The organism is Bacteroides sp. AM16-13 (genome assembly GCF_003602705.1).
GTDB lineage: Bacteria > Bacteroidota > Bacteroidia > Bacteroidales > Bacteroidaceae > Bacteroides > Bacteroides xylanisolvens.
In genome coordinates this window covers 1-57671 of the sequence record NZ_QTLK01000033.1, presented here as the reverse complement: position 1 = coordinate 57671, position 57671 = coordinate 1, and the positions used below count along the sequence as shown (strand labels likewise).

Annotated in this window: 50 protein-coding genes and 1 tRNA gene (1 of these 51 running past the window's edge); 32 read left to right on the top strand and 19 right to left on the bottom strand. The window is 43.9% G+C overall.

The window, feature by feature from the left end; all coding sequences use genetic code 11:
• The 4 genes from DW173_RS21140 to DW173_RS21125 form a co-directional block, all read left to right on the top strand.
• A protein-coding gene (locus DW173_RS21140; protein WP_087318301.1) for a transglutaminase domain-containing protein crosses the window boundary here: on the top strand, positions 1 to 2280 show its 3' portion. Its footprint begins 447 nt before the window's first position; the window shows 2280 of its 2727 coding nt (coding positions 448-2727); its start codon lies off the left edge, out of view; its stop codon occupies positions 2278 to 2280.
• Between the two features lie 82 nt (positions 2281 to 2362).
• Positions 2363 to 2800 carry a hypothetical protein gene (locus DW173_RS21135; RefSeq protein WP_008775548.1) on the top strand — a complete coding sequence of 146 codons (438 nt, stop codon included), beginning with the start codon at positions 2363 to 2365 and terminating at the stop codon, positions 2798 to 2800.
• A 395-nt stretch (positions 2801 to 3195) separates the two neighbouring features.
• A complete protein-coding gene (locus DW173_RS21130) occupies positions 3196 to 3627 on the top strand; it encodes a hypothetical protein (RefSeq protein ID WP_008021027.1) in 432 nt (143 codons plus the stop codon).
• 14 nt (positions 3628 to 3641) lie between these two features.
• Positions 3642 to 4856, top strand: a complete 1215-nt coding sequence (locus tag DW173_RS21125) for a sodium ion-translocating decarboxylase subunit beta (protein ID WP_118194612.1) — start codon at positions 3642 to 3644, stop codon at positions 4854 to 4856.
• A 145-nt stretch (positions 4857 to 5001) separates the two neighbouring features.
• On the opposite strand, the gene DW173_RS21120 is transcribed toward DW173_RS21125, so the two are convergent.
• From DW173_RS21120 to DW173_RS21105, 4 genes are all read right to left on the bottom strand, one after another.
• On the bottom strand, positions 5002 to 5754 hold the full coding sequence (locus DW173_RS21120; protein WP_120145164.1) for a copper homeostasis protein CutC: 753 nt from the start codon (positions 5752 to 5754) through the stop codon (positions 5002 to 5004).
• A 64-nt stretch (positions 5755 to 5818) separates the two neighbouring features.
• Positions 5819 to 7354, bottom strand: a complete 1536-nt coding sequence (gene rny / locus DW173_RS21115) for a ribonuclease Y (RefSeq protein ID WP_004313412.1) — start codon at positions 7352 to 7354, stop codon at positions 5819 to 5821.
• A 124-nt stretch (positions 7355 to 7478) separates the two neighbouring features.
• Positions 7479 to 7769, bottom strand: coding sequence for a cell division protein ZapA (locus DW173_RS21110; protein ID WP_004304741.1), 291 nt, complete (start codon positions 7767 to 7769; stop codon positions 7479 to 7481).
• A gap of 11 nt (positions 7770 to 7780) precedes the next feature.
• Entirely contained in the window at positions 7781 to 8095 is a 315-nt protein-coding gene (locus tag DW173_RS21105; RefSeq protein ID WP_004304743.1) for a hypothetical protein, read from the bottom strand.
• A gap of 436 nt (positions 8096 to 8531) precedes the next feature.
• On the opposite strand from DW173_RS21105, the gene DW173_RS21100 reads away from it, so the two are divergent.
• Positions 8532 to 8735: a hypothetical protein gene (locus DW173_RS21100; protein WP_032811806.1), complete on the top strand. Its 204-nt coding sequence runs from the start codon at positions 8532 to 8534 to the stop codon at positions 8733 to 8735.
• 146 nt (positions 8736 to 8881) lie between these two features.
• Here the strand turns inward: DW173_RS21100 and DW173_RS21095 are convergent, their stop codons facing one another.
• Positions 8882 to 9904 (bottom strand): LacI family DNA-binding transcriptional regulator, encoded by a 1023-nt coding sequence (locus tag DW173_RS21095; protein ID WP_004313409.1) that lies wholly within the window; start codon positions 9902 to 9904, stop codon positions 8882 to 8884.
• A gap of 330 nt (positions 9905 to 10234) precedes the next feature.
• Here DW173_RS21095 and DW173_RS21090 point away from each other — a divergent pair, with 330 nt between their 5' ends.
• The 15 genes from DW173_RS21090 to DW173_RS21020 all read left to right on the top strand — a co-directional run bounded on the left by DW173_RS21090 (position 10235) and on the right by DW173_RS21020 (position 30813).
• Positions 10235 to 11554 carry an FAD-dependent oxidoreductase gene (locus DW173_RS21090; protein WP_055235859.1) on the top strand — a complete coding sequence of 440 codons (1320 nt, stop codon included), beginning with the start codon at positions 10235 to 10237 and terminating at the stop codon, positions 11552 to 11554.
• A gap of 14 nt (positions 11555 to 11568) precedes the next feature.
• Positions 11569 to 13359, top strand: a complete 1791-nt coding sequence (locus DW173_RS21085) for a sodium:solute symporter family protein (protein ID WP_061447726.1) — start codon at positions 11569 to 11571, stop codon at positions 13357 to 13359.
• Between the two features lie 31 nt (positions 13360 to 13390).
• On the top strand, positions 13391 to 14755 hold the full coding sequence (locus tag DW173_RS21080) for a BACON domain-containing protein (protein ID WP_120145163.1): 1365 nt from the start codon (positions 13391 to 13393) through the stop codon (positions 14753 to 14755).
• Positions 14756 to 14760: 5 nt separating this feature from the next.
• Positions 14761 to 17847, top strand: coding sequence for a SusC/RagA family TonB-linked outer membrane protein (locus tag DW173_RS21075; protein WP_004304773.1), 3087 nt, complete (start codon positions 14761 to 14763; stop codon positions 17845 to 17847).
• Positions 17848 to 17871: 24 nt separating this feature from the next.
• Positions 17872 to 19611, top strand: a complete 1740-nt coding sequence (locus tag DW173_RS21070; RefSeq protein WP_120145162.1) for a RagB/SusD family nutrient uptake outer membrane protein — start codon at positions 17872 to 17874, stop codon at positions 19609 to 19611.
• A 21-nt stretch (positions 19612 to 19632) separates the two neighbouring features.
• On the top strand, positions 19633 to 20586 hold the full coding sequence (locus DW173_RS21065; protein ID WP_004304775.1) for a DUF6772 family protein: 954 nt from the start codon (positions 19633 to 19635) through the stop codon (positions 20584 to 20586).
• A 17-nt stretch (positions 20587 to 20603) separates the two neighbouring features.
• Positions 20604 to 20933, top strand: a complete 330-nt coding sequence (locus tag DW173_RS21060) for a hypothetical protein (protein ID WP_004304776.1) — start codon at positions 20604 to 20606, stop codon at positions 20931 to 20933.
• Positions 20921 to 22297, top strand: coding sequence for a ComEC/Rec2 family competence protein (locus DW173_RS21055; protein ID WP_008021044.1), 1377 nt, complete (start codon positions 20921 to 20923; stop codon positions 22295 to 22297). Before DW173_RS21060 ends, DW173_RS21055 begins: the two co-directional genes overlap by 13 nt.
• Positions 22297 to 23571 (top strand): FAD-dependent oxidoreductase, encoded by a 1275-nt coding sequence (locus DW173_RS21050; protein WP_004308306.1) that lies wholly within the window; start codon positions 22297 to 22299, stop codon positions 23569 to 23571. The genes DW173_RS21055 and DW173_RS21050 overlap by 1 nt, the downstream gene beginning before the upstream one ends.
• 40 nt (positions 23572 to 23611) lie before the next feature.
• Positions 23612 to 25849, top strand: a complete 2238-nt coding sequence (locus DW173_RS21045; RefSeq protein WP_120145161.1) for a histidine phosphatase family protein — start codon at positions 23612 to 23614, stop codon at positions 25847 to 25849.
• The gene (locus DW173_RS21040) at positions 25836 to 27158 is read left to right on the top strand and encodes a mannitol dehydrogenase family protein (RefSeq protein WP_120145160.1); all 1323 of its coding nucleotides are present in this window, start codon (positions 25836 to 25838) and stop codon (positions 27156 to 27158) included. The genes DW173_RS21045 and DW173_RS21040 overlap by 14 nt, the downstream gene beginning before the upstream one ends.
• 21 nt (positions 27159 to 27179) lie before the next feature.
• Entirely contained in the window at positions 27180 to 28265 is a 1086-nt protein-coding gene (locus DW173_RS21035; protein WP_120145159.1) for an SGNH/GDSL hydrolase family protein, read from the top strand.
• Positions 28262 to 29290: a zinc-dependent alcohol dehydrogenase gene (locus DW173_RS21030; RefSeq protein WP_120145158.1), complete on the top strand. Its 1029-nt coding sequence runs from the start codon at positions 28262 to 28264 to the stop codon at positions 29288 to 29290. The genes DW173_RS21035 and DW173_RS21030 overlap by 4 nt, the downstream gene beginning before the upstream one ends.
• A gap of 4 nt (positions 29291 to 29294) precedes the next feature.
• Positions 29295 to 30161, top strand: coding sequence for a carbohydrate kinase family protein (locus DW173_RS21025; protein ID WP_120145157.1), 867 nt, complete (start codon positions 29295 to 29297; stop codon positions 30159 to 30161).
• 85 nt (positions 30162 to 30246) lie between these two features.
• On the top strand, positions 30247 to 30813 hold the full coding sequence (locus DW173_RS21020) for an MTA/SAH nucleosidase (RefSeq protein WP_004316179.1): 567 nt from the start codon (positions 30247 to 30249) through the stop codon (positions 30811 to 30813).
• Here DW173_RS21020 and DW173_RS21015 read toward each other — a convergent pair.
• Positions 30783 to 31142 (bottom strand): YbaN family protein, encoded by a 360-nt coding sequence (locus tag DW173_RS21015; protein ID WP_004304786.1) that lies wholly within the window; start codon positions 31140 to 31142, stop codon positions 30783 to 30785. The two genes, DW173_RS21020 and DW173_RS21015, sit on opposite strands and share 31 nt — an antisense overlap.
• Before the next feature lie 129 nt (positions 31143 to 31271).
• Between DW173_RS21015 and DW173_RS21010 the strand changes: the two genes are divergently transcribed.
• The 6 genes from DW173_RS21010 to DW173_RS20985 all read left to right on the top strand — a co-directional run bounded on the left by DW173_RS21010 (position 31272) and on the right by DW173_RS20985 (position 36155).
• Positions 31272 to 31628, top strand: coding sequence for a 6-pyruvoyl trahydropterin synthase family protein (locus tag DW173_RS21010; protein ID WP_004304787.1), 357 nt, complete (start codon positions 31272 to 31274; stop codon positions 31626 to 31628).
• 21 nt (positions 31629 to 31649) lie between these two features.
• Positions 31650 to 32195, top strand: a complete 546-nt coding sequence (locus DW173_RS21005; RefSeq protein ID WP_120145156.1) for a 7-carboxy-7-deazaguanine synthase QueE — start codon at positions 31650 to 31652, stop codon at positions 32193 to 32195.
• Between the two features lie 51 nt (positions 32196 to 32246).
• Positions 32247 to 32987, top strand: a complete 741-nt coding sequence (locus DW173_RS21000) for a (Fe-S)-binding protein (protein WP_004304789.1) — start codon at positions 32247 to 32249, stop codon at positions 32985 to 32987.
• Positions 32984 to 34369: a lactate utilization protein B gene (locus DW173_RS20995; protein ID WP_120145155.1), complete on the top strand. Its 1386-nt coding sequence runs from the start codon at positions 32984 to 32986 to the stop codon at positions 34367 to 34369. Before DW173_RS21000 ends, DW173_RS20995 begins: the two co-directional genes overlap by 4 nt.
• Positions 34366 to 34947 carry a lactate utilization protein C gene (locus DW173_RS20990; protein WP_004308294.1) on the top strand — a complete coding sequence of 194 codons (582 nt, stop codon included), beginning with the start codon at positions 34366 to 34368 and terminating at the stop codon, positions 34945 to 34947. The genes DW173_RS20995 and DW173_RS20990 overlap by 4 nt, the downstream gene beginning before the upstream one ends.
• A 335-nt stretch (positions 34948 to 35282) precedes the next feature.
• Positions 35283 to 36155 (top strand): pyridoxamine kinase, encoded by an 873-nt coding sequence (locus tag DW173_RS20985; protein ID WP_004308293.1) that lies wholly within the window; start codon positions 35283 to 35285, stop codon positions 36153 to 36155.
• A 117-nt stretch (positions 36156 to 36272) separates the two neighbouring features.
• On the opposite strand, the gene DW173_RS20980 is transcribed toward DW173_RS20985, so the two are convergent.
• From DW173_RS20980 to DW173_RS20960, 5 genes are read right to left on the bottom strand one after another with little or no spacing between them, the layout of a single operon-like run.
• Entirely contained in the window at positions 36273 to 37535 is a 1263-nt protein-coding gene (locus DW173_RS20980; RefSeq protein WP_120145154.1) for an energy transducer TonB, read from the bottom strand.
• Positions 37532 to 38104, bottom strand: coding sequence for an RNA polymerase sigma factor (locus tag DW173_RS20975; RefSeq protein ID WP_004325078.1), 573 nt, complete (start codon positions 38102 to 38104; stop codon positions 37532 to 37534). The genes DW173_RS20980 and DW173_RS20975 overlap by 4 nt, the downstream gene beginning before the upstream one ends.
• Positions 38105 to 38761: a lysophospholipid acyltransferase family protein gene (locus DW173_RS20970; RefSeq protein WP_182429335.1), complete on the bottom strand. Its 657-nt coding sequence runs from the start codon at positions 38759 to 38761 to the stop codon at positions 38105 to 38107. It lies immediately after the preceding gene.
• Positions 38762 to 38785: 24 nt separating this feature from the next.
• On the bottom strand, positions 38786 to 39742 hold the full coding sequence (locus DW173_RS20965) for a phosphatidate cytidylyltransferase (RefSeq protein WP_008021067.1): 957 nt from the start codon (positions 39740 to 39742) through the stop codon (positions 38786 to 38788).
• Positions 39739 to 40395 carry a CDP-alcohol phosphatidyltransferase family protein gene (locus DW173_RS20960; RefSeq protein WP_004325081.1) on the bottom strand — a complete coding sequence of 219 codons (657 nt, stop codon included), beginning with the start codon at positions 40393 to 40395 and terminating at the stop codon, positions 39739 to 39741. The genes DW173_RS20965 and DW173_RS20960 overlap by 4 nt, the downstream gene beginning before the upstream one ends.
• A 189-nt stretch (positions 40396 to 40584) precedes the next feature.
• Here DW173_RS20960 and DW173_RS20955 point away from each other — a divergent pair, with 189 nt between their 5' ends.
• On the top strand, positions 40585 to 42435 hold the full coding sequence (locus tag DW173_RS20955; RefSeq protein WP_120145153.1) for a vWA domain-containing protein: 1851 nt from the start codon (positions 40585 to 40587) through the stop codon (positions 42433 to 42435).
• 259 nt (positions 42436 to 42694) lie between these two features.
• Here DW173_RS20955 and DW173_RS20945 read toward each other — a convergent pair.
• From DW173_RS20945 to DW173_RS20935, 3 genes are all read right to left on the bottom strand, one after another.
• Positions 42695 to 42767, bottom strand: a tRNA-Trp gene (locus tag DW173_RS20945).
• Positions 42768 to 42832: 65 nt separating this feature from the next.
• On the bottom strand, positions 42833 to 43186 hold the full coding sequence (locus tag DW173_RS20940; protein ID WP_008021073.1) for an arsenate reductase family protein: 354 nt from the start codon (positions 43184 to 43186) through the stop codon (positions 42833 to 42835).
• Positions 43187 to 43248: 62 nt separating this feature from the next.
• Positions 43249 to 43827, bottom strand: coding sequence for a uracil-DNA glycosylase family protein (locus DW173_RS20935; protein ID WP_120145167.1), 579 nt, complete (start codon positions 43825 to 43827; stop codon positions 43249 to 43251).
• 108 nt (positions 43828 to 43935) lie between these two features.
• Here DW173_RS20935 and DW173_RS20930 point away from each other — a divergent pair, with 108 nt between their 5' ends.
• The 4 genes from DW173_RS20930 to DW173_RS20915 all read left to right on the top strand — a co-directional run bounded on the left by DW173_RS20930 (position 43936) and on the right by DW173_RS20915 (position 50927).
• On the top strand, positions 43936 to 47067 hold the full coding sequence (locus tag DW173_RS20930) for a SusC/RagA family TonB-linked outer membrane protein (protein ID WP_199722859.1): 3132 nt from the start codon (positions 43936 to 43938) through the stop codon (positions 47065 to 47067).
• Positions 47068 to 47082: 15 nt separating this feature from the next.
• Positions 47083 to 48678, top strand: coding sequence for a SusD/RagB family nutrient-binding outer membrane lipoprotein (locus tag DW173_RS20925; protein WP_120145152.1), 1596 nt, complete (start codon positions 47083 to 47085; stop codon positions 48676 to 48678).
• Between the two features lie 73 nt (positions 48679 to 48751).
• A complete protein-coding gene (locus DW173_RS20920) occupies positions 48752 to 49459 on the top strand; it encodes a DUF5020 family protein (protein ID WP_008021077.1) in 708 nt (235 codons plus the stop codon).
• Positions 49460 to 49613: 154 nt separating this feature from the next.
• Positions 49614 to 50927: a nucleobase:cation symporter-2 family protein gene (locus DW173_RS20915; RefSeq protein ID WP_008644291.1), complete on the top strand. Its 1314-nt coding sequence runs from the start codon at positions 49614 to 49616 to the stop codon at positions 50925 to 50927.
• A gap of 116 nt (positions 50928 to 51043) precedes the next feature.
• Here DW173_RS20915 and DW173_RS20910 read toward each other — a convergent pair whose 3' ends face one another.
• The 4 genes from DW173_RS20910 to DW173_RS20890 form a co-directional block, all read right to left on the bottom strand.
• Positions 51044 to 53185 (bottom strand): KamA family radical SAM protein, encoded by a 2142-nt coding sequence (locus tag DW173_RS20910; protein WP_049703249.1) that lies wholly within the window; start codon positions 53183 to 53185, stop codon positions 51044 to 51046.
• 485 nt (positions 53186 to 53670) lie between these two features.
• Positions 53671 to 54303, bottom strand: coding sequence for a hypothetical protein (locus DW173_RS20900; RefSeq protein WP_009041269.1), 633 nt, complete (start codon positions 54301 to 54303; stop codon positions 53671 to 53673).
• Positions 54304 to 54414: 111 nt separating this feature from the next.
• Positions 54415 to 55803, bottom strand: coding sequence for an alanine/glycine:cation symporter family protein (locus tag DW173_RS20895; RefSeq protein WP_120145151.1), 1389 nt, complete (start codon positions 55801 to 55803; stop codon positions 54415 to 54417).
• A gap of 26 nt (positions 55804 to 55829) precedes the next feature.
• Complete coding sequence (locus DW173_RS20890) at positions 55830 to 56477, bottom strand: helix-turn-helix domain-containing protein (protein WP_004314088.1); 648 nt, start codon at positions 56475 to 56477, stop codon at positions 55830 to 55832.
• A gap of 147 nt (positions 56478 to 56624) precedes the next feature.
• On the opposite strand from DW173_RS20890, the gene DW173_RS20885 reads away from it, so the two are divergent.
• Positions 56625 to 56801 carry a histone H1 gene (locus tag DW173_RS20885; RefSeq protein ID WP_004301965.1) on the top strand — a complete coding sequence of 59 codons (177 nt, stop codon included), beginning with the start codon at positions 56625 to 56627 and terminating at the stop codon, positions 56799 to 56801.
• 93 nt (positions 56802 to 56894) lie between these two features.
• On the opposite strand, the gene DW173_RS20880 is transcribed toward DW173_RS20885, so the two are convergent.
• Positions 56895 to 57671: PD-(D/E)XK nuclease domain-containing protein (locus DW173_RS20880; protein ID WP_199722858.1), on the bottom strand; the 777-nt coding region annotated here is incomplete at its 5' end.

The following is a 57671-nucleotide window of genomic DNA, read 5'->3' as shown; positions in this document are numbered from 1 at the left end:
GCGATATTAGAGGTGAACCACTGGTGTCACGAGAAAGTGGTCTATCGTCCGAGTGATGCGCGCACCAGCTCACCATTGGCATCTGTCAAAACAGCGTATGGACGTTGTGGCGAAGAGTCTACATTTACGGTGGCTGCGCTCCGGGCAGTCGGTATTCCGGCACGGCAAGTGTATACGCCCCGCTGGGCGCATACGGATGACAATCATGCTTGGGTGGAAGCATGGGCGGATGGACATTGGTACTTCTTTGGAGCTTGTGAACCGGAACCGGTTTTGAACCTGGGATGGTTTAATTCCCCTGCCAGTCGGGGAATGTTGATGCATACTAAGGTTTTCGGACGTTACAATGGTCCGGAAGAGATTATGCTTGAGACACCCAATTACACAGAAATTAATGTGATTGATAATTATGCCCCTACTGCCAAAGCTATCGTAACGGTGACGGATGCCGACGGTCAACCGGTAGCAGATGCCAAAGTCGAATTTAAGATATACAATTATGCGGAGTTCTATACAGTAGCCACGAAATATACAGATGCAGAGGGGAAAGCCAGCCTGACTGCCGGTAAAGGAGATATGTTGGTTTGGGCATCCCGCAACGGACAATTTGGTTATGCCAAAATCTCATTTGGAAAAGATGATGCATTGCAACTCTCTTTAAATAGGAAAGAAGGTGAAGCCTATTCCTTGCCAATGGATCTTGTACCTCCGGTGGAAGGAGCGAATATTCCCGAAGTCACTCCCGAACAACGGGCGGAAAATGATCGGCGGATGGCGCAGGAAGATTCAATCCGCAATGCGTATGTAGCAACAATGATGACGGAAAAACAGGCCAAAGAGTGGATAGATCAACTATATGGAAATACCTTACAATCGGAAAAGAAAGAAAAATTAGTAAACTTCCTGGTTGCTTCGCGAGGAAACCACCAAACCTTGAAAGACTTCCTTTCAGCTATCCGAAAAGAGAAAGACGCTATTTCATGGGAAGAAATACGGGCTATATGGATATTAGAGAGTCTTTCGGCTAAAGATCTCCGTGATGTAACTCTGGATGTATTGAATGATCATCTGCTGACTAATATCTCGGATTGGGAGAAGATAGAGACTGATTTATTTAAAAGAATGTACCTCAATCCTCCTCGTATAGCCAATGAGATGTTGACTCCTTATAAAAAGGAACTTCGTGAAGCCATTGAAAAAACAGTGTACCAGTCTGTGCCCGATAGCATGAAACGTGATCCCAAAGTATTAATAGAATGGTGTAGAAAAGAGATTAAAATCAATAATGAACTGAATTCTCAACAGATTCCTATCTCTCCGATGGGAGTATGGAAAGCACGGGTGGCTGATGAAAAGTCGCGTGATATATTCTTTGTGGCAGCTTACCGGAGCATGGGATGGGCGTCCGCTGCCTGGATTGATGAAGTGACCGGAAAGGTGCAGATTCTAAATGAAGAATTTGCAAAGGAAGATGTCAACTTCGATACGGCAGAAGCTGCACAGTCTCGAAAGGGAGTATTGCAAGCTACTTATACTCCTATCCGCTCTGTGGAAGATCCTAAATATTATTCGCATTTCACTCTTTCCAAGTTTAAAAACGGCACATTCCAGTTGCTTAATTATGACGAAGGAGAGACGGATATGGGGGATGGAACTACCTGGCGTAATTTATTAAAATATGGGAGAGAGCTTGATGAAGGCTATTATATGATGGTGACCGGAACTCGGTTGGCAAGTGGCGCGGTGCTTTCCAACAGTACATTTTTTACTATAGAACCCGGTAAGACAACCACCGTTGACCTTGTGATGCGTGAAAGCAAAGATCAGGTGCAAGTGATCGGCAATTTTAATTCGGAAGCGACCTATCGTCCGGTTGACAGCACTGAACAACGGAGTATTCTGCAAACCTGTGGACGTGGATATTTTGTAGTAGCTGTGCTTGGAGTGGGGCAGGAACCTACCAATCATGCACTAAGAGATATAGCCGCTTTGGGCAATGACTTCGAACAATGGGGGCGTAAGATGGTCTTTCTTTTCCCTTCGGAAGAACAATACAAGAAATTTAATGCCGACGAATTCAAAGGACTTCCGTCTACCATCACCTACGGTATTGATGTCGATGACAGCATCCGCAAAGAAATTGTACAGGCTATGAATTTAAACAATTCTATTCTGCCGGTGTTTATCATTGCAGATACATTTAATAGGGTAGTCTTTGTTTCTCAAGGATATACAATCGGTTTGGGTGAGCAATTGATGAAAGTTGTACATGGGTTGTAGAAAAGAGGAGGTATGCAATAATCGTTAATTCTTGCCCTTAATGCGTTTTTTCGGAAAAGAATGATTACGTTTGCAGCAAATTATGACTAAGTACATTTTTTGCATATTAGCATGTGCATTTCTGGTATTGGGATTTAGTAATGTTTCCAATAAAGAATTGCAGGGATTTCAGAAAAAAACTGAAACCTCGTCTAATGACATGCGATATGAAGCAGTGTCATGCTGTTGCGTTTCTTCTGCCGGCTTCGACAAGCCAGGTAAAGATTCTCATTCGCAGTTTGTTGACGAGACATCCAATTGCAAAGTTAGTGACTGCATTTTTGACAATATCTCTTTTCCGAGGAGCATTGTTCCTTTCAAGAACCTGAAGTTCAATACCAATACTGTCATTATACAGATATTGAGCTCTCTGAATGTTATGCTTCCGGAGAATCGTTTGGGGCATACCGGCCTTGATGTCAATTACACTAAATATTCGTGTAAGTATTACGTCTATACATTGGCGCATATTCTCATTTAGACTATATTCTTATCTTTGGGTAAGGTGAGGTGCCTATTCAGCTCCTCCATCTACCATCATTTCCTTTATTTATTATCTTAGTTTTATTCATGTTAACATGGAAAACAAAGAATGTATTTCCTATGACTTGGAACAAAGGACGGATATTGATGTGCCTGTCTTTAAGGATTAAAATATTGTGTTCCCGTTGTGAAACGGGAGTTACGTCGTATAAAAGCAAGGATATATACCGAAGTGGTTTCAGGCAAGTGTTATCCGCCGATTGCTTCTATATGGTGATGAGGAAGGCCCAATGGGATTAACTTTCATGTGTGTCTAAATTTTGTAATGGTTTTACCATTGGGCGCCTCTTCTTTTTTTGAATAAGATTATACAACCTAATTTTTTATATTACTATGATTCATTTATTACTATCTACTCTTGCGATGATGGGGCTTACGTTCCTCATCGGTTTTTTTGTCGCTGCGGTCATTAAGTTGATTGCCTATGCGGCCGATTCATTTGATTTTTATAGTTCTCACCGTTTGGAGCTACTCCGTTTGCGACGCTGGCGTCAGCATCGGCAAAAGGTGGAGAGATTAGTCCGACAGATTCCCATTGCAGATGAAGATGCTTTGGGAGATTTCCGTGAAGATTACAGTAAGGGGATCGACAGAAACTTTACTGGCTATTCCGGCTATTATCATGGCGTGAGTCCGGGAGCTTCTGAAAATAATCTGATGAATTATTATTATTCACAGGATACCCGCGAATTCTTTCTTCGGGAAGAAGAGCAGGCACATGTCAATAAGAAGAACTCAAAGAAACTTACTAACAACAAACAATAAAAGAAAACTAATTTATGGAAAATATAGATTTTGCTACCTTGTTTCAAGGTATTGGTACAATGATAGCAAGCGGATGGGTGCTTGCTTCTGCAAGAGTTTTTTTAGTACTTCTCGGTTTGTTACTGATCTATTTAGGCTGGAAAGGTATACTCGAACCGATGGTAATGATTCCGATGGGACTGGGAATGGTAGCTATCAACTGCGGAACCCTCATTATGCCCGACGGTACACTGGGTAATCTCTTTCTCGATCCGATGCTTTCAGATACGGATCAATTAATGAATACTATGCAGATAGATTTCCTGCAACCTGTTTATACCCTGACGTTTAGTAACGGGTTGATAGCTTGTTTTGTCTTTATGGGTATCGGGACGCTTCTGGATGTCGGCTTCCTGCTTCAGAAACCATTTGCAAGTATATTCCTGGCTTTGTGCGCAGAGCTGGGCACTTTCCTGACAGTACCTATTGCTTCTGCTCTTGGTCTGACTCTGAAAGAAAGTGCATCTGTGGCTATGGTGGGTGGAGCCGACGGACCAATGGTGTTGTTTACTTCGTTGGCATTGGCAAAACATCTCTTTGTTCCTATTACGGTGGTTGCCTATCTTTATTTGGGCTTGACGTATGGAGGCTATCCTTACTTGGTAAAACTGTTGGTTCCCAAACGCTTCCGCGCTATTAAGATGGTGACAAAGAAAGCTCCGAAGAATTACGATGCTAAAGTGAAACTGGCTTTCTCTGCTGTTCTTTGTGCTATTCTCTGTTTCTTGTTCCCGGTAGCTTCTCCTTTGTTTTTCTCTTTGTTCCTGGGTGTTGCTGTTCGTGAGTCGGGTATGAAACATATCTATGATTTTGTGAGTGGTCCGTTGCTTTATGGTTCCACTTTTATGTTGGGCGTACTGCTCGGTGTACTTTGTGATGCACATCTGTTGCTCGATCCGAAGATTTTGAAACTACTAGTATTAGGTATTGTTGCATTATTACTTTCCGGTATCGGAGGAATAATCGGAGGATATATCATGTATATTATTAAACGGGGTAATTACAATCCGGTAATCGGTATTGCAGCTGTTAGCTGTGTACCCACTACCGCGAAGGTTGCACAAAAGATTGTAAGCAAAGATAATCCGGACTCATTTGTTCTGGGAGATGCCTTGGGAGCTAATATCTCGGGCGTAATTACTTCGGCTATTATTACTGGTATTTATATTACGATAATTCCATATTTATAAATAAAAGTATAACAGTTTCTTGAGATACTGTTAGTAATGATGCAAAAAAGAAATGGTGAACAAAAGGCTTAAAAGCTGTATGTTCACCATTTCTGTCTTGTATTAGTACTATTATGAGACGATATCTCATCCCTTGCTGCCATATTTATCCATGTAAAGCGGCATCAATCGTTTCTTTTACTCTTCGTATGGAAGTTACATTTCGTTCGTAGTCGTTGATGTGTACCGTGCCTCCCATAGAGACGGCTTCATTTCTGAATTTCATCTCACTTTGAATGTTTTCACGTGCCGAGAAATGAAACTCGTTGATTCCGGTTTCTGCGGCAATGCGTGCGATATTATTTTCATTTACTCCGCATCCGGCGAGTAATGTGATTCTTCCGGCAGCCTGTTTCTGTAACTCTTTTAAAAGGGGGATTCCCTGTTCAGCCGTAGGTTGCTGGCCGGAAGTCAGAATACGGTTACATCCCAGTTTGATGATCTGTTCCAATGCTCTCTGCGGGTTACGGCATACATCAAATGCCCGGTGAAAAGTCACAGATAGCCCTTGAGCAGCTTCCATTAGTTTCTGCATTGCTGGCAAGTCTACTTCACCCTCTGCTGTCAGGCAACCGAATACCACTCCGTCTGCCCCTAATTTCCGTGCAATTTCAATATCTTTCAGCATTGTCCGGATTTCGATATCCGAATACAGAAAATCTCCTCCACGAGGCCGGATAATAACGTGCAGGCGGGTATGAGTCAGTACTTCCCTTGCGATGGCGATCTCACCATAGGAGGGCGTTGTTCCACCTTCCGGTATTCCGGCACACAGTTCCACACGGTCTGCACCACCTTTCTGTGCGGCCAGGCAACTTTCCACTGAATTGGTACAAATCTCAAATTGATACTTTCCCATAGTCGTGTATTAAAAAAGGGCGAATTTCTTCGCCCTTATATGAATCTTCTTTTGAATCGTTACGTTATTTAGCGAAACTTACCGCACGTGTTTCACGGATGACGGTAATCTTCACTTGTCCCGGGTAAGTCATTTCATCCTGGATCTTCTTGGCGATTTCACCTGACAGGCTTTCTGTCTGCTTGTCGTCAATCTTATCTGCACCAACGATAACGCGGAGTTCGCGTCCTGCCTGGATAGCATACGTCTTTGTTACACCCGGATAAGCCATTGCTAGCTGTTCGAGATCGTTCAGACGCTTGATATAAGCCTCTACGATTTCGCGGCGTGCCCCCGGACGTGCACCGGAGATGGCATCACATACTTGTACGATAGGAGCCAGCAGACTGGTCATTTCTGTTTCGTCATGGTGAGCACCGATAGCGTTGCAGATATCCGGTTTTTCTTTGTATTTCTCGGCAAGTTTCATACCCAGCAATGCGTGTGGCAATTCTGGTTCTTCATCAGGCACTTTACCAATATCATGCAGCAAACCTGCACGTTTTGCTTTCTTCGGGTTCAGTCCCAGTTCTGATGCCATCACAGCACAAAGATTGGCTGTTTCGCGTGCATGCTGCAACAAGTTCTGACCGTATGAAGAACGATATTTCATCTTACCGATGATACGGATCAATTCAGGATGCAGACCGTGGATACCCAAGTCGATGGTCGTACGTTTACCCGTTTCGATAATTTCTTCTTCCACCTGTTTGCGTACTTTAGCTACCACCTCTTCGATACGGGCCGGATGGATACGTCCGTCAGTCACAAGCTGATGCAGGGCCAAACGGGCAATTTCACGGCGAACCGGGTCGAAGGCAGAAAGAACGATTGCTTCCGGAGTATCGTCTACAACGATTTCAACACCGGTAGCAGCTTCCAGAGCACGGATATTACGTCCTTCACGTCCGATAATACGTCCTTTGATTTCATCCGATTCGATATGGAATACTGTAACAGAGTTTTCAATGGCAGTTTCCGTAGCCACCCGTTGGATAGACTGGATAACGATACGTTTAGCTTCTTTGCTGGCAGTTAATTTAGCATCATCCATAATGTCGTTGATGAATGATTGTGCCTGCGTTTTAGCTTCTTCCTTCAGTGATTCTACCAGGCGTTCTTTGGCTTCTTCGGCAGACAATCCGGAGATTGCTTCCAGTTTATCGATTTCCTGCTGTTGCAGTTTATCGAGTTCTTCTTTTTTCTTGTCAACAATCACAAGTTGCGCTTCCAGGTTCTCTTTTACCGCTTCGGCTTCCATCTTTTTACGTTGGATTTCTTCCTGACGCTGGCTAAGTACCATTTCACGTTGCTTCAACTTGTTTTCCGCTTGCTGAATCTTCTGATTCCGCAATGCTACCTCCTTTTCAAGGTCCGCTTTCTTATTCAGGAATTTCTCCTTCACTTCCAGCAGCTTGTTTTTCTTAATTACTTCCGCTTCCGTCTCCGCTTCTTTCAGGACATTATCGTATTTGGATTTCAGTACATACCGGAATAGTATATATGAAAGGACTCCTCCTACGATGAAGCAAGCAATTGCTGTTGCTATTATTGCTATCATTCTACATTTAATTTAAGTATATAAATAAAAACGCACCGCCAAATATCAAAGCAATTATTTTTGCTTGGATATTGTGCAGTGCGTGGTTGTTTTATCTCTTATCAGCGAATAGCCGGTCGGGGATTTATTCTTCCTTAAAATAATCCTCCAGCAATTCTGTCAGTTCTTTTACCTTCTCCACATAGGGGCTGGTATCATTACGTTGCATCAATTGCAGTCTCTCTAACGAGAACTGATAGGCTACCATGGCAATAATTTTTTCGGGTTCCAGATTTTTATAGACTTCCCGATACTTATTAAGCCTGATATTTACCTGCTTGGCGGCTTCCCGTACCATTTGTTCTTCCTCACGGTTGATGGTTAACGGGTAGTTTGAGTCTGCTATCTGCAGGTTTATCTTTATTTTATCGTTCATACATCTTCTTCTTATTCATTCAACAAAGCGATGCATTTATCGACTTCACGCACTAATTTTGACAATCGCAGCTTCGTCTCTTTTACGTCGCTGCCGTTAAGGCTGATTGCCGTAGCTGTTTTTAGGTTTGTATAGCTGACTTCCAATTCATCGTATTGAGCTTGTACCTTCTCGTTTTTCAGCTTTTCATTTTCGAGAAGCTTCTTCAACTCGGCATTTTCACGCTTAAGTTCATCGTGCAAATAAATCAAATGCCGTAGTTGCGTTTCAAAGGAATTCAATAACTTTTTTTCTTCTTCTGTCATCACTACACCAAAATTGTACACAAAAATACGATTAACTCTGATATTACAAAAACTTTTCGGGAGAAAATGTTCTTTTTCGTCTAAATTAGCTATGAACGGAGGGGAAAGTAGAGTATTGCATAGGAAGCAAATACAGACTGCTTATAATATTATGGTATATTTTAAATTAATGCGAATTAGTAATTGAAAATGAATTGTCATTCATTTTTGTACGATTCTGAATCATTACAAAATCGATTAAATTTTTCTACTGGGTATTTATTTTCAATCTTTCTATTTCTTCTTTCACCTTTTCTCTGTCTCTTCGATGAATAAGGAGTTTGCGGGTGAAGAGTAACAATTTCACCATCTCTTCACCTGTAGCGAGTAGTTTTAAAAATAGTTTCAAGGCTTGAAACAATCTGTTTCACACCGAGAAACACTTCGTTTCGCTACTTGAAACAAAGTGTTTCCCGCCTTGAAACTTTTAGTTTCAAACAAGGTTGAAACTAATTACGAAATAGCTTTACTAATTTTACTCAATGGTGGAATCTGGAGGCTGCAATTTGATTTGATTCACGATGAAGAGCAGGTGAAGGGGCGGCTATTCACCTACAAACTGCTTGTTTATCGGCCATACAGAAGAAAAGTGAAGGAGCTGGAAGAATTGGACGTATTATAGAGAAAGAGCATTGAATGATTCAAAACTATATAAATCTGAATTCTTCTTTTTTGTTGGTATCGTATAAGATTACTATTCAGCAAACTTTTTAACTTCGGTATGTTTTTCAGGAAAGTATTAAGATATAATATCTGGTAGATAAGTCATTAATATACCTCCAAACGTGGCGTCGATGCACGCATTTTGATTTCCGCATCCAACACGATTGAATGATTGGGAGATGCCGGATCTTTGATTTTCTCTAAAATAAGTTCGGCAGCTTTTTTTCCCATCTGGTACAAAGGCGGTTCTACTGTAGTCAATTTGGGATAGACTATGTTGGAAAGTTCAGTTCCTGAAAAACTGGCTACGGCGATTTCTTCGGGTATTTTTTTTCCAAGTTCCCTTAATCTGTTCATAGCTCCAATGGCCAATGTTTCCGTAAAAGCGAAAATAGCATTGAAAGGAATATTTCTTTCCACTAATATATCCGCTGCTTTTTTCCCTTCTTCAAAAGTCATACCGGTTTTTATCAGCATATTATTCTTATCAAAAGGAATCCCGAATTTAGCCAAAGCGTCTTTGTATCCTCTGACACGTTCTATGGAGTTGTAAATATCGTCCGGTCCCTGTATATGAACAATCTGTTTGCGTCCGCTTCGGATCAGACTTTCTACGAGAAAGAATGACTTCATATAATCGTCCACTATTACCTGCGGAACTTCAAGTCCATAGGGAATACGATCATAGAACACCATAGGCATTCCCGCTTGCTGCAAACGAGCATATTCCTCCTTATTCCTTTTATAACTGCAAAGACAGATGATGATGCCATCCACCATGAATCCTTCCATCAGTTGCAGGTTCTCTTTTTCTTTTTCCGGATCTCCTCCCGACTCTGCAATAATCACCTTTATATTTTTGGTGTGAAGCACTTCTTGTATGCCGTTTATTACTCGTGAAGCAAACGGCGTAACCATTTCAGGAACGATCACCCCCACGGTATTGGTATGTCCGTATTTAAGGTTGATTGCTACAGGGTTTGGTCTATATCCCAATCTTTTAGCTGCTTCTATCACCTTTTCTTTCGTTTCTTTACGGATATTCTTGTCATCCCCCAATGCACGAGATACAGTGGAGACGGATATTGACAAATGTCGAGCGATGTCTTTTATGGTTATATACTTCATGCTGAATGATTGTTTAAATCAAAGCAAAGATATTGATTTCAAACAATAAATCCTAATATTGGAGTAAAATACGAATCCCATTTGCCTTTGTGTAATGCTTTTGTAACGTTTGCAGATTTTGGGAACGTTCCCGCAATCGTTTGCAGGCAAAAGAGTTAGGAAAAAACTTTTTTTCAAGCTCTTGTTCTTTATCTTTGCTACATCAACATGATGTCGAACTAAAGAAAAAGAACTATGAAAACACACCTCTTTTCTTATAAGTGCGGTCGAAAGCACATCAAAGTTTACCATCTATTTGAATTGGTAATAATTAAAGGATAAAAAACGGTCATGGACAAGAAAGTACGAAGTATAGAAATTTCGAAACGGGTTCCAATTGTGGGCAACTATGATGTAGTTGTCTGCGGTGGCGGACCAGCTGGTTTCATTGCGGCCATTGCGGCTGCTCGCAGTGGTGCGAAAACTGCTGTTGTGGAACAATATGGGTTTTTAGGTGGAATGGCTACAATGGGGCTTGTTACTCCTTTGAGTGTTTTCACCTATAATAGTGAAAAGGTGATAGGCGGTATTCCATGGGAATTTATCGAACGGCTGGAGAAGATGGGAGGCTGTATCATTGAGAAACCTCTTGGCAATGTAGCTTTTGATCCGGAGCTTTACAAGCTTTTATGCCAGCAAATGATGCTGGAAGCCGGCGTGGATATGTATATGCACTCTTACTTAAGCGGTTGTCAGGCAAAAGACGGCAAAATATCCTGTATCCTCTTTGAGAATAAGAATGGGACAGAGGCCATTAGTGCCGATATGTATATCGACTGCACTGGGGATGGTGACCTTGCCGCTATGGCGGGTGTTCCGATGCAAACAGATGAATGTAAACCGCTGCAACCTCTTTCCACTTATTTTATATTAGGCGGTGTGGATACAGATTCGCCCATGATAATTGATGCCATGCACCATAATAAACAAGGGCAGAATTGTCATTGCATTGCAGTTCGTGAGAAACTTTTGGCAATGAAAGAGAAGCTTGGTATCCCCGAATTCGGAGGTCCTTGGTTTTGCACCACTCTTCGTCCGGGCGAAGTAACGGTTAATATGACCCGTACTGCAGGAAATGCCATTGATAATAGAAATTTTACCGCAGCGGAATGTCGCTTACGGGAAGACGTATTTAAAATAGCACGAATCTTTAAAGAGAACTTTGAAGAGTTTAAAAACAGTTATGTGACGACCGTCGCCGTACATGCCGGTATTCGTGAGACACGTCGTATCAAAGGTGTACATACCATTACAGCAGAAGAATATGTGAATGCTTATAAATATCCTGATAGCATATCACGCGGCGCACATCCTATAGATATCCATGTCGCTGCAGGTGCGGAACAGAGCGTAACTTTCCTTAAAAAAGCGGCGTATGTACCTTATCGCGCTCTTATAGCTGAAGATTTCCCGAATCTGCTCGTAGCAGGGCGCTGTATTAGTGCTGATAAGACTTCCTTTGCGTCACTTCGCGTTCAGGCAAGTTGTATGGGGGTAGGACAAGCCGCAGGAGTAGCAGCCGCACAATGTATAAAGGCAGGTGTGACCGTACAAAAGGCTGATATTCACAATCTCATAGAGGAATTGAAGAAACTTGGAGCAATTATATAAAGAAGAACCAGAATATGGAACAGTTAGATTATATTATTATTTTACTCTACTTTCTCGGACTGATTGCCGTGAGTGTTGTGATGTCCCGGAAAATCAAAAACTCCGAAGATATGTTTATTGCCGGGCGAAATTCTTCGTGGTGGCTGTCGGGAGTCTCTTCCTACATGACTATCTTCTCGGCAAGTACCTTTGTCGTTTGGGGAGGCGTTGCTTATAAATCGGGACTTGTTGCGGTAGTTGTTGCACTTTGTCTTGGCGTAGCATCGTTTATTGTCGGTAAATGGATCTCGGGCAAATGGAGGGAGCTACGTATTAAATCTCCGGGGGAGTTCCTTACCATCCGGTTCGGACACCGCACGGTAAGTTTTTATACGATTTCAGGAATTATAGCCCGTGCGGTGCATACGGCAGTGTCTCTGTATGCGGTAGCGGTTGTGATGTGTGCATTAATCAAAGTCGATGGTGGCAGTATTTTTGCAAGTACAGGTATGATGGGCGATTCACCGATGGGTTACCTAAGTATTTGGTGGGCGCTTCTTATCCTTGGTGCCATCGCTCTTGGATACACCATTGCCGGAGGATTTCTTGCGGTACTAATGACTGATGTAATTCAGTTCGGAGTACTTCTGGCCGTGGTTGTATTTATGATACCTCTTTCATTTAACGCAGTTGGAGGCGTAAGTGCATTTATTGATAAGGCCAGTGAGATACCGGGATTCTTCTCGGGCACATCTCCGACCTATACGTGGGGGTGGCTTTTACTGTGGATATTTCTCAATGTGTCCATGATTGGCGGTGACTGGCCGTTTGTACAGCGATACATAAGCGTGCCTACTGCAAGAGACGCAAAAAAGAGTACTTATTTAATCGGACTTCTTTATATCGTCACTCCTCTCATCTGGTATCTTCCTACCATGATTTATCGTGTGATGGAACCCGGACTTGCGCTTGATTTGGATGCAACCACAATGACTTTCAACGGCGAACACGCTTATGTGAATATGAGCAAACTCGTGCTTATGAAAGGAATGGTCGGCATGATGTTGGCAGCGATGCTATCGGCTACATTGAGTAATGTTTCGGGCATTTTGAATGTATATGCCAATGTATATACCTATGATATTTGGGGACACAAAGAGAAAAACCGTCAGGCAGATGAGAAAAAGCGTATCAAGGTAGGACGTCTCTTCACATTTGTCTTTGGACTTGTGATAATTGCCCTGTCAATGCTCATTCCTTTTGCCGGAGGTGCCGAAAAGGTGGTAGTAACCCTTCTTACTATGGTGATGTGTCCTTTATATATTCCGTCGATATGGGGACTGTTCTCGAAGCGGCTGACAGGCAACCAACTTATTTCTGCAATGATTCTTACCTGGCTCGTTGGTATTATGGCTCGCGTCATAATTCCCGCCTCCGTTATTAGTCCAAGCCTTATAGAGTCAGTTGCCGGTTGTGTACTTCCTGTACTTATCCTTGCAATCATGGAAGTTTGGTCGGCACGTAAAAAGTATGAAGATAATGGTTATCAAGCCATTTGTGAATATACTGATCCTGAAGCCGATCGCGAACCGACATTAAAGGAGAAAAAAGCGGTATTAATCTATTCGCATTTGGCTGTTAACTGCTTCTGTATTACCATTGGTGTCGTTGCGCTCTTACTGATAGGTCTGCTTATTGCTGGCGATCCGAAGACTCTTGCGGTCAAAGGAATTGTGATAGGAAGTATCGTACTGATGATTGCCATGATACTTGCTTATGTGATATACAGAATTATATATGCAAGACGTCTGAAAATGTCTAGCTAGTCAATTATTAATAACCCTAAATACTAATCAAATGAATCTAAAGATGTTATTGTTTGCAAGTGTGTCGCTTGTGCTTTTTGCATCTTGTCATAACTCGGATGAACCGTATATGACACTCGCGACAAAGACACTTGATGTAGAAGCAGAAGGTGGGCTTTTCACTGTTGACCTTTCATCTAATGTCTATTACAGAGTCAATAACGATTGCCAGACCGATGGAAGCGATAGCCATTGGGCAGTTGTTGATTCGCATGAGACACAAGGTGAGATTACTAAGTTTACAATCAAAGTCTCTGAAAATTCGTCGACTAGTTCACGTGTCGGTGCCATTCGTTTCATTGGCGATGATGTAACTCCTCTAAAGCTGGTTATTACCCAAAAGATGATTGTTCCGAAAGGTATCAGTCCTATCACCGAATCGATTGACGCAACTACAACAGAATCTTCGTTCAAAGTCTTTGGAGATAAAGAGTGGAAGGCTGTGTGTACAGATGCGGATGTGACCGTTTCTCCTGCAAATGGGGTAGGCGAATGTGATATTAAACTTACTTTCCCGGAGAACAAGACATTTGCCAAAAGGACAATTAAAGTAACGGTAACCATCCAGGATGATACAGACTATACCTATACTCTTGTACAAGATGCTTTCTCGGGCATTTTGGCTGATTGGGACTTGAAGAGTTTAACTGCCAACACAAGTGGAACATTTGCTGATGATGAGGCACAGTCTGTATTCCCGGGAACCAATGGCAAGTATCTTGCTCCGAGTGCCGGAAGTGGTAAGATTGAGTATTGGGCATGTGACCGGACAGGTTATGTAGCGCAGACTGCCGTATGCAGCCGTGCCGTAGGTGGTAATGGTGACCCGTATGTATCAGGAGCTATTCCGGGTGATTATTGGTATGTCTATGGGGATATGAAAGGTACGACCATTCCTGCCGGTACCAAGATACACTTCTATTTTGTGACCAAATTAGGAACGATGTGTTCCAACTACTGGATGATCGAGTTCAAGGATGGAGAAGAATGGAAACCGGCTCTTCCGACTTCGACTCTTCAGGAAAGTGCGACAGAGACACTGTCGGGTGCACCTATCAATTATTCGGCAACTATTACCTACAACTTTGCGGGAATGTTGCTCGATGAAAAAAACAATGGCGCATATATCCCTGCCGAAGGAATATTTACCACGACTAAGGATATGGATGAGATTGTGTTAAGATTTGGACAGGCAGGCCGTCTATGTCTTAATGGCGCCAAATTCGCTGGAAAGTATATAGACTGTACACACGCAAGCGGCCAGACACGTTTTTCAGCGCAACATCCGAGTAACCCTGAAACAGGTGAGGCAATCAGAGAATATAACGAACATGTATTGCTTGAAATCGTAGAATAAATAGTATGAAAAAAAGTATATTAAGCCTGTTATTGGCATGTTTCCTGCAAATCAATCTGGCTTTTGCACAGAATGTAATGAAGGGTGTCGTTAGCGATGCCAATGGTCCTCTTGTCGGAGTGGTGATCCACGATAAAGACAATGCAAAAGGTACTACCTCCGATATGTCGGGAAAGTATGCGCTCAATGGCGCTGAATCAGGCCATACAATAGAATTCCGTTATCTTGGTTATGTGACCGAGACTGTGGTATGGGATGGTAAAAGTGTAGTAAATATAAAACTTAAAGAGGATGCTGTACAACTTGAAGAGACGGTTGTTATCGGTTATGGATCTGTAAAGAAGAAAGATCTTACAGGTGCGGTCGGTGTAATCAACAGTTCGCTTATTGAGAAACAGAGTACGTCTCAACTTTCACAATCTTTGCAAGGACTGATTCCGGGACTGACGGTTACCCGTTCGAGCAGTATGCCGGGAGCGAGTGCTACGGTTCAGGTGCGTGGTGTGACAACAATGTCTGATTCGAGTCCGCTTATCCTTGTCGATGGTATGATGGTCAGTAGCCTCGATAATATAGCAAGCGAAGACGTACAGCAGATTACTGTACTTAAAGATGCGGCTTCTGCATCCATCTATGGTGCCCGTGCTGCTGCCGGTGTTATCTTGATAACGACTAAGGAGGCAACCGAGGGACAGCTTTCGATCGGTTATAACGGAGAGATTTCGTTGTCTTCTCCTACCGAATTTCCGAAATTCCTGACCGACCCTTATCACTACATGACAATGTATAACGAATGGTCGTGGAACGATGCCGGTAATCCTGCGGGAGGCGAGTTTGCCAACTATTCACAGGACTACATCGACAACTATGCTACCAACAACAGGTATGATCCCATTCAATATCCTATCTATGATTGGAAAGACGCTATTCTTTCGAATACTGCTATGCGCCATAAGCACAACTTGACCATGACGTATGGCAACAAGGTAATCAAGAGCCACACTTCCGCTACCTACGAAAATGCCGACGCTATCTATAAAGGTTCAAACCACGAAAGAATCTCTATCCGTTCGCGTAATAATCTGAAGATTAGTGATAAGCTCTCCGGTTCTATCGATTTCTCGGTACGTTATGCCACGAAAAATGATCCGACTTCCGGTAGTCCGATTCGTGCAGCTTATATGTATCCTTCCATTTATTTAGGACTTTATCCGGACGGCCGTGTTGGTCCCGGTAAAGACGGCAGTCTTAGCAATACGCTTGCCGCCTTATTGGAAGGCGGAGAGAAGAAGACCGTATCCAACACAATGACCGGTAAATTCTCGTTGAGCTATAAGCCCATAAAAGATTTGACCCTTACTGCCAATCTGACTCCTACCGTCGGAACTGTTTCGATCAAGGAGATGAAGAAAGCCATACCTGTTTACGATGCATACGAAACCGATGTTATGCTGGGATATGTTTCGGGATATACTTCCAATTCGTTAAGTGAAGAACGCCGTAACATCAAATCATTGGAGAAACAATTCATCGCTACATACGACAAGACCTTTAGCAAGGTACATAACTTCAATGCCATGGTCGGTTATGAAGATTATAGTTATACGTATGAAACGATGTCGGGATCGACCAACGATATGTCTTTGTCTTCTTTCCCTTATCTTGATTTGGCGAACAAGAATGCTCTTGCCGTAGCCGGCAATTCTTATCAGAATGCATACCGTTCATTTTTTGGCCGTGTCATGTATAATTACGACAGCCGTTACTACCTCCAGCTCAATGCTCGTGAAGACGGATCTTCACGTTTTCATAAGGATCACCGTTGGGGATTCTTCCCGTCCGCATCGGTGGGGTGGGTCATCTCTAACGAGAAGTTCATGCAAAACATAACCCCGATAAACTATCTGAAGTTCCGTGCCTCTATCGGTACGCTCGGTAACGAGCGGATTGGAAATTATCCTTATCAGACATACATTTCGTTCAATAATGCCATTATGTATGACAGTGCAGGTTCTACGCCCCAATCTTCGATGTCTGCCGCTCAACAGGATTATGCGTATGAGAATATCCATTGGGAGAAAACACAGAGCTGGGATATAGGTGTGGATGCCGCTTTCTTTAACAATCGTCTTGACTTTAGCGCAGACTATTATTATAAGAAGACAACAGATATGCTCTTGTCAGTGGCAATCCCGTCGTTTACAGGTTATTCGGCACCTGACAGGAATGTAGGTAAAATGCATACCCGCGGTTGGGAAGTGAAACTCGGCTGGTCTGACCGTATCGGAGATGTAAATTATGCGGTAAGTTTTAATATCTCTGATTACAAGTCTATAATAGATAATCTTAACGGCAAGCAGCAGTTTAACAGCGATGGTACCATTATTACTGAAGGTGCAGAATATAACTCCTGGTACGGATATAAAACTGCAGGTTTGTTCCAGACCGCAGAGGAAGTCAGTGAAAGCGCTCTGCTTTCGGCTTCTACCAAACCGGGTGATGTGAAATATGTAGATGTCAGCGGTCCGGACGGCACTCCTGATGGAATTATCAATGAGACATACGACCGCGTAGTGCTTGGCAGCTCATTGCCACACTATCTATATGGAGGTTCTATTAGTTTGGGCTGGAAAGGTCTCTCTTTCTCCTTACTCTTCAATGGTGTCGGGAAACAACTTTCACGCCTCACCGAGAGTATGATTCGCCCCATGCAGGGACAATGGCTTCCGGCTCCGTCAGTCCTTCTGAACGACAATGGCAGCCGTAATTATTGGAGTGTATATAACACTGCAGAGCAGAACGCGGCAGCCAGCTATCCCCGTTTGAGTCATCAGGGCGGTGAATACAACAACTACAAAATGTCGGATTACTGGCTCAAGAGTAGTGCCTATATGCGTATAAAGAATATCAACGTTGGCTATACAGTTCCTAAAAAAATCGTCTCTAAAGTCGGAATCAAGGGACTTCGGGTGTACGTCAATATCGATGATCCATACTGCTTTGATAGTTATCTTTCGGGATGGGACCCTGAAGCAGGCGCTTCTACCTATATCACACGCACTTATACATTTGGAGTGGATATCAAATTCTAATGGAGTATGAAAAAATTACATAATATGAAAAAAATACATGTATTGATTTGCATGATAGCTCTTCTATCTGTAACTTCTTGTGTGAACCTCGATCTGAATCCTCCTTCAGCCGCATCCAGTGAAAATTGGTTCTCGTCACCGGAGGAAGTTCGAATCTCGTTGAACGATTTTTATCGCAGTACCTTCTTTGTTATAGAAGAAGGTTGGACGCTGGACCGTAATACGGATGACTGGGCACAACGAACCAACATTTATACCATTGCGGCAGGTTCACTGAATGCGTCTTCTACAAGTAATCCTAACATCAAGACTGTTTGGAGTTACACGTACAAGAACATTAGTCGTGCCAACCGAATTTTGGAGGCACTCGACAAACTTGAAGGCAAATATTCCACTACTGAACTGAATACGCTTCGTGCCGAAGCCCGTTTTTTCAGAGCGTTTGCTTATTCACGTTTGATTACTCTTTGGGGAGATGTTCCTTTCTACGTGACTTCGATTACTCCGGAGGAAGCATTTGAGATGGGGCGTACCGACAAAGCTGTCGTTCTGAAACAAATTTATGACGATTATGACTATGCCGCAGAAAATTTGCCGGCCGCAAATAATAATAGCGGCGCCACCCGTGTGGACAAAGGAACGGCTTATGCTTACAAGGCTCGTACCGCTCTCTATCAACACGACTACGGGACTGCCGCAAAGGCTGCGCAAGACTGTATAGATCTGGAAGTATATGACTTGGCCCCTGATTATGGAGAACTTTTCCGCGACAAAACAAGAGGAAGCAAAGAAGTTATCTTCTCTGTTGCTCACTCAAGCGACCTTGAGTTGGATGAAAACGGTAAACCTACTACACAGGCTATCGGTTCCTTTATTGCCCGTTCGGCAGGCGGTACACATAACGCACAACCTTCGTGGGAACTTCTTGCTGTCTACGAAATGACGAATGGCAAGACGATTGATGAACCGGGCAGCGGTTTTGATCCTCACGATCCATTTGCCAACCGCGATCCCCGTTGCCTGGAAACATTTGCTGCTCCCGGCAGCCGTATCTATGGTATTGAGTGGAATCCTGCGCCAAACGCACTCGAAATAATGGACTATACGCAAAATCGTATGATTACAAACAAAGATTCCAAAGGCGGTTCGGATGCTTCCAACTGTGCTTACAATGGTTGTTGCCTGCGCAAAGGCGCGCAAGAATCATGGCGTACTACTTTGTATAACGACAACCCCGTTATTCTTATGCGTTATGCCGATGTTTTGTTGATGTATGCCGAAGCTAAGATTGAACTGGGGGAGATTGACGCTACTGTCCTTGCTTGCATCAACGATGTCCGTGCCCGTGCTTATGGCACCACCCGTACACAAACCAACGACTATCCGTCCATCACGACAACCGATCAGACGGCATTGCGCAAAGTGCTTCGCCGTGAGCGTCGTGTGGAGTTTGCATGGGAAAATCTGCGCTATTTCGATTTGCTTCGTTGGCATCAGTTTGAAAATGCTTTCGGACACAATATGTACGGATTTACCCGTACAGCTAACAGGGCAAAGGAATACTTTGCGGCAGGCAACTGGTTTTGGCCGGAGACTCCGACATTTGACAAAGACGGATTTCCTTCTTTTGAAGCGATGGCCGACGGAACCTATATCGTCCAGCATGGTGAACGTAAGTATGATGAGAAGATTTATTTATGGCCATTGCCAAGTGATGATGTATTGATAATGAATGGAAAACTTGTTCAAAATCCAGGGTACTAACTTTATTAAATAAATGATATTATGAGCATTGGAGAAATTTTATTGCGCAGTCGCTATCAACCATTGAAAAGGGTGTTGAGCTATGATGTATTCAACACCGGCTTTAACGGTTGGATGACATTGATGCCTAACTTTACGGAATATCCCGATTTTGATGTTCCCAAGACATTGGTCAATAAAGACCAGTGGCCACCGGTCATGCTTAGTTCCGCTACTTTCAGGTATCCGGGCACTCACGGAGCTATGTCCGGCACTTACTCTCTTAAACTTTCGACAAGACCTGTTGCCGCTCCTTATACGGAGATTCCGGCGGAAGGTTGTCTGGGACATGCCATTAAGCGGCTTTCGTTCTCTCGTCCGGGCTGCAAATATTTGCAGATAGAATGTTGGTTTACATACACGGCGGAGCAGGATGTGGTGGATGGCGGTGACCGTCCGCAACCGGGTTTGCATGAGAGTTCCATCCGCGATTTTGGTATGGGATTCGATGTACAGGAGGGTGGAAAACGTTACCATGTAGGAATTCGCTATCTCAATGCAGTAGATGGCAAATTAATGCAGAAGTGGCAGTATGAACATTCCAATGAAGACATAACCGACCGCGATTGGGCTTATGGACTTGACGGAGACTGGTGTAAGAGGGGAGTCGATCCCTGGTGGTTCGGCCGCCGTTATCCTAATGGCGACCACGATGGATTCAAGGATTTGAAAGATGGTCATCAGAAACTCATTTACAATGAGACCGACTGTAAACTCAATTGGCAATACATGCGTCTGAAACTTGACACAGAGCTTCGAGAATATGTAGAGTTCCAATGTCAGGACAAAATTTGGGATATGCGTGGCATTGCAGCCGATACCGTTGACGGATATGGACGTATCGACAATCTTATCAATCCTCTTTTCTGGGTGGGTACTGATACCAATCGTCGTGTATTCTTTTATATAGATTCTGTTGTTGTTTCACAAGAATAAAAGGAGGAATGTAATATATGAAAATGTTTAATGATTCCCATCTTGAGGTAAAGAAGTTCTTTAAAGGTACTTTCTTCACTCATCCTTACGAGGCTGGTTGGGCAGATGAGGCTATATTCTTTGTTATGGTTGAGAAAATAGAAGGAGATCCCGTATTCGAAGGTCGTGTACAACTATCGCAAGACGGTATACATTGGGCTGACGACGGTAGTGAGCCTGTAATCTTCAAAGGACTTGGCCAACATATTATAAAGGTAAATTCAAATTTTGGTAATTATATTCGTCTTGCCGTCAGCATTGAAGGCGGAGAGATGTTTTTAAATCTTCATATAGCATGCAAAGGTTAATATTTATACTTAGTCTGTTCATCCTTGCGATTGTAGGATGCAGCTCCAATGAGTCTCACTCATTTTTGATTCGTCCGGATGGAGGTGGGGAAGATGCTGCCACTGAAATAGAGGTAGGTAAAACGATTCCTGCCTGGCAGGAGGGTGTGATGGATATTCATTTCATCAATACGACTACCGGTGAAAGCATGTTTGTAATATTCCCGGATGGTACGCAAATGCTTATTGATGCCGCAAGTTCGAGTGTTACGACCAACTCTAATAGTAATACGACCAATACCGGTATCCGTAGTCGTTGGGATCCGACTCTGACTTCTACCCGTGGTTCACAGATTATAACTGATTACATTCGTAAGTGTATGGTATGGACAGGTAACAGTACGATTGATTATGCCGTACTTACCCACTTCCATAATGACCACTTCGGCGGTTATACTTCTTCCTTGCCGAAATCTTCCAACTCCGACACTTATTCGTTGATAGGTTTTGCCGAGATTTTCGACAATTTCAAGATTGGTACGCTTCTCGATCGTGGCTATCCCGATTATAACTATCCGTTCAATATGGCGACAATGGCAGACAATGCTCCAAGTTGCAGCAACTATATCAATGCAGTGAAATGGCATGTCGCCAATCAAAAGTTCGATGCTGCGATATTCAAAGCAGGGGCGAATAATCAGATCGTTCAGAAGTATAATCCTGCAAAGTATCCTACTGCAAAGGTGCAAAACGTGGCAGTGAATGGAGAGATCTGGACAGGTTCGGGCACTACTACAAAGAAGACATTCCCTGAACTCTCGGAGATTACATACGAAAACAGTAAGAACATTACCTCCAGTGATAATTGTCCGCCGGAGAATATAACCAGTTGTGTGATGAAAGTTTCGTATGGCAACTTTGATTTCTTTGCCGGTGGTGACCTTCAGTATAACGGACGTTCGAGTCATGCGTGGAAAGATGCCGAACTGCCCTGTGCAAAAGCAGTGGGTCAGGTGGAACTATTGAAAGCTAACCATCACGGTGTAACCAACACCAATCAGGTGGATGCTCTGAAAGCACTCAATCCACAAACGATTGTTGTCAATTCGTGGGTAGATTGTCATCCCCGTACCGATATACTGAATTCGATGGAGACAACACTCCCTGCGTGTGACATGTTTATCACTAACTTCTGGCAAGGCGATCGCCCCAGCGGAGTAGACGACCGGGTTACGGCGGAAGAGGCTGCGAGAGTAAAGGGATATGATGGACATATTGTAGTTCGTGTGACCGATGGGGGAAACAAATACAGAGTTGTGACAATCACAGATTCTGACGGGGCAATGACTGTTAAGACTATTTCCGGTCCATATACAAGCAGATAATGAATACAAAATATTATGATGTAATAGTAGCAGGTGCAGGTCCTGCCGGGATATGTGCGGCTGTAGCCGCCGCCCGGCAAGGAGCACGTGTTGCTCTTATCGAAAGATACGGAGTCATCGGAGGTAACCTGACCGCCGGGTATGTCGGCCCTATTCTCGGTAGTGTAAGCAAGAACACGATGCGCGATGAGGTTTGTGCTATTCTTGGCGTCAAAGACAATGACTGGATTGGCGAACATGGAAATGCTCACGATTTCGAAGAGGCAAAACTTACATTGGCAGAATTTGTCGCCAGGGAAAAGAACGTCGATGTCTTTTTGCAATGTTGCGTGTCGGATGTTATTCGTGACGGAAAGGTGGTAAAAGGCATTAAGTGTGCAAGTAACGAGGGGACGCTCTGTTTTGAAGCCGCGGTTACAATTGATTGTACCGGTGATGCCATAGTATCTTTTCTTGCCGGTGCAAAAATAGAAAAAGGACGTGCTGACGGACTCATGCAGCCTGTAACCCTTGAATACACCATTGATGGCGTAGATGAGTCGAAAGGAATTATCTGCATTGGAGATGTAGACAATGTTCAATTGAATGGCGAGTGTTTTCTTGATTGGTGTAAAAAGAAAGCCGATGAGGGCAAACTTCCCCGGATGCTTGCTGCCGTGCGTTTGCATCCGTCGGTCAGACCGGGTTGCCGTCAGGTAAATACGACACAAGTCAATAGAGTGGATATTACTTCGGTAAGCTCTATTTTCGCCGCCGATCTTGAACTTAGGCAACAGATACGCCTCCTGACTCAATTCTTGAAAGAAAATTTGCCGGGTTACGAAAACTGTAGAGTGATCGGAAGTGGTACAACAACCGGAGTGCGCGAAAGCCGCAGGGTGATGGGCGACTATGTGATCGATGCCGATGAAATGGCGGAAGGCTGCCGTTTTGCCGATGTGGTGGTACATAAAGCATTGTTCATTGTCGATATACATAATCCTGACGGAGCCGGACAGGCGGAACCAACCATCCAATATTGCAAACCATACGATTTGCCGTATCGTTGTTTTCTCCCGTTGGGCTTGGAAGGGCTTCTGGTGGCGGGACGGTGTATATCGGGTACTCACAGAGCTCACGCTTCATATCGTGTCATGAGTATTTGCATGGCGATGGGAGAGGCAGTTGGTATTGCTGCTGCCATGAGTGCGTCACAGCACTGTACTCCGCGGGCTCTCGATGTAGGAGAGTTGCAGAAACGGCTTGAGTCGTTAGGCGTAGAGCTGTTCGATTAACGTAGAACATAATCATACTTTAAATTTATAGAGCATACTTATGAAAAAGATATATTTGTCTGTCGTGTGCTTACTGATCTCTATTCCCCTTATCGCCCAGTTGTATGTAGAGCCGGAGAAAGAGGTGGAGTGCTCTGTCTTCCTGGCAAAGGAAGGACGGGGGCGGGCACAGCAAGGACTTGAAATATGGGATGATTACATATTCTCGTGCGAGGATGGAGGGCACGTGAATATCTATGATTTCAAAAGTGCCGATCCGAAACCTGTGGCAGGCTTTGAGTTGGCGTCCTCCCATCCGGACAACCATGTAAATAATGTATGCTTTGGCGTCGAGACAAAACGCGGAGCATCGTTTCCTCTCTTGTATATCACAAACGGGAAGGTAGGAAGCGAGTTGGAATGGTTGTGTTTTGTGGAGAGCATCACCCGTCGTGGGAAACGTTTTAGCAGCGAAATCGCACAGACAATTGAACTCGATGGCTCGAAGTGGGCGGAGAAAGGGTATGTCCCCATCTTTGGTGCACCAAGCTGGCTGGTCGATCGGGAACGGGGATTTATATGGATATTCTCGGCACGTAAACGTACTGTGGCGAAGGTGACAAAGCATGCGTGGGAAAACCAGTATGTCGCCACCAAATTCCGCATACCGTCGTTGAGTGAGGGCGCAAAGGTGCGCCTCGACGAAAATGACATTCTCGATCAGGTGGTGTTCCCCTATGAGGTATGGTTTACGCAAGCGGGCTGTATGCATGATGGTAAAATCTATTTCTGCTTCGGAGTTGGGAAACAGGATGACAGCCGTCCTTCCTGCATCCGGGTGTACGATACGGATAGGCGGACAATTACTGCCCGATACAATGTGCAGGAACAGGTTATTTACGAACCGGAAGATATTGTGGTCAAAGACGGAGTTATGTATGTCAATACCAATACGAATGCGAAAAAGACGTCTGATCTTCCTTGCATATTCAAACTCTCTCTTCCGAAAGAAAAGCCGGTGGCCGAAAATCCTCTCGACGAGATACGCAGGGATCCGGAACGTGCGGGCGGCGTGTATTATGTGACCGATCTTTCACATCCGGTTACGCCGGCGCCCAAAGGATATACGCCTTTCTATATAAACGGCTATTTCCGTCATGGAGCGCGTCAGATAGACGATGAGGTGACTTATTCTGCCATATACGGCGTATTGGAGAAAGCTCATGCCACAAACAACCTTACCGATTTTGGGAAAGCCTTGTACGAACGTCTTGAACCGTTCAAGAAGAATGTGTTTTACAAAGAAGGCGATCTGACACAAATCGGTTATCGTCAGACAAGGGAGATAGGCCGGAGGATGGTACAAAACTATCCGGAAGTATTTGAAGGCCATCCCTATTTGAAGACTAACGCAACGAATGTGCTTCGGGTGGCGGCCACCATGCAATCTGTAAATTCGGGCATTTTGTCGCTACGCCCCGGGCTTGAATGGGCGGAGATAGACAACTCCCGTTCGTTCCTTACCACACTGAATCCATACGGTAACGTATGTCCCGGCAGGAGTCCGCTTGATAAATATATACTTGGTAAGGAAAACAGTTGGTATAAAAAATATCGTTCATATATAGATGAAAAGTTGGATGTGGATGCTTTTTTTAGAAGACTGTTTATAGATGTTACACAAGTAGAAAGTGAATATGACAAGTACGACCTGATCCATCGCTTCTGGTTAATGGCATCACTGATGCAATGCCTCGACCGCCAAGTGCCTATATGGGATATCTTTACAGAAGAGGAAATATTGGCTTGGGTGGAAATCGAGAACTATAAGTATTTTGCGCAGAAAGGTCCTGAACCGGTATCTCACGGGCGTAGTTGGGGACTTGCATCCCGCACGTTACGCCATTTGTTAGACGAATCTGCCGAAGATCTGGTGCGCAAGCGTCATGGTATCAATCTCAACTTCGGACACGATGGCGTTCTGATGGCCATCTTGACCAATTTGCAAGCCGGAACGTGGGCGCGGGAGGCTAGTAATTCCAAAGAAGCGTTGTGGAGTTGGAAGTACTGGGATATTCCGATGGGTGCGAACCTTCAGATGATCTTTTACCAATCAGAAGACAATCCGGACGTTTTAGTTAAGTTTATGCTGAATGAAAAAGACCTCCGGTTGCCGTTGGAAGCGGTTGAAGCATCTTATTACAAATGGAATGAGGTTTATAAATTCTATATAGAACATTGCGACAAGGTGGAAAAATCACTTGCCGAAACATTGAAATTATCGTATGAAGACTTTTAATTATAATCGTGCTGAAATAAAGGCCGGAATAGTACATTTCGGCGTTGGAAACTTCCATCGTGCACATCTCGAAGCTTACACAAATCTATTACTTGAAGATCCGTCACAAAGATGCTGGGGGGTATTCGGAGCCATGATTATGCCTACGGACGGGGTATTGTTCAACGCCCTCAAGAAAGATGACGGCATATATCAGTTGACGACATGCAGCCCTTCCGGCGAACAGGATAGTATGCTGATTGGTTCGCTTGTAGAACTGGCATGGGGGGAAATAGATAGTGAGCCTATCATCGCTAAACTAGCATCGGAGGAGATAAAAATTATCTCTCTCACCATTACCGAAGGGGGATATAAGGTCGATTTTAACCAATCGCGCAGTGTGTTTTGGTATGTAGCCGAAGGACTTAAACGTCGGATGGAGAAAGATTTGCCGATTACGATTCTTTCGTGTGACAACATGCAGATGAACGGCAATGTCGCCAAATGTGCGTTTATGTCATACTTCGAAGCGAAATATCCCGAGGTGGCAGCGTGGGCGAAAAAGAAAGTGACGTTCCCGAATTCGATGGTGGATCGAATCACTCCCGTAACAAAACCGGGTAAGGTTACAGATGTGTGTTGTGAAGACTTTATACAATGGGTGATTGAAGATAATTTCATTGCAGGCCGTCCTGCATGGGAGAAGGTGGGAGTTACATTCACCCATGATGTGACCCCGTATGAAATCATGAAATTAAGTCTTCTCAATGCGTCACATACTCTTCTTTCTTATCCTGCCTATATGGAAGGATTCAGGAAGGTCGATGCTGTAATGGCAGACGAGAGGTATCGTGCAATGATAAAGCTGTTTATGAACAGGGACGTTACTCCTTATGTTCCGGTTCCCGAAGGCGTTGACCTTGAAGCGTATAAAGACCAGCTTATCGAACGATTTTCAAACAAGGCGATCAGCGATCAGGTATCACGGCTTTGCGGCGATGGCATTGCTAAGTTTGCCGTTTATGTGGTACCCATACTCAAACAGATGTTGCAGGATGGGAAGGATATTTCGATAGAGGCTTTCCTGATAGCTGTTTATTGCAAATACCTGATAGGTGCGCGCACCGAGTCCGGTGAAAATATAGCTATCTCCGAACCTCACATCACCCCGGCGGACAGGAAGTTGATTTCCAGAGGATCGCCGGCCGAGTTCTTGAAAATATCACCTTTTGTGTCATTGGGACTGGACAAATATCCTGTGTTTATGGAAAAGTATGAGCAGTTTTATGCTATGCAGGTAGCGGAAGGATTGAAAGTCTTATTACAGTAAACAACTAAAAAATACAAGGCAATGAAGAAGTTTTTCATAACGGTTGTTCTGTCGCTTTCGTGCGTATTGTCGGTTTCGGCACAAAAACAGACGGAGGCGTCAACGCTTAACCTGATAGGTAAGCCGTTTGAATCGACTCCCAATCCGTATCATAGAGTCGATACATTGGTTTATAAAGGTTTTAACAGGACGGAGAATCGACAACTCCGTTGTTCTGCCGGTATGGCTGTGTTGTTTAAAACGAACACGCGTAATATACAGATTACGACAAAGTGGGGATATGTATATTCGAGCCATTCAACCATGCCGATCTCTTATAAAGGATATGATCTTTATATCAAAAATGCAAACGGTCAATGGCAGTATGCGGCAAGCGGTTCATTGAAAGCGTATAAGGGCGAGAAAACCGAGACATTCACGCTCATTGAGAATATGGATGGTACGATGCACGAATGTATGATGTATATGCCGATGTATTCGGAGGTCATTTCTTGTAAGATAGGGATAGATGACGATGCTGTTATCGAACCGTTGAAGTCCGATTTTCGTCACAGGATAGCGGTATATGGCTCTTCGTTTACGCAGGGAGTGAGCACGGATCGATCCGGTATGAGTTATCCCATGCAATTTATGCGTAATACGGGTCTTCAAGTCGTGTCGCTCGCAACAAGCGGACGTTGCCTGATGCAGCCTTACATGCTCGACGTTCTTGCGGAAGTCAAGGCTGATGCCTTTATATTCGATACATTTTCAAATCCTGACGCAGAACTGATAAGAGAGCGCCTGATGCCGTTTATCGATCGGCTTATAGCGGCACATCCGGCTACTGCGTTGATATTTCAGCGTACTATCTATCGCGAACGACGTTCATTTGATACAGTTCTTGATGCGAAAGAACGGGCTAAGGCGGCAACCGTAGAGGAGTTGTTTGCGAAAATCCTCACGAACCCGAAATATAAAGACGTTTATCTGATTACGCCTGATGCTTCCGATGCCCATGAGACATCGGTCGACGGAACTCATCCAAGTAGTTATGGATATGCACTTTGGGCGAAGTCAATAGAGACTCCGGTAATAGAAATTTTAAGTAAATATGGTATAAAATGAGACAAGCGGTATTAGTAGAACCAAAACATATTGAATTTCGTGAAGTTGAGGCGCCTAAGGCGTCGGACCTGAAAGAACATCAGGTGCTTCTGAATATTAAGAGAATTGGTATTTGTGGAAGTGAGATACATTCTTATCACGGATGTCATCCGGCAACTTTTTATCCGGTAGTTCAGGGGCATGAATATTCGGCAGTGGTAGTCGCTACGGGGACGGCGGTTACGATCTGCAAGGCGGGTGACGTTGTCACCGCACGTCCGCAACTTGCGTGTGGGAAGTGCAAGCCTTGTCAGCGGGGAGAGTATAATATTTGTGAAGAGCTAAGAGTGCAAGCCTTTCAGGCAAATGGAGCTGCGCAAGACTTTTTTGTGGTTGATGATGACAGGATTGCGGTATTGCCTGAAGGTATGTCACTTGATTATGGGGCTATGATAGAACCGGTGGCAGTAGCTGCGCATGCAACCATGCGTGGCGGGGACTTGAAAGGTAAGAATGTGGTTGTATCGGGTGCCGGAACGATCGGTAACCTCGTGGCGCAGTTCGCTAAGGCAAGAGGAGCCAAACGGGTTCTTATTACCGATGTGAGTGATTTCAGACTTGAAATCGCTCGTAAATGTGGCATAATAGATACGCTCAATGTAGCTAAGACGCCGCTCAAAGAAGGAGCGAAGAGGCTTTTCGGGGATGAAGATTTTCAAGCTGCGTTTGAGGTTGCCGGGGTTGAGTCGAGTATTCGTTCGCTTATGGAGTGTATCGAAAAAGGGAGTACCATCGTTGTAGTGGCGGTATTTGGCAAGGATCCGTCGCTTAATATGTTCTATTTGGGAGAGCACGAACTGAAGGTGAACGGAACGATGATGTATCGCCATGAAGATTATCTTACGGCTATCGATCAGGTAAGTTCGGGAGCTATCTGTCTCGAACCGCTTATTTCGAATCATTTTCCGTTTGAGCAGTATGACGAGGCATATAAATTTATAGACGAGAATAGTGCAACATCCATGAAAATAATTATTAAACTATAAAACCATGAAAATAATAGGTATAGGAGAAGTTGTTTGGGATTGCTTCCCGGAAGGTAAGAGACTTGGCGGAGCGCCTATCAATTTCTGCTTTTTTGCGAAGGAATTGGGAGCAGAATCATATCCCGTTACGGCAATAGGTGGCGACGAACTCGGTGATGAAACATTTACGGTGCTTAAAGAGACCGGACTTGATTTAGGATATATTTCCCGTAATATTTTGCCGACAGGTAAAGTGCTTGTGTCGTTGAATGAGGCCGGTGTACCGCAATATGAGATTGTTGAGAATGTTGCTTGGGATGCTATCGAGTGTAGTCCTGCGACCATGAAACTTGTCAGCGATGCAGATGCTGTTTGTTGGGGCTCTTTGGCACAACGAAGTGAAAAGTCACGTGCTGCAATCTTGAGACTCATAGATGCCGTGCCGGATACCTCTTTGAAGGTGTTTGATATTAATATCAGGCAACGTTTTTATTCGACAGACTTGATTGTGGAATCCTTGCAAAAGGCAAATGTGCTCAAATTGAATGAAGACGAATTGCCGTTATTGATTTCTCTTCTTTCCCTTTCGACTGATTTTGTGGAAGCTATCGCAGAACTCATTGCTCGTTTCTCGCTCAAATATGTTATATTCACACAGGGGGCAGTACGTAGTGGCATATATGATGTAAGTGGGGAAGTGTCATCCATAAACACACCTAAAGTCGAGGTGGCCGATACTGTAGGTGCAGGCGACTCGTTTACTGCTACCTTTGTTGTGAACATACTTAGAGGGGTGTCGGTTGCTGAATCACACCGCAAAGCGGTAGATGTATCGGCATATACTTGTACACAAAGGGGGGCTATTAATCCGTTGCCGGATAGTAAAAAGTAATCTCTTTTGATTGCATTTTATAGATAACTCCAGTTAAATAGTTATTTTTGCAGAAATAACTGATTTTTACGAAATAAAGAAACCCATGTTGAAAATATTAGTAACCTACGCCGTACAAGGCGAATTTGTAGAACTTAAATGGCCGGATATAGAACCTTACTACGTTCGTACAGGTATTGGTAAAGTGAAATCAGCCTTTCATTTGGCAGAGGCAATCCGTCAGGTACAACCGGACTTGGTGCTCAATATCGGAAGTGCCGGAACAGTCAATCATCAGGTAGGAGATATTTTTGTATGCCGCAAGTTCGTAGACCGTGATATGCAGAAAATGAAAGAGTTCGGATTGGAGTGTGAGATCGATTCATCAGCTCTGCTCGAAGAAAAAGGTTATTGCACGCATTGGACGGAACATGGAATCTGTAATACGGGAGATGGCTTCCTCACCGAGTTGACTCACGTTAGCGGAGATGTTGTAGATATGGAAGCATACGCACAGGCATTTGTCTGCCGTTCAAAAGAAATCCCGTTTATTTCCGTGAAGTACGTGACTGACATAATTGGCCAGAATTCCGTGAAACATTGGGAGGATAAACTTGCCGATGCACGGCAGGGACTATCGCATTACTTTAACGTCTTGAAAGAAAGAATATGATAAGTGACTCCTGCGGCTATCAATCCCAGGAGAATCTTTACCCATATAAAAGGAATTAGGAAGAAAATGCAATAAAGCATCGTTCCCCACATTAATACGAGAGAAATTATTTTGGCACGGAGAGGAATCGCCTTGTTTTCGCGGAAATTGCGGATATAAGGACCGAAGTGCCGATGATTGAGCAGCCAGTTATATAATCGGGGTGACCCTTTGAAATAAAGGGCAGCGGTGAGCAATAGAAAAGGGGTAGTAGGCAGTAGCGGCAGAAAGATGCCGAGAATACCGAGCGCAAGGGAAATACTACCTAAAACAATATATAGAGTTTTCATGCGGCAAAGATAGTGCAAAAAAAGGGAAAAAATAACACTCTTTGCTGGATGAAAACTCTATTTTATATTACCTTTGCCGTTGCATCGAGGTGACATTAGATGCGTGTAACTATTAAAATACATACACTCATGTTTACAGTAATCAAACGCATGGAGATCTCGGCTTCTCATAAGCTGGTACTCCCGTATCGCAGTAAATGCGCCAGTTTACACGGTCACAACTGGATTATCACCGTCTATTGCCGTTCCGCACGGCTCAACTCCGAAGGGATGGTGGTAGATTTCACCCGCATCAAAGAAGTAGTCACGGAGAAACTCGACCATCAAAATCTGAACGAAGTACTCCCATTTAATCCCACAGCGGAGAATATCGCCCGGTGGGTATGCAAACAGATTCCTCAATGCTATAAAGTAGAAGTGCAGGAATCGGAAGGAAACATTGTCATCTACGAGAAAGATCCCGTCGGCGCAGAAGGACAAGAATAGCAAACCAAACAAATTTTGATGATGAGAAAGATTAATGAAATCTTTTACAGCTTGCAGGGCGAAGGCTACCATACCGGAACTCCGGCCATCTTCGTCCGTTTTTCCGGCTGCAACCTGAAATGTGACTTTTGCGACACACAACACGAAGAAGGAAGAATGATGACCGACGATGAAATTATCGCCGAAGTGAAAAAATATCCTGCCGTCACTGTTGTCCTTACGGGCGGCGAACCTTCCTTATGGATAGACGATGAATTGATCGACCGTTTGCACCAGGCAGGTAAGTATGTGACTATCGAAACCAACGGTACACGCCCCCTGCCGGCAGCTATCGACTGGGTGACCTGCTCCCCCAAACAAGGGGTGAAACTTGCCATCGACCGGATGGATGAAGTGAAAGTGGTCTATGAAGGACAAGATATAAGTATTTTTGAACTACTTCCGGCCGAACATTTTTTCCTCCAGCCTTGTTCTTGTAATAACACTGCTTCAACAGTGGACTGTGTAATGCGACATCCCAAATGGAGACTCAGCCTGCAAACACACAAATTAATCGACATCCGTTGAACGAAATAGACGGGTGATGCGGAAGAAGCTTAAATTATTACAAAATATAGTATGAAAGTAGGTTTGTTTATTCCTTGTTATATCAATGCTATTTACCCCAATGTGGGAGTGGCATCGTATAGACTATTGAAAAGTTTGGGAGTAGACGTCGATTATCCGTTGGATCAGACTTGTTGCGGACAACCGATGGCAAATGCCGGTTTTGAAGATGAATCGATGAAATTGGCACTCCGTTTTGACGATCTGTTCCGGGAATACGATTACATCGTCGGCCCTTCCGCCAGTTGTGTGGCATTTGTGAAAGAGAATCATCCGGGCATTCTGGAGAAAGAAGGACATGTTTGTCAGAGTGCGGGAAAGATTTATGATATTTGTGAGTTCATTCACGATGTCTTGAAACCTTCCAAAATTCCTGCACGCTTTCCTCATAAAGTCAGTATTCACAATAGCTGTCATGGGGTGCGCGAACTGTTGATTTCCGCTCCTACCGAACTGAACATCCCTTATTACAATAAATTGCGTGACCTGCTCAATCTGGTAGAAGGCATCGAAGTATTCGAGCCCAGCCATATTGACGAGTGTTGCGGCTTTGGCGGAATGTTTGCGGTGGAAGAGCAGGCAGTCTCCGTCTGCATGGGGCGTGATAAGGTAAAAGATCACATCGCTACCGGAGCCGAGTATATTGTCGGAGCGGACAGTTCATGCCTGATGCACATGCAAGGTGTCATCAAACGGGAGCATCTGCCTATTCAGATTATCCATATTGTAGAAATTCTAGCGTCGCAATCATGAGTACAAAACATTCAAAGGCTGCCGAAAAGTTCTTGCAGGACAGCAAGATGGCAGCATGGCATAATGAAACCCTTTGGATGGTCCGTGCCAAAAGGGACAAGATGAGCAAGGAAGTTCCCGAATGGGAAGAGTTGCGCAACAAGGCTTGCGAGTTGAAACTATACTCCAACAGCCACCTCGAAGAACTTCTGCTGGAGTTTGAGAAGAATGCTACCGCCAACGGCGCCATCGTACATTGGGCAAAAGATGCCGATGAATACTGCGCCATCGTCTACGAAATACTGAATGAGCATAACGTCCACCATTTCATCAAGAGCAAATCCATGCTCGCCGAAGAGTGTGGCTTGAATCCTTTCCTGATGGAGCGTGGCATCGATGTCGTAGAGTCCGATTTGGGCGAACGCATCCTGCAACTGATGCATCTCGAACCGAGCCACATCGTACTGCCCGCCATTCACATCAAACGGGAACAGGTAGGCGAACTATTCGAAAAGGAGATGGGCACGGAAAAGGGAAACTTTGATCCTACCTACCTGACTCATGCCGCACGTAAGAACCTGCGCCATCTCTTCCTCAATGCCGAAGCCGCCATGACAGGCGCCAACTTTGCCGTCGCTTCAACCGGTGACATTGTGGTCTGCACCAATGAAGGAAATGCCGATATGGGTACTTCCTACCCGAAACTGAACATTGCCGCTTTCGGTATGGAAAAGATCGTCCCGGATCTGGACGCATTGGGTGTGTTCACCCGATTACTCGCCCGTTCGGCCACCGGACAACCGGTGACAACATATACTTCTCATTACCGCCGTCCCCGCGAAGGCAGTGAATATCATATTATCATCGTAGACAACGGCCGGAGTGCCTTACTGTCCAAGCCCGATCATATCAAGACACTGAACTGTATTCGTTGCGGTGCGTGCATGAACACCTGCCCGGTGTACCGCCGGAGTGGAGGCTACTCTTATACGTACTTCATCCCCGGACCTATTGGCATCAACTTGGGTATGGCTCACGCTCCGGAGAAGTATTACGATAATCTTTCAGCCTGTTCTCTGTGTATGTCCTGTTCCGATGTCTGTCCGGTGAAAGTAGATTTGGCCGAGCAGATTTACAAATGGCGTCAGGATTTGGACGGATTGGGGAAAGCCAATACGGGAAAGAAGATCATGTCCGGCGGTATGAAGTTCCTGATGGAGCGTCCGGCATTGTTCAACGCAGCCTTGTGGGCAGCCCCGGTGGTAAATGGCCTGCCCCGTTTCATGAAATACAACGATCTCGACGATTGGGGAAAGGGGCGTGAACTGCCGGAATTTGCCAGCGAGTCGTTCAATGAAATGTGGAAGAAAAACAAAGTACAGGGAAAGGAGGAATCCAAATGAGCAGCAGAGAAGATATATTAGCCAGCATCCGCCAGCATACGCAGACGCGTTATGATAAACCGGATATTGCGGATATGAAACGATTGTCATATCCTGATAAGATAGAACAGTTCTGTGCAATCAGCCGTGCGGTGGGTGGTACGGCAGTTGTATTGGGTGAAGGGGAAGATGTGAATGCGGTCATAAGACGGACTTATCCGGATGCTATGCGCATTGCTTCCGTATTGCCGGATATTTCCTGCGCTACATTCAATCCCGATAATTTGGATGATCCGAAAGAGTTGGACGGCACAGATGTTGCCGTAGTGAAAGGAGAAATCGGAGTAGCCGAAAACGGAGCCATCTGGATACCGCAGACGGTGAAATATAAAGCAATCTATTTTATCTCGGAGAAGTTGGTCATTCTGCTCGACCGGAATAAAATTGTAGATACCATGTATGACGCCTACCGCGAACTGGACGGACAGGAATATCAGTTCGGAACGTTCATCTCCGGTCCGTCAAAGACTGCTGATATTGAGCAGGCTTTAGTGATGGGAGCGCATGGGGCACGGGACGTGTTAGTGATATTAACCTAATGTTTCCGTGTTGATTATTCTAAAATAAATTTGGTTTCAAAACAATGGAGTTTTATATTTGTTAGTACAAACGAAATGGAGACTCTGTTGACGCTGTAAAAACAGAGGCTCTATTGATAAGAAATAGAGCTTTTGTTTTATATAAACAGAGCTTCCGTTTGATGTAAATAGAGGCTCTGTTTGGATAAAGTCCGGCTTCCATCGGATGTAATAGAGTCTTTGGGAGAATATAGTCGAATCTCCTTTGATGTAAATAGGATATCTTTTTCTGTTTGTCCATAGTAGATAAATGAATTTGTAGGATAAGAGTAGTAAAACGTTTAATTATAAATTATATGTATGCCAATAAAGTAAAGAAAATAGCCGCCGTCCATGACCTTTCGGGAATGGGGCGCGTATCTCTGACCGTCGTCATTCCTATTCTTTCATCCATGGGCTTTCAGGTCTGTCCGCTTCCTACGGCTGTATTATCCAATCATACGCAATATCCCGGTTTCTCCTTCCTCGACCTGACGGACGAAATGCCGAAGATTATTGCCCAATGGAAGAGGCTGGAGGTAGAGTTCGACGCTATCTATACCGGATACTTGGGTTCTCCGAGACAAATTCAGATTGTTTCTGATTTTATCAGGGACTTTCGTCGGCCGGACAGCCTGATCGTTGCCGATCCGGTGTTGGGAGATAACGGACGGTTGTATACCAACTTTGATGGAGAGATGATAAAAGAGATGCGCCACTTAATCACGAAAGCAGATGTGATTACCCCTAATCTGACGGAACTATTTTATTTATTGGATAAACCCTATAAAGCAGATAACACGGATGAAGAGCTGAAAGAATATCTTCGTCTTTTGTCCGACAAAGGTCCGCAAGTGGTTATCATCACCAGTGTTCCTGTACATGATGAGCCTCATAAAACATCTGTCTATGCTTATAACCGTCAGGGAAACCGCTACTGGAAAGTGACCTGCCCTTATCTGCCTGCACATTATCCCGGCACGGGCGATACTTTTACAAGTGTCATCACCGGCTCTTTAATGCAGGGAGACAGTCTGCCGATGGCATTGGACCGTGCCACACAGTTTATCCTGCAAGGTATTCGTGCCACTTTCGGGTATGAATATGATAACCGCGAGGGGATTCTATTGGAGAAAGTGCTTCATAATTTGGATATGCCAATACAGATGGCTAGTTACGAACTGATTTAAGATAGGCTTTGTGTTGTTATTACTATGCCAATAGGTTGGCACAACAATGCCACCTTGTTTGCATGTCTGTGCCACTGTGTTGGCACAAATGTGCCTTCTTATTGGTATTTATTAAGTTCAGAATCGTACTGTTACTCTTGCCGGGAGTTTTCCACTTGTCCACTTAGGCCCTTCTTTGACAAGCCGGATGGCTTCTTTATCAGCGAATTCACATAATCCATGAATAACAGTGATATTTTGTGGCTTTCCTTCTTCATCAACAAAGAAAGAAAGGACTACCTCCCCCTTAATATCTTTACAGTTATCATCTGTTGGACGAACGAGATTCTCTTTCAGGTATTTCTGATAGCTACGTTTTCCGATGACAGGTTGCGGAGTAATCTCTTTCTTTGCCTGTTCCTTAACCGTCACAACATTTCCGGCAGTTGTTGACTTCTTATTTTTCTTAGCGCCGTATCCCACTACCACCACTTCATTGAGTGCCTGTTTGTTTTCGTTCATGGCAATGAGCATCGTCCGGCTGGTATCTACCCGGATTTCTACCGGATCATATCCGATATACTCCGCTGTCAATCGTTTCTTATCATCCTTTTTGACTAACGAAAATTCTCCATTCATATTTGTGATGGTTCCGATATTCGTTCCTTTATATGTCACACTGGCTCCGATAAGCGGTTCTCCTTTTTCGTCGGTCACCCTCCCTTTAATCATGTTCTTTTGAGGAAGGATAGTCGCTACCTTAGCCAACTTCATTTTCTTATCAGATTCAGATTCGAAAGTATCCATCGTTGCTACTACTTCTTGCAATGCGGCAGTCTCTTCCGACACTTCCTCCATCACCGGCACACCTTGTTGTGGTTGGGAAGTCGCTTGGATTTTGGCAATCATATCTTTCTTATCCGCTTGTCTCGCAGTAATTTCGGAAACAGGAGTGGAATCTTCGGAAGCAGGAGTGGAATCTGTTTTTACCTTTGCGGTAGCCAATGCGATTTCCTTTTGTGGAGTTGCCGGAACTGTTGGAGTTGCAGGAATAGCCGGAGTGGGCGGAATTGCGGGTTCAGCCAACTTGGAGGAAACACTCTCTTTGGCAATGAACACTTCGTCCGTCATACTCTTTTTCAGGAACAGGAAATAACTGCTGACACCGAATCCGATAGCCAGACAGGCAGCGATGCTCCAAGTGATAGCACGGGTGTTCTTTTTCTTTGCCGAATGAGCTACCTGCATCCGCAGTTTCTCGATCCGTTGTTCGTGATTTCCCTCCACCTGGCTGTAACCATCCATAGCATCGGCCAGGAAAGGATCCTGCATCGACTCTCGTTCCAGTCGGTGTGCCTCTTTTCCTTTGCGGAGTCCTCGTATGTAGTCCAATAGTTTCATAGGGCTTGTTTCTTGATACAAATTTTTAAATTTCGCTTTCCGTTCTGGATATAGCTTTTCACATTGTTCAGAGTAAATCCGGTCTGTTCCACAATGTCGGCATACGACATCTCTTCGAGGAAGAAACGCGTAATACTGGTCCGTTGTTCTTCGGGCAACTTTTCGAGACAGTGATGTAATGCCTTCAGTTGTTCCTCCGAACTTTCCTCTTCACTTAATAGATGCAGAAATTCGTCAGATTCCATAATATTAACCGTATAATCTAACGGAATTTCTTTATTTTCCTTCCGTAAAAGTTGCAGGCAATGATTCTTCGCCACCCGGTAGAGCCATGGCTTGAAAACTTTTATCTCATAATTTCCCAGTTTAGGCAATAAATCTTCAAACAACTGCATGACTGCTTCCTGTGCCCGGTCTTCATCATGCAGGTATTTCAGGCAAAGCCCGTACAGTAACGGGATATATCGGTTATATAATTCACCGAAATATTCCGTATCGCCGGACTTCGTATAGTGTATCAGTAATTCCTCGTCCGATAGTTTCGATATGTTTCTTTTGAAAAACAACATCTATTCCTCTTCTTCGTCGATAACGACTTGATATTTTTCTCTCATTCTTTCAAAATCACCTGTTATCTGCTCCAATATTTCATGTGTATCCGTGCTCTTTACCAAAGCGGGCATACCATAATAGATAGATGCTTTGTATGGCAACAGGATCATCTTTCCTTTGGGTAAAGAGCGTCCCATACCGGTCATGAATACAGGAATATATTTCACTTCAGGTCGTAGCGACAGGATACGGGCAATGCCGGATTTTATTTTTCCCATCTGCTCCGGTTTCCCTCTGGTTCCTTCCGGAAAGAGAATCAGTGAATACCCGGCATCGATGGCTTCAAGCATCTTACGGATCGGATCGTGCTCCGAATTTTTTTCCCCTTTTCTTCTGATAAGAAGCGTATTGATGAAAAAGTTGCTGATGGAAGCCTGAAAGCGGGTTTTCCCGAAATAGTCTTCTGCTGCTACGGGTTTGACTTTCCACAAAAGATCGCCGGGCAGGGAAGCCAACAGGCTTAGGGTGTCCAGGTGGCTGTTATGGTTGGCAAGGATAATGAATTGCTTTTCCTTTTTAAGGAAGCGGCAATCGGTGAACTGAACCCCTACGATTAATTTCAGGAACCATTGGAAAACACCTTTATATATAATCTGCATCGCAGCAGCTTGCATGAATCTTTTTTCCATTCTCTCCGTTTAATATGCAATGTAATAAACTAAATGAAAAAATACAGGAGCAGTGTAGGACAGCGAATCTATCCGGTCGAATACTCCTCCATGACCGGGAATACTGTTCCCCATATCTTTAATTCCTTTATCTCTCTTGATAGCGGAGATGACCACGTCTCCCGAGAAGCCGGCAATCGCAAGGAGGGCGCTAACCAGAATAACGTTAGGAGCGGAGAGGGGAGTCAGGAAACCGAGAAAGTAACCAATCGCAGTGGTACTGATGACACCGCCCAGGAAACCTTCCCATGTCTTGTTCGGACTTACTTTCGGAAGAATCTTATGCCGTCCGAGAAGTTTGCCCCAGATAAATTGCATGATGTCATTGATTTCCGTAAGGAATACAAGGAACAACAGCAGGCCCCGTCCTCCAGAGCTGAATCCCGGTAGTTCGGGAAGTGACAGGAGATAAGCGAGGTGGCTGATACCGAATACCGAAAGCATCAGAATCCATTGCAACAGCGCCATCGACTTGGTGATTCCGTGTGTATCTCCCTTTAAAACGAGCCGTAAAGGCAATACGAGGAACATGACTACCGGAATGAAGATGATGAATGCTCCATACCAGGCAAGGTAAGCCAGATAATATTGAATGGGGATAGACAGTATACCCCAAAACAGTGCTCCGCGATCTGCCTCTCTGAATCCCAATACAGAATAAAGTTCTCTGAAAGCAATGAAAGAGAGAAAGGCAAGGAAGAAATAAGAAATGTTATAGCTGATAAATACAGCACCGATAAACATACCCGCCATGATCCACCATGAGCGCGTGCGTGCGGCGAGTTCGCTGATATTTGTTTTCGGAGATATCTTTTTTACAAGGAAAAGAATAAGGCTTGCCGTAACAAGCAATCCGATGATAAGCGAGATGACAATAATCAACTCATCGCTTAATGTAGGGAATATTTTATCCAGTAGATTTTTCATTTTATTTCAGTGTTTGTTGTGTGTGACATGAGGTACAGGCGATGTATCAGTGTCGCGATAAGACCGATGTTGATAATGATTAGAGCGATGAAGCATACCATTCGGTCGTATCCTGAATGGATGGTGCAGGTGGCGACTACAAAGGTTAGCGTCAGTAATGCCATGCGGTGTTGTTTGGCCATCGGACCATTAAAGAAATGCTGATGTGTTTTATAGGCTCCTATCCAGCGGAAATAAGCTGTCATAACAGCAAGAAGAGCGCCCAGCCACCCCAATTCGACTCCGAATCCACCTGCTACATACCCGACGGGAATGATGAATAACGCATCGGCAAAACGGTCGGGCATATCGTTATAAAGATCTCCGTTGGCACTTTTCTTTCCTCCTTCAATGGCGACCATCCCATCGAACAGGTTGCAGAGCAACCGCGACTGCATACAAACGATAAACAGAATATAGGCTACATATTTATTGAAGCCGGGATAAATGACTGTGCCAATCAGCAGGAGGCAACCTACCATAGCGAAGAATACACTCATCATGGAAATTTGATTGGGAGTGACACCCCAACGAGTTAGTTTGCGGGCAATGTTATTAGCCCAGGCCGTGTTTCGCGAGGCTATTTCCCGCCTTCCGTCGACTTCGTTTTTCATATTTGTGATATGTTTATGATTCGCAAATATACACATCATCTGATGAGTGGCAAAGGAATAAGGGAGAATTTTGAAAGGACTCTTTTTTTCTGCCGGATAAAAAAAGTTCAAGTCATTTATGGAATCAGTGTGAAATCTGCATCTCTATAGTAAAAGCGAACTATTAGTAACATTTTAAATAATGAAGTTATGAAAACAAATCAATTCAGAGCAATGATGCTCGTACTGCTGATGGCAGTTGTTTCTTTAGGTATGGTGAACGCGCAAGCTATTACCGTGTCGGGTACTGTGACGGATGCAAAGGATGGAACTCCGCTTGTTGGCTGTTCGGTACAGATAAAGGGTACTACGAAAGGTACGGTAACGAATATGAATGGCCGGTACACGATACAGGCTAAGAAAGGGGAAACGTTGTTGTTCCAGTATGTCGGGTATAAGCAGGAGAGACGGGTAGTAAAATCGACCACGCTGGATGTGAAGATGAAAGCCGACGAACTGGTATTGGAAGAATGTGTGGTGGTAGGATACGGCCATGAGACAAGAGCTGCAAAAGTAATGTCTACTGCTTACAGGGCAGTATGTCCGACTCCGGGAATCATGTATGATGCTGCAAATGCGGAAGAATACGGAGAGTTTCAGGAGAACGGCTTCAAGAGTGTGTCGGATGCTCCGCTTTCTACTTTCTCTATTGATGTAGACGCCGCTTCTTATAGTAATATGCGTCGTTTTATCAATAAAGGTGAACTGCCTCCGGTTGATGCTATCCGTACAGAAGAATTAGTGAACTACTTTTCTTATGATTATCCGAAGCCGACAGGAAGTGATCCTGTGAAAATTACGATGGAATCCGGAGCCTGTCCCTGGAATACTAATCATCGTCTTGTACGTATCGGCCTGAAAGCAAAAGAAATCCCGACGGATAATCTGCCTGCATCTAATCTGGTATTCCTGATTGATGTCTCCGGTTCTATGTGGGGAGCCAACCGGTTGGATTTGGTGAAGTCATCTCTCAAATTATTGGTGAATAACTTACGTGATAAAGATAAAGTAGCGATTGTGACTTATTCAGGTAGTGCCGGTGTGAAACTGGAAGCAACTCCGGGTAGCGACAAACAGAAGATTCGCGAAGCGATAGATGAATTAACGGCGGGTGGCTCTACGGCAGGTGGTGCAGGTATCATGTTAGCGTATAAAATAGCCAAGAAGAATCTGATCTCTAACGGCAATAACCGTATCATACTTTGTTCCGATGGTGATTTTAATGTGGGCGTTTCTTCCGCTGAAGGATTGGAACAATTGATTGAAAAAGAACGCAAGAGTGGAGTATTCCTTACCGTACTGGGTTATGGTATGGGTAATTATAAAGATAAGAAGATTCAGGTGTTGGCTGAAAAGGGAAATGGCAATCATGCTTATATAGATAACTTGCAGGAAGCCAACCGTGTTTTGGTAGGCGAATTTGGTGCTACACTGCATACAGTGGCGAAAGACGTCAAACTGCAAGTCGAATTTAATCCTTCCCAAGTGCAGGCCTATCGTCTGGTTGGTTACGAAAGTCGTCTGTTGAAAGATGAGGACTTTAATAATGATGCTAAAGATGCCGGAGATATGGGTGCGGGACATACAGTGACAGCCTTTTACGAAGTGATTCCTACAGGAGTAAAGAATGAATATGTAGGTAAAATAGACGACTTGAAATATCAGAAGAAAGAGAAAGTGTCCGTGAAGCCGACAGGCTCTAATGAACTCCTGACTGTGAAACTGCGTTATAAAGCTCCGGATAAAGATGTCAGCAAGAAAATGGAACTTCCTTTCGTAGATAATAAAGGAAATAATGTTTCTTCCGATTTCCGCTTTGCTTCTGCAGTGGCTATGTTCGGACAGTTACTTCGGGAGTCTGACTTTAAAGGAAATGCCAGTTACGACAAAGTGATTGATCTGGCTAAACAGGGACTGAATAACGATGATAAAGGATATAGAAGAGAATTCATTCGTTTGGTTGAGGCTGCTAAAGGATTGGAAAGAACAAATAAGAACTAGGAAAGCAAACAGGAGTCACTGGAAATGTACATTATATTATTATGCGTAATATTCACTGATATGAATAAACGTACAATTCCAGATAGATAATCCTAGAAAATAATAGTGACGGTATATGCTCGGGATAGTGACGCTATCACTGTTGTATACCGTCACTATCTTTGCCGGATACCGTCACTATAATTAATTTCGTCCGAAATTGGTCTGACCTAAAACGAAAAATAGCCATAAACTTATCGTTTACAGCTATTTAACTCTGCACGGGAGGAGAGGCTCGAACTCCCGACACCCGGTTTTGGAGACCGGTGCTCTACCAACTGAGCTACTCCCGTGTTTGCGGCTGCAAAGGTAGTAGAAACTTCTGAATCTCCAAACATTCGGGTAAATAAGTTTTGAATTATTTTAATTTTTCCCACTCATCGGGCTTAAAACCGACCAGAACGAAGCTGTCTGTCACTACCAATGGGCGTTTCACCAATTTACCGTTCGTTGCCAAGAGTGCTATCTGTTCTTCCTCACTCATAGCAGGCAGCTTCTCGCTTAGTTTCAGCTCTTTATATACTAATCCACTCGTGTTGAAGAATTTCTTCACCGGTAAACCGCTACGTGGAATCCATGCTTTTAATTCTTCAGCCGTAGGATTTTCTTCTACAATTAATCGGTTTGTAAACTCAATGTTATTTTCTGTTAACCATTTCTTGGCTTTCTGGCATGTGCTGCATGCCGGGTACTGCAAAAATAATGTTGCCATATTCATTTATAATTTAATTCTTACTATGTAATATCTAATACTTGATACTTAATACTTAAACCTCACCTCAATATCTGCAAATCCTGAAACATAATCCGGTAAGCGGCTGCTTTCTTATCCAATGCCAGTGGATATGCTCTTGATGATGAAGGCATCCGGTAAAGCCGCATGGCGCGTCCTTCAAAAACGAACTCGGAGTAATCGCCTACTTTTGGCTCTTCTATTTCGAATTGCTGTCGGAGAGTGTCCGTTGCTTTTTGCCCGGTAGTGACGATGGCTTTGCATTCGGGAAGTTGTCGCAGCAATGCTGCTACATCGGTAGCCTCCACTACTTCGAGAAACTTATCCGATGCGTTATCCTGCAACCGGCGGATGGATGAAGCGGTATCAAACAGGGCAATTCCCTTTTCGTTCAAAAAATCTATGATTTGCTCACGATAAAACGATTTTAGTGTTGAATTCAGAAAGTGATTCTTATCATTAAAGAATAAGATTCCATATATACGCCACATGTCATTGTTTAGGTTTGGATAATAAAAATCCATCGACCATCTTTTTTTCTGTGGCGGGAAACTGCCCAGCATAAGCAATTTTGATTTCGCTGGGAGAAATGGTTCTAGCGGATGTGTTTCGATTTCCATGTTATCGTTCATTTTAATTTCGTACAAAAATAGTGATAATGTTTATTTCCCTCAAAATCAATGAGAAAAAATGCTAGATTTAAAATATTTAGTTATTTTTGCGGTGTGATGAACAAACAGTATCTTATTATATCATTGAAAAAAGAAATTTTAGTAAGTTGTTTCTTAATGAGCTTATTTTTCCTGGAGGGTGGGAATTGTTATGCTTCGGAGCAACAACTGTTAAGAGGGACGATAGAAACTCCTTCTGACAATTATACCGTGAGAGGGCGTGTTATTGATGTCTATGGTGAACCACTAATCGGTGCTACAATACGAGAAAAAGGGGGAGCCAATGGTACTGTGACCGATATTGATGGACGATTCTTTTTATCTGTTCCGGATAGTGCTGTCTTGCAGGTTTCTTTTGTAGGTTACAAGACTTTAGAAGTCAATGTGACAGGTCGGACTATGCCTGAAATACGCCTTCAGGAAGACGCGGTGATGCTTGATCATGTCATCGTAACAGCCTTGGGAATTGAAAAGGATGAAGCTACACTGGCTTATTCTGCGCAGAAAATCAAAGGTGAGGAACTAAATCGTATAAAAGAAATAAATATGATTACTGCCCTGGCAGGAAAAGCGGCCGGTGTACAAATCAATAAAAACTCTTCCGGCATGGGCGGTTCTGCCAAAGTCAGTCTCCGGGGAATCCGTTCGGTGTCCGGTGATAATCAACCGCTGTATGTGATAGACGGAGTGCCGATGTCGAATACCTCTTCCGAGCAGGCTTATTCGGCAATTGGAGGTACGGCGAATGCCGGCAACCGTGATGGAGGAGATGGGATTTCTAACCTGAACCCGGAAGATGTGGAAAGCATCAGTATCTTGAAAGGTGCTCCAGCAGCAGCTTTATATGGTAGCATGGCTGCTAACGGGGTCATTCTTATCACTACTAAAAAAGGAAATTCTGTCGGGCAAAGGAATATTAATTTCTCTACGGGACTAACTTTCGAGAAAGCATTCAGCCTGCCTAAAATGCAAAATCGTTACGGTGTCAGTGATGTGGTAGACAGCTGGGGTGAGAAAGAGAATCTGACGGCTCATGATAACCTGAATGATTTTTTCCGTACCGGATTGACCTCAATGACTTCTGTGTCCGTCAGCTATGGAAATGAAACTCTACAAACTTATTTCTCCTATGCCAACACCACCGGAAAGGGGATTATGGATAAAAACAAGCTGAAGAAACATAATATAAACCTACGCGAAACAGCTACCATGTTCAACAAACGTCTGAAACTGGATGGTAATGTGAATGTAATGAAACAGACTGTTGAGAATAAGCCGGTATCGGGAGGCTTTTATATGAATCCGTTGGTAGGGCTTTATCGTTTTCCTCGTGGTGAGAATCTGTCTTATTATAAAGACCATTTTGAAACCTATGACGAAGAACGGAATTTGAATGTGCAAAACTGGCATACATTTACCGAAGACTTCGAACAGAATCCATATTGGATAGTGAACCGTATACAAAGTAAAGAAACGCGTACGCGCATTATCCTTTCCCTTTCGGCAAACTTTAAGATAAATGATTGGTTGACTATTCAAGCTCGTGGCAACATGGACTACTGGGCTGATAAGTTGCGTCAGAAATTCTATGCATCTACCGCTACTGCCCTGTGTGGAGCGAACGGTCGATATATTGAAATGGATTATCAGGAAACGCAGATGTATGGTGATGTCATGGCGATGTTTAAGAAAACCTGGGGAGATTTTACACTGGATGCGGCTATTGGCGGTAGTATAAATGACCGAATCAGAAACTCGACCCGTTATGATTCTAAGAATGCTTCTCTGAAGTTTGCTAATGTATTTAATATTGCCAATATCATCATGAACAGTTCTGCCAGTATTGACCAGAAAATAGATGAGCATCGTCAGCTTCAATCTATTTTCGGTACAGCACAGATTGGCTACAAGGAAAAATTATTTCTTGATTTGACAGCTCGTAATGACTGGGCATCAACCTTGGCTTATACTGAACATGAGAAAGCGGGATTTGCTTATCCTTCCGTTGGTCTTTCCATATTGCTTGATAAATGGGTGAAGCTGCCCGAATGGATTTCTTTTGCGAAACTGCGTGGTGCCTATAGTAAAGTGGGGAACGATATTCCTGTATTTGTCACTAATTCCGCTTCGCATATCAGTGCCGGTGGCGAGATACAGGCAAATGATGCCGCTCCTTTCAAAGATATGGAGCCGGAAATGACTCATGCCATGGAATTCGGAACGGAATGGAGATTCTTCCAACATCGGTTAGGAATCAATCTGACCTATTATCGTACCAACACTTATAATCAGTTCTTCAAACTTCCTGCTCTTGCAGGTGATAAGTATGCTTACCGGTATGTGAATGCCGGAAATATCCAAAACCAAGGATGGGAAGTGACACTGAACGGAACTCCAATACTAACTTCTGATTTCACCTGGAAAACTTCCATCAATTTTTCTGCTAACAAGAATAAGATCGTGAAGCTGCACGACGAATTGAAAGAATTAGTCTACGGGCCTACGAGCTTTTCTTCCAGTTATGCAATGAAACTGGTGAAAGGTGGTTCTATCGGTGATATCTACGGTAAAGCCTTTGTACGTGATGCCGCAGGAAACATTGTTTATGAAACAGAAGGAGATTACAAAGGACTTCCATTGGTGGAAGGTGACGGAAATACGGTGAAAGTAGGAAATGCCAACCCTGTCTTTATGATGGGATGGGATCACACATTCTCTTACAAAGGATTCAGCCTTTATTTCCTGCTTGACTGGCGTTACGGAGGAAAAGTCCTTTCGCAGACACAAGCGGAAATGGATCTCTATGGCGTATCGGAAATTACGGCTGATGCACGCGACAGAGGATATGTGATGCTTGAAGGTCAGCAGATCGATGATGTGAAAGGATTCTATAAAAATGTAGTGGGCGGGCGTGCCGGAGTGACAGAGTATTATATGTATGATGCCACTAATTTACGGTTGCGCGAAGTATCGTTGAGCTATAATTTCTCAAAGAAGTGGATACAGAAAACGAAGGTTCTGAAAGATGTACAGCTTTCGTTTGTGGCCCGCAATCTATGTTTCTTATATAAGAAAGCTCCTTTTGATCCGGATTTGGTACTTTCCACCGGGAATGATAACCAAGGGATTGAAGTATTCGGAATGCCTACAACCCGTAGTTTGGGCTTTACTCTGAAATGTGAATTTTAAAGGTAGGAGAGAGAAATGAAGAGAAAATATGTATATCTATACTTGCTGGGCTTACTGCTCTTTTCTGTAGCATGTACCGGTAATTTCCGTGATTACAATACCGACTTGTCCGGAATCACGGATGATGACCTGATTATTGACGACAATGGTTATGGAATCCGTTTGGGCATTATTCAGCAGGGTATTTATTTTAATTATGATTTCGGAAAAGGGAAGAACTGGCCTTTCCAACTGATACAGAATCTGAACGCAGATATGTTCGGTGGATATATGCATGACGGCAAACCCTTGAACGGAGGTTCGCATAATTCCGACTATAATATGCAGGATGGTTGGAACAGCGCCATGTGGACGCATATGTATTCTTATATTTTCCCGCAGATATACCAATCGGAGAATGCTACCCGGAATACACATCCTGCTTTGTTCGGGATCACGAAAATATTAAAGGTAGAAGCCATGCATCGTGTGACGGATTATTATGGTCCCATCATTTATAAGAATTTTGCGAATGCGGAAAAGCACTACCGTCCTGATAAACAAAAAGATGTTTATTATGAGTTTTTCAATGAACTCGATTCTGCCGTGGTTGCCCTCACCGGTTATATAGAGGAGAAACCGGAATTCAATGGATTTGCACGTTTTGATATTTTGTTGGATGGTAAATACCCTTCCTGGGTAAAGTTTGCCAATTCGTTGCGTTTGCGTCTAGCTATGCGTATTGCCTCTGTTGCCCCCGATAAGGCACGTGCTGAAATACAGAAAATAAAAGAAAACGATTACGGCTTCTTTGAAGCGGAAACAGGCGGAGCTGTTGTTTCTACCAAATCCGGATATACCAATCCATTGGGAGAACTTAACCGTGTGTGGAATGAAACTTACATGAGTGCGAATATGGAATCAATCTTGGTGGGATATAATGATCCCCGTCTTGGAATTTATTTCGAACACTGTACGGATGAAACCCTGAAAGGACAATATCGTGGAATTCGTCAGGGGACATGTTTTGCTCATAGTCATTATTCCGGATTGTCGAAGCTGTTTGTCAAGCAAAGTACCGATGCGCCTCTGATGACTGCTTCGGAAGTTTGGTTTCTGCGTGCTGAAGCTGCATTGCGCGGGTGGACGGATGAAGATGAAGAAACCTGTTATCAGAACGGTGTAACTACTTCTTTCCATCAATGGGGAATCTATGGCGTAGAAGATTATCTGCAAAGCGAACGGAAAGCCTCTGACTTTATAGACACGTATGATGAAGAAAATAATATAGAGGCCCGTTGTAAAGTCTCTCCCAAATGGAATCGCCTGGATGATAAGGAAACGAAACTGGAGAAGATTATTACGCAGAAGTGGATTGCTATGTTCCCGGAAGGTTGCGAAGCTTGGGCAGAACAAAGACGAACAGGGTATCCCCGTTTATTTCCCGTGCGATTCAACCATAGCAGAAACGGTTGCATCGACACGGAGATTATGGTGCGTCGTCTAAACTTCCCCGGTACCTTGCAGACGGAAGACCCGGAACAATATTCCGCGCTTGTGGAAGCTTTAGGAGGAAACGATCATGGAGGTACAAGGCTTTGGTGGGACACGGGAAATAATAACCTGGAATAAAAAAAGATAAAAGTAGTGTGTTTATATGTGTAGCTTTAACTATTTTTGCATCTTCATTTAAACACATTTACTTATGAAACAGATTATCTCTGCTCTTTTCCTTTGTATGTTGCTCTCTGCCGTACCGGGATTGCAGGCGCAAAACATCCAGTTACATTATGATTTTGGACGTTCTTTGTATGATAAAGATTTGCAAGGTCGTCCGCTGTTAACTTCCACAGTAGAGAAGTTTCATCCTGATACTTGGGGAAGTACTTATTTCTTTGTCGATATGGATTATACCTCCGAAGGTGTCGCTGCTGCTTATTGGGAAATAGCCCGTGAAGTGAAATTCTGGAAAGGTCCTTTCTCTGCGCATCTTGAATATAACGGTGGATTATCCAAAGGTATGTCTTATAAAAATGCTTATCTGGCAGGAGCCACGTATACCTTTAATAATGCTTCTTTTTCCAAAGGCTTCACACTGACCGCCATGTATAAGTATATTCAGAAACACTCATCACCCAACAACTTCCAGTTGACAGGTACATGGTACGTAAACTTCTGCCGTAACCTGCTCACTTTCTCCGGCTTTGCCGACTGGTGGCGTGAAGAAACGAACTACGGAAAGACTATCTTCCTCTCCGAACCACAATTTTGGGTAAACCTGAATCAAATCAAGGGAGTAAATAAAAACTTCAATCTAAGCGTTGGCTCCGAAGTCGAATTGAGCAATAACTTCGGTGGTCGCGATGGCTTTTATGTGATCCCGACGCTTGCTCTGAAATGGACGCTGAACTAAAAAAATCGAACCAAAAATCGAACCAAAAAACGGATTAAAAAGCGAGTTAAAAGAAATAGAGTAAAAAGAAGTCAGGCTAAAAGAATCCGAACTTCAGAGGAATCTCCGTTTATCCCTTTGTGGAACTTACAAAATATATAGAACAACCTATTAAATGAAAACTGATTTAATCTACGGCGTAGAAGACCGTCCCCCTTTTAAAGACGCCCTGTTTGCGGCTTTACAACATCTCTTGGCTATTTTCGTGGCAATTATCACACCGCCGCTTATCATAGCGAGTGCCTTGAAACTGGATGTAGAAAAGACAAGCTTTCTAGTTTCCATGTCCCTTTTTGCTTCGGGAGTATCTACCTTTATACAATGCCGTCGTTTCGGTCCGATAGGAGCAAAGCTGCTCTGCATCCAGGGAACCAGTTTTTCTTTTATCGGTCCTATCATCGCCACAGGAATGGTAGGCGGATTGCCGTTGATTTTCGGTTCCTGTATGGCTGCCGCACCTATCGAAATGATTGTCAGCCGCACATTCAAATATTTGCGTAATATCATCACTCCGCTGGTTTCCGGTATTGTCGTACTGCTTATCGGATTGAGCCTGATAAAAGTAGGTATCGTATCTTGCGGAGGTGGATATGCAGCTATGGATAACGGTACGTTTGCTACCTGGAAAAACCTGTCTATTGCAGCACTGGTACTTCTTAGCGTCTTATTTTTCAACCGTTGTGGGAACAAATACCTGCGCATGAGTTCCATTGTACTCGGACTTTGTCTGGGTTATGGTTTGGCATTTGTTTTGGGAAAAGTGGATATGAGTGCATTGAATGTAGAAATGCTGATGAGCTTTAATATTCCCCAACCTTTTAAATATGGTGTTGATTTCAATGTGTCTTCTTTCATAGCCATTGGTCTGGTCTACCTGATAACTGCCATCGAAGCAACAGGTGACGTGACTGCCAACTCTATGATTTCCGGACTTCCCATTGAAGGAGATTCCTATTTGAAACGAGTTTCCGGTGGAGTAATGGCAGATGGATTCAATTCCTTCCTCGCTGGTATATTCAACTCTTTCCCCAACTCCATCTTTGCACAGAATAACGGTATTATCCAACTGACCGGAGTAGCCAGCCGCTATGTCGGTTATTATATCGCAGCAATGCTCGTTCTTTTGGGATTATTTCCCATTGTAGGTGCCGTATTCTCCTTAATGCCCGATCCTGTATTGGGTGGTGCAACCTTACTAATGTTCGGTACAGTAGCAGCGGCAGGAATCCGTATTATCTCCTCACAAGAAATAGGCCGTAAAGAAACTCTGGTATTAGCAGTCAGCCTTTCCTTAGGCCTAGGAGTAGAATTAATGCCGGACGTATTACAACAAGCCCCGGAAGCAATTCGAAGTATCTTCTCTTCAGGGATCACCACCGGAGGCCTAACTGCAATTATTGCAAATATAGTAATACGTGTAAAAGAATGATGAATAAGTATTAAGTATTAACCGACAAGTATCAATCAACAAGTTTAAGTATTAATCGACAAGTATCAAATAGCAGGTATTATCCAGCAGCTTCGGTAATACTTATTACTTAATACTTAGTACTTATTACTTATTTCTAAATTACTCATTTTATCAGTAGTGCGGAAGGGGAAATCAGGATACTCGTAAAGACTGAAGCGAGGTTCGGTTTCTCCTTTCGTATAATTCCAGATAGAAGCATAATCTTCCGGATCTTCTCCCATCTTGGCTAATTGGCGCAGATAAGCGGCCAGTGATTTATTTTCTACAATATAAATCTGTCCCATCTGGTCGATAATCGGGCTATGATGACGAGTGCCGTCATGTTCGAAGCGTAGAATCCGTTTTCCTTCTTCCGTCAGTCCCACCAATTGGAAGGTCATACTCTTACCGATAGCCGGCAAATTCAATACACTGCGATCCGTAGCAAGGAAAGGCAAATGATGTTTTCTCATGAAATGTCTTAATTGCTTGGCAACATCTTCTTTCGTCTCCTCTTCCGTTCCGACTTTCGTCTCTAATATTTTGTATAATTCCTCCGCCTGTTCCAGTGTCATCCGACCATAAATCTTTTCCTCCTGTTGTTCCTGCATCGAACGGCTGTTGGGAGCAAATACTGCATAATTCTCATTGAATCCCTTCACCGAGAAAGTATAATAACATACCACGCCCAATGAATTGAGCACCTGGCGAAGCCGTGTCGTATGTCCCCGACGCGAAGCAGCCACTGTATATACCAACTGATTCGTGATAATCCATCCGGCAGAAAGAATCTTCCGAATCGCCTCTTTAGCTTCAGGCGTGACCTCCAGCGGTGTTTGAAAATGAGTCTGGATAATAAACTGTTTCACCCCGATAGCCGAAGCCTTTTCTTTGAATTCCCGCAGAATATCCACCAATCCGTCATTGATACGCATCGGCAAATAAGCCAACAACCGTGACCCCAGCCGTACCCGTTGCAATTCCGCATATTTCTCTCCTTCCGGTCGTTCGAGATTTGCCTTCTGCTTGCGTACCGCCATCCGATACACCGCATCCAAAATATTCTGAAGCGTCTTATTCTGACTCATCAGCGCATCGCCCCCTGTAATCAGAATATCCCGCAGCTGTGTATCCTCTTCAAAATAAGTCATCAACCGGCGCAACTTACGATCCCATGACTCCTTCGGGCGTAAAGACTCAAACTCGAAATTCAACCGTTCGCTTTGGAAATCATACATCCGCTGGCAAGAAGCACAAAGTCCCCCGCAGGCCCTTCCCATCGTGTCAGGAATGAGAATAGCCACCTCCGGATACCGGCGATGAATATTATGTCCGTCCGGCAGAAGCCATCCCGCAGCATTAGGTTTACCAACCTCCACAATATCCTCCTTTTCCCACGCACGAATATTTCCATACGTCTCCACCAATCGTGGCGAATACAGAATATAACTCCGGATAGCCTCATCATTATACCCATATCCTGTAATATTGAGTAACGATAAATAATAAGGAGTCGCAAAAAACGGCATCCCCTTCTTCCGTGCCCGATAAAGCAAATACATCGTCTCCGAAGAAAGAGAATTCCCCAGGAACCGATTCAGTTCTCCCGGACTCTTCACAGCCATCGCCAAGTGAAAGCGGAAATCATTCCACCACTCACTTACCAACCTGTATTTCTCCTCATAACTCATTCCCTCCTCAAAGTGGAAACGAACCGAAGGCTTCGACTTCCTGTTCTCAATCTTCTGAATCAGCAAGTGCAACATCCGCTCCTTATTCTCATCCCGTATCTCCCGTACCTCTTCATCCAGTCCGGTTTCCCACCGGTCATTCCGACTTTTGATACGCTGCGGTGACGGCAAAGGCATAACTTCTCCCTTCAACCGTTTAAACATCTGAAAAATTTCAATAAACAAATCCGTCGGCATCTCCATATTCTCCAACGTCCCCGTCAGAAACTCATAAAGCAGCCGAATAGTCTGTACTGACATATCCTGTCCCGTAGACAGTTCATGAACATTTTGCCCATCATAATCAAGTAAGAGTCGAATTTGCTCCCTCGCCTCCTCCGCAGCTTCGTTTTCTATCCTGCAAGTCTCCAACAACCGCAGTATTCCAGCCTTGAAATCCTCAACAGTAGAGCTCTTATCCGCTATCTCCACTATCTCCGGAATCTCCTGACCATAGATTTGTTTCAACTGTGAAAAAGTAAGTGTAAGCATTTTCTTTTGTTTCATAAGCAATCTATCAATTTTTAAATTATATAATAAGCATTTTAAGTTTGAACGACCTCCCTTCTCCCCGAACTATATGTCTCAAATCCCGAACAGCATCTCATCCCCTAAGTATTCTCCATCCATAACCTACCAACATAATCATCAAAGCGCAACATAATACACAATCACACCGCATAGCACTCTACACTGCATAGCATTCCACGCCGCATGGCCTCCCGGCCTCGTCTGCACGGCGTCAAGCGGAGGTTTCATTCCCGGCGTTAAGAAGGGCAGACTGTTTGAGCGAAGCGAGTTTCTGCCCTTTAGCCGGGGATGAGACCGGAGTAGCCGGGCAGACGCAGCCTTGATTTTTTCTTTTTGGTACTTTTTCTTTTGTATCAAGACAAAAGAAAAAAGTACATAAAGATAACAAAAAAAGCGGAAGTACAAAACCCCCGCTTTCTCTATCATATTAATCTTTACGCTTTTCTAACATTTAACGCGACTTATTTTTTCGTTTCCGTGTCGTCATCCTTCCGTTTCGGTTCCTTCTTGGCAAGTAGAACGATATTATACACATAATCCGTCATCCACTGCTCCGAGTATCCCAGACGCTCTTTGTATTGGCGGATAGCCGCAGCCGTCTTATGCACATCATCCGCTTTCCATACCGTCTTGGTGCAAACATCATGCACCGTCTTCTGCGTCATGCCATACAGAGCCTTTTTAAAGATCGACGGCATACGGAACTTCCACTGCATCAGATTTCCCATCAACATCATCAGATCATTAGAAAATCCCTGATACATGAACAAATAAGATTGAATATCATTTTGAGTGCGGCAGTTACGTTTCACGGAAGCGTCGATTTCCTTGAAGAAATTCTCATTCAGTCCATAATCCTGCATCAGCATTTTGCGTGACGCAGACTTTTCGGCCAATCCCAGTTTACCGTTTTGAGTAGGCACTTTAAACAAACGTTTGAAGTTAGCTACGTCCGGCAAGAATCGGATATTGGTGATACCTAGGTTTGTGGCGATCACTGACTGGAAATACACCCGGGTCAGTGAAATGAAATCTTCTACATTGCCGACTTTCGTTTCATCGGATTTTTTCTTGAATAAACCAAATAAGCCCATTGTTATATTTACAATTTTACAATTTACAATTTACTATTTGAGTGCGTGGAAGGTATATAATATAACTACCATCTGTCAATTTCCGTGCAAAGGTACAAAAACAGTTGGTTTTCACCAACATTCCAAGTCCTTTTCGATGTCCGGCATAGACTCTTTCTTAAAAACAGGACTTTGGATGCCGGCTTTCTTTTGCGCCCGGTAATCATTTAACAGGCGGATCGCATATTTTCCAAGGAAGAGGATAGCGATCAGATTGCAGATAGCCATTAACGCCATAGTGACATCTGCCAGGCTCCATACCATATCCAATGTGGCAAGTGAACCGAAGAGCACCATACCGCCCACTAATATCCTGTAACCATGAAGCACCCACTTCCGGTGAGTGATAAAGCGGATATTGGCCTCCCCGTAATAATAATTTCCCAGAATACTGCTGAAAGCGAAAAAGAAAAGAGCCACAGCAACGAAGACGCTGCCCGAAGAACCGATCTCGTTCGTCAATGCCTGTTGAGTCAACTGCACCCCATTGGTCGATCCATCCAGCGGAGCACCACTAAACAGAATGATAAAAGCCGTACAAGTACAAATCAATAATGTATCCGTAAATACTGCCAAAGTCTGTATCAATCCTTGTTTCGCGGGATGACTGACATGAGCCGTGGCAGCCGCATTCGGAGCCGATCCCATACCGGCCTCATTGCTGAAGAGCCCTCTCTTGATACCTTGCATCAATGCCATGCCGACTCCTCCTGCCAGTGCCTGTTCCCAACCAAAAGCATGACTGACAATCAGCGCGATGACGCCCGGTAAATGAGTGATATTGAGTATAACAATCACCAGCGCCAGCCCCACATATCCCAATGCCATAACCGGCACGATAATGCTGCTGACACGGGCAATGCGTTGAATACCTCCGAAGATGATAACCAACGTCAGCAATGTCAGTACCCCTCCCAATAGAATATGATTGAACCCGAAAGCATGCTCCGCAGCAGCACAGATGGTATTGCTCTGTACAGAATTGAAAGCAAAACCGAAAGTGATGCTTATTAATATGGCAAAAAGCATTCCCATCCACGGTTGTTTCAATCCCTTCTTCATATAATAAGCAGGACCTCCGATGAATGAATCCTTTCCGCGTATTTTGTATAATTGCCCTAAGGTAGACTCGATGAAAGCACTCGAAGCCCCTAACAGTGCGATGACCCACATCCAGAAAATAGCTCCGGGACCGCCGATAGCGATGGCGGTAGCCACTCCCGCAAGATTTCCTGTACCCACACGGCTGGCGATAGAGATAGCGAATGCCTGAAAAGAAGATACATGTTTCTCTCCCTGCTTCCCTTTGCCCGCAGATTCGCTTAACAGTACGATCATTTCGCGAATCATGCGGAATTGTACGAAGCGTGTCCGTATGCTGAACCAGATAGCACATCCCAATAACATGATAATCAGAATATAGGTCCAGAGTATGTCGTTAATCTCGTTGATAAAGGTCATAGTTAAGTATTAAGTATTGTTTGTGGTTATTCGTTTTTTATTCGGAAGTAGAATTTATGATTTTCGAATACGGGTTCCACAATATCATAACGAACAAATTTGGCGAGCAGATGTTCAGCGGCACGTCGTGAAAGTCCGGTTTGGCGACAGTAACGGTTGAGTGAGAGTAAAGTGCCATGCTCCAGTTGTTCGAGCAGGAGCTGTTCACGTTCGGTGTAACGGATCAGTTCGCCACGGGGGCTGTCGCTCTGTTGCCATACACGGAGGTGTATAGGTGTTGCCAGAATATTTTCATCCTTGATGCGGAGATAGGCTAGAGGTTTCCCGGTTTCGTCTTTGGCGTAAACCGGTTTATGCGGAGTTTCTTCGATGGTCGCTACCAACACTTGCCGTCCCTCCACTATATATGTTTGCAATGTGTATTCCACTTCCGGCACGCAATAAAGTTGTGCGGCGGCTTCAATCATATATTTTTCTTCTTCGGAGCGTACTCCCGCGATTTTTCCATTGTCTTTTACGCCAATAAGTAATCTTCCTCCGTCCGTGTTGGCAAAAGCCGAGAGTGTTTTGGCAATTTTGCGTGCGTCGGAAATTTCGAATTTAAAGTCCTGTTGCTGGTGCTCCCCTTCAGCAATCAATGCATGTATATAATCGGTATCTGTAAGCAGTTTCATGGCTACAAAGGTAGGTAAAAATGGTGAAAAGCCCCTTTTTTAGATATTTTTCGAAGATTATTTCAAAAAAAATATTGATTTTATGCTTTTATTTCGGGAAACAGTGTATTTTTGCGGCACATTATTAACGAAAAAAATAAAAGGATTATGAAAGAATTGGTAGAAAAGGTAGCAGCTCTGTATGCTGACTTCTCAAAAGATGCTAACGCACAGATCGAAAACGGTAACAAAGCAGCAGGAACTCGCGCTCGTAAAGCTTCTTTGGAAATCGAAAAAGCAATGAAAGAATTCCGTAAAGCATCTTTGGAAGCTTCTAAGAAATAATTTAGAAGACTACTAAGATATCGAAAGAGGCTGTCTAAACTTGTTAGACAGCCTCTTTTATTATAATATAATACATGAAAATATATACGAACTTTAAACTTCTTCGCACACCACCATTTTCATCCCTTGATAAACGACTATAATTTTGTGCAGCGTCGTTGTTCCGATTGCTTTTTGCACCGTTTCACTGGCGGCATAGCGGTTGGCTTGTGTGATAGCCTCTTGTCGGAGTTGCTCCACCTTTTCATCACTATCCTTTCCTTTGGCATACTTCAGTTCGATAATGTAGGAATGGAGCATGTCTTTATAAATATCCAGTAAGGGAAACATGAAAATATCAGCATATCCTTCCTGATTCTCCTGTTCGGAGATGGGACGATAGAAACGGTTCTGTGCTGTCATAGCCAACGTAAATCCATGTACGTATGCTTCGCCTTTTTGCTTGTCTCTCTGGGAAGAATATCGGTGCAGACATTCGGCGATATAGTCGAAGTAGGCTTTCCAGTCGCCACGATAAGCCATAGCGGATGCCAGTTTTCCTTTTTCCCAGTTGTCAAAGCGGAGGTCCGCTTCGTTGTAGGTATCTAATAAGTAACTGTACAATTGTTCACGTACTACTTGATTGGGAATAGTCAACTTCGTTTCTCCTTCTAAAGTACCGCTGATAGTCAACATTCCGAAATAGAATAATAGGCTGGTAAAGTTATCCGGTTCTGCAACTGTTTCGGCAGGAAACCCGGTTTTCAATTCGCCGGTGACATATCCCTGTTGCACCAACGTCTGAATGGTCGAGGCATCATGAGCAAATTCTTTGTCTTTGCGGATCAACATTCGTAGTTTGTTGTAATCCACGCGGATGTTTTCTTCTAC

What these genes read in the sequence shown, in the direction of transcription:
- DW173_RS20975 (WP_004325078.1), bottom strand. Translation starts at nt 38,104, where the DNA reads ATGTTGTTTTTCAAAAGAAACATATCGAAACTATCGGACGAGGAATTA.
- DW173_RS21055 (WP_008021044.1), top strand. Translation starts at nt 20,921, where the DNA reads ATGCAAAGGTTAATATTTATACTTAGTCTGTTCATCCTTGCGATTGTA.
- DW173_RS21040 (WP_120145160.1), top strand. Translation starts at nt 25,836, where the DNA reads ATGAAGACTTTTAATTATAATCGTGCTGAAATAAAGGCCGGAATAGTA.
- rny (WP_004313412.1), bottom strand. Translation starts at nt 7,354, where the DNA reads ATGATAGCAATAATAGCAACAGCAATTGCTTGCTTCATCGTAGGAGGA.
- DW173_RS21070 (WP_120145162.1), top strand. Translation starts at nt 17,872, where the DNA reads ATGAAAAAAATACATGTATTGATTTGCATGATAGCTCTTCTATCTGTA.
- DW173_RS21035 (WP_120145159.1), top strand. Translation starts at nt 27,180, where the DNA reads ATGAAGAAGTTTTTCATAACGGTTGTTCTGTCGCTTTCGTGCGTATTG.
- DW173_RS21080 (WP_120145163.1), top strand. Translation starts at nt 13,391, where the DNA reads ATGAATCTAAAGATGTTATTGTTTGCAAGTGTGTCGCTTGTGCTTTTT.
- DW173_RS21020 (WP_004316179.1), top strand. Translation starts at nt 30,247, where the DNA reads ATGTTGAAAATATTAGTAACCTACGCCGTACAAGGCGAATTTGTAGAA.
- DW173_RS20965 (WP_008021067.1), bottom strand. Translation starts at nt 39,742, where the DNA reads ATGAAAAATCTACTGGATAAAATATTCCCTACATTAAGCGATGAGTTG.
- DW173_RS21095 (WP_004313409.1), bottom strand. Translation starts at nt 9,904, where the DNA reads ATGAAGTATATAACCATAAAAGACATCGCTCGACATTTGTCAATATCC.
- DW173_RS21130 (WP_008021027.1), top strand. Translation starts at nt 3,196, where the DNA reads ATGATTCATTTATTACTATCTACTCTTGCGATGATGGGGCTTACGTTC.
- DW173_RS21010 (WP_004304787.1), top strand. Translation starts at nt 31,272, where the DNA reads ATGTTTACAGTAATCAAACGCATGGAGATCTCGGCTTCTCATAAGCTG.
- DW173_RS20985 (WP_004308293.1), top strand. Translation starts at nt 35,283, where the DNA reads ATGTATGCCAATAAAGTAAAGAAAATAGCCGCCGTCCATGACCTTTCG.
- DW173_RS21090 (WP_055235859.1), top strand. Translation starts at nt 10,235, where the DNA reads ATGGACAAGAAAGTACGAAGTATAGAAATTTCGAAACGGGTTCCAATT.
- DW173_RS21085 (WP_061447726.1), top strand. Translation starts at nt 11,569, where the DNA reads ATGGAACAGTTAGATTATATTATTATTTTACTCTACTTTCTCGGACTG.
- DW173_RS20900 (WP_009041269.1), bottom strand. Translation starts at nt 54,303, where the DNA reads ATGGGCTTATTTGGTTTATTCAAGAAAAAATCCGATGAAACGAAAGTC.
- DW173_RS20925 (WP_120145152.1), top strand. Translation starts at nt 47,083, where the DNA reads ATGAAGAGAAAATATGTATATCTATACTTGCTGGGCTTACTGCTCTTT.
- DW173_RS21125 (WP_118194612.1), top strand. Translation starts at nt 3,642, where the DNA reads ATGGAAAATATAGATTTTGCTACCTTGTTTCAAGGTATTGGTACAATG.
- DW173_RS20940 (WP_008021073.1), bottom strand. Translation starts at nt 43,186, where the DNA reads ATGGCAACATTATTTTTGCAGTACCCGGCATGCAGCACATGCCAGAAA.
- DW173_RS21025 (WP_120145157.1), top strand. Translation starts at nt 29,295, where the DNA reads ATGAAAATAATAGGTATAGGAGAAGTTGTTTGGGATTGCTTCCCGGAA.
- DW173_RS21120 (WP_120145164.1), bottom strand. Translation starts at nt 5,754, where the DNA reads ATGGGAAAGTATCAATTTGAGATTTGTACCAATTCAGTGGAAAGTTGC.
- DW173_RS21060 (WP_004304776.1), top strand. Translation starts at nt 20,604, where the DNA reads ATGAAAATGTTTAATGATTCCCATCTTGAGGTAAAGAAGTTCTTTAAA.
- DW173_RS21110 (WP_004304741.1), bottom strand. Translation starts at nt 7,769, where the DNA reads ATGAACGATAAAATAAAGATAAACCTGCAGATAGCAGACTCAAACTAC.
- DW173_RS20960 (WP_004325081.1), bottom strand. Translation starts at nt 40,395, where the DNA reads ATGAAAAACGAAGTCGACGGAAGGCGGGAAATAGCCTCGCGAAACACG.
- DW173_RS21050 (WP_004308306.1), top strand. Translation starts at nt 22,297, where the DNA reads ATGAATACAAAATATTATGATGTAATAGTAGCAGGTGCAGGTCCTGCC.
- DW173_RS20990 (WP_004308294.1), top strand. Translation starts at nt 34,366, where the DNA reads ATGAGCAGCAGAGAAGATATATTAGCCAGCATCCGCCAGCATACGCAG.
- DW173_RS20955 (WP_120145153.1), top strand. Translation starts at nt 40,585, where the DNA reads ATGAAAACAAATCAATTCAGAGCAATGATGCTCGTACTGCTGATGGCA.
- DW173_RS21005 (WP_120145156.1), top strand. Translation starts at nt 31,650, where the DNA reads ATGAGAAAGATTAATGAAATCTTTTACAGCTTGCAGGGCGAAGGCTAC.
- DW173_RS21000 (WP_004304789.1), top strand. Translation starts at nt 32,247, where the DNA reads ATGAAAGTAGGTTTGTTTATTCCTTGTTATATCAATGCTATTTACCCC.
- DW173_RS20890 (WP_004314088.1), bottom strand. Translation starts at nt 56,477, where the DNA reads ATGAAACTGCTTACAGATACCGATTATATACATGCATTGATTGCTGAA.
- DW173_RS21135 (WP_008775548.1), top strand. Translation starts at nt 2,363, where the DNA reads ATGACTAAGTACATTTTTTGCATATTAGCATGTGCATTTCTGGTATTG.
- DW173_RS21015 (WP_004304786.1), bottom strand. Translation starts at nt 31,142, where the DNA reads ATGAAAACTCTATATATTGTTTTAGGTAGTATTTCCCTTGCGCTCGGT.
- DW173_RS20980 (WP_120145154.1), bottom strand. Translation starts at nt 37,535, where the DNA reads ATGAAACTATTGGACTACATACGAGGACTCCGCAAAGGAAAAGAGGCA.
- DW173_RS21075 (WP_004304773.1), top strand. Translation starts at nt 14,761, where the DNA reads ATGAAAAAAAGTATATTAAGCCTGTTATTGGCATGTTTCCTGCAAATC.
- DW173_RS20915 (WP_008644291.1), top strand. Translation starts at nt 49,614, where the DNA reads ATGAAAACTGATTTAATCTACGGCGTAGAAGACCGTCCCCCTTTTAAA.
- DW173_RS20995 (WP_120145155.1), top strand. Translation starts at nt 32,984, where the DNA reads ATGAGTACAAAACATTCAAAGGCTGCCGAAAAGTTCTTGCAGGACAGC.
- DW173_RS21065 (WP_004304775.1), top strand. Translation starts at nt 19,633, where the DNA reads ATGAGCATTGGAGAAATTTTATTGCGCAGTCGCTATCAACCATTGAAA.
- DW173_RS20970 (WP_182429335.1), bottom strand. Translation starts at nt 38,761, where the DNA reads ATGCAAGCTGCTGCGATGCAGATTATATATAAAGGTGTTTTCCAATGG.
- DW173_RS20930 (WP_199722859.1), top strand. Translation starts at nt 43,936, where the DNA reads ATGAACAAACAGTATCTTATTATATCATTGAAAAAAGAAATTTTAGTA.
- DW173_RS20895 (WP_120145151.1), bottom strand. Translation starts at nt 55,803, where the DNA reads ATGACCTTTATCAACGAGATTAACGACATACTCTGGACCTATATTCTG.
- DW173_RS20910 (WP_049703249.1), bottom strand. Translation starts at nt 53,185, where the DNA reads ATGAAACAAAAGAAAATGCTTACACTTACTTTTTCACAGTTGAAACAA.
- DW173_RS20935 (WP_120145167.1), bottom strand. Translation starts at nt 43,827, where the DNA reads ATGGAAATCGAAACACATCCGCTAGAACCATTTCTCCCAGCGAAATCA.
- DW173_RS20885 (WP_004301965.1), top strand. Translation starts at nt 56,625, where the DNA reads ATGAAAGAATTGGTAGAAAAGGTAGCAGCTCTGTATGCTGACTTCTCA.
- DW173_RS21030 (WP_120145158.1), top strand. Translation starts at nt 28,262, where the DNA reads ATGAGACAAGCGGTATTAGTAGAACCAAAACATATTGAATTTCGTGAA.
- DW173_RS21045 (WP_120145161.1), top strand. Translation starts at nt 23,612, where the DNA reads ATGAAAAAGATATATTTGTCTGTCGTGTGCTTACTGATCTCTATTCCC.
- DW173_RS20920 (WP_008021077.1), top strand. Translation starts at nt 48,752, where the DNA reads ATGAAACAGATTATCTCTGCTCTTTTCCTTTGTATGTTGCTCTCTGCC.